This is a genomic window from Rhizobium sp. 18055 (assembly GCF_902706285.1).
Taxonomy (GTDB): domain Bacteria; phylum Pseudomonadota; class Alphaproteobacteria; order Rhizobiales; family Rhizobiaceae; genus Rhizobium.
In genome coordinates this window covers 115343-173013 of record NZ_CACSKD010000008.1, presented here as the reverse complement: position 1 = coordinate 173013, position 57671 = coordinate 115343, and the positions used below count along the sequence as shown (strand labels likewise).

52 protein-coding genes (2 of these 52 running past the window's edge) are annotated in these 57671 nt (G+C 61.0%); 18 read left to right on the top strand and 34 right to left on the bottom strand.

Annotation, left to right across the window (positions count from 1 at the left end; all coding sequences use genetic code 11):
* The 3 genes in view from fdhF to GVL52_RS15920 are tightly spaced (at most 4 nt apart) and all read right to left on the bottom strand, a layout consistent with a single transcriptional unit that may run on beyond the window.
* A protein-coding gene (gene fdhF / locus GVL52_RS15930; protein WP_160008788.1) for a formate dehydrogenase subunit alpha crosses the window boundary here: on the bottom strand, positions 1-397 show its 5' portion. The gene continues 2483 nt to the left of window position 1, outside the view; the window shows 397 of its 2880 coding nt (coding positions 1-397); its start codon is at positions 395-397; its stop codon lies off the left edge, out of view.
* Between the two features lie 4 nt (positions 398-401).
* Positions 402-1958: an NADH-quinone oxidoreductase subunit NuoF gene (locus tag GVL52_RS15925; protein ID WP_160008786.1), complete on the bottom strand. Its 1557-nt coding sequence runs from the start codon at positions 1956-1958 to the stop codon at positions 402-404.
* The gene (locus GVL52_RS15920) at positions 1955-2434 is read right to left on the bottom strand and encodes a formate dehydrogenase subunit gamma (protein ID WP_160008784.1); all 480 of its coding nucleotides are present in this window, start codon (positions 2432-2434) and stop codon (positions 1955-1957) included. Before GVL52_RS15920 ends, GVL52_RS15925 begins: the two co-directional genes overlap by 4 nt.
* 481 nt (positions 2435-2915) lie before the next feature.
* Here GVL52_RS15920 and GVL52_RS15915 point away from each other — a divergent pair, with 481 nt between their 5' ends.
* From GVL52_RS15915 to GVL52_RS15905, 3 genes are all read left to right on the top strand, one after another.
* Entirely contained in the window at positions 2916-4358 is a 1443-nt protein-coding gene (locus tag GVL52_RS15915) for an ATPase domain-containing protein (RefSeq protein ID WP_160008782.1), read from the top strand.
* Positions 4355-5401, top strand: a complete 1047-nt coding sequence (locus GVL52_RS15910; RefSeq protein ID WP_160008780.1) for a sensor histidine kinase — start codon at positions 4355-4357, stop codon at positions 5399-5401. The genes GVL52_RS15915 and GVL52_RS15910 overlap by 4 nt, the downstream gene beginning before the upstream one ends.
* A gap of 196 nt (positions 5402-5597) precedes the next feature.
* The gene (locus GVL52_RS15905; protein ID WP_160008778.1) at positions 5598-7145 is read left to right on the top strand and encodes a cryptochrome/photolyase family protein; all 1548 of its coding nucleotides are present in this window, start codon (positions 5598-5600) and stop codon (positions 7143-7145) included.
* Positions 7146-7223: 78 nt separating this feature from the next.
* On the opposite strand, the gene GVL52_RS15900 is transcribed toward GVL52_RS15905, so the two are convergent.
* The 7 genes from GVL52_RS15900 to GVL52_RS15870 form a co-directional block, all read right to left on the bottom strand.
* Positions 7224-8393 (bottom strand): LysR family transcriptional regulator, encoded by a 1170-nt coding sequence (locus tag GVL52_RS15900; RefSeq protein WP_160008776.1) that lies wholly within the window; start codon positions 8391-8393, stop codon positions 7224-7226.
* 14 nt (positions 8394-8407) lie between these two features.
* Positions 8408-9292, bottom strand: a complete 885-nt coding sequence (locus GVL52_RS15895) for an NAD(P)-dependent oxidoreductase (RefSeq protein ID WP_160008774.1) — start codon at positions 9290-9292, stop codon at positions 8408-8410.
* 75 nt (positions 9293-9367) lie between these two features.
* The gene (locus GVL52_RS15890) at positions 9368-10534 is read right to left on the bottom strand and encodes an ABC transporter substrate-binding protein (RefSeq protein ID WP_160008772.1); all 1167 of its coding nucleotides are present in this window, start codon (positions 10532-10534) and stop codon (positions 9368-9370) included.
* A 74-nt stretch (positions 10535-10608) separates the two neighbouring features.
* Positions 10609-11340 (bottom strand): ABC transporter ATP-binding protein, encoded by a 732-nt coding sequence (locus GVL52_RS15885; RefSeq protein ID WP_160008770.1) that lies wholly within the window; start codon positions 11338-11340, stop codon positions 10609-10611.
* Positions 11333-12085, bottom strand: coding sequence for an ABC transporter ATP-binding protein (locus GVL52_RS15880; protein WP_160008768.1), 753 nt, complete (start codon positions 12083-12085; stop codon positions 11333-11335). The genes GVL52_RS15885 and GVL52_RS15880 overlap by 8 nt, the downstream gene beginning before the upstream one ends.
* Complete coding sequence (locus GVL52_RS15875) at positions 12082-13128, bottom strand: branched-chain amino acid ABC transporter permease (RefSeq protein ID WP_160008766.1); 1047 nt, start codon at positions 13126-13128, stop codon at positions 12082-12084. The genes GVL52_RS15880 and GVL52_RS15875 overlap by 4 nt, the downstream gene beginning before the upstream one ends.
* On the bottom strand, positions 13128-13982 hold the full coding sequence (locus GVL52_RS15870) for a branched-chain amino acid ABC transporter permease (RefSeq protein WP_160008764.1): 855 nt from the start codon (positions 13980-13982) through the stop codon (positions 13128-13130). Before GVL52_RS15870 ends, GVL52_RS15875 begins: the two co-directional genes overlap by 1 nt.
* 281 nt (positions 13983-14263) lie before the next feature.
* Here GVL52_RS15870 and GVL52_RS15865 point away from each other — a divergent pair, with 281 nt between their 5' ends.
* The 10 genes from GVL52_RS15865 (at position 14264) to GVL52_RS15820 (ending at position 23625) form a co-directional block, all read left to right on the top strand.
* Complete coding sequence (locus tag GVL52_RS15865; RefSeq protein ID WP_160008762.1) at positions 14264-14998, top strand: PIG-L deacetylase family protein; 735 nt, start codon at positions 14264-14266, stop codon at positions 14996-14998.
* Between the two features lie 21 nt (positions 14999-15019).
* Positions 15020-15982, top strand: coding sequence for a VOC family protein (locus tag GVL52_RS15860; RefSeq protein ID WP_160008760.1), 963 nt, complete (start codon positions 15020-15022; stop codon positions 15980-15982).
* Between the two features lies 1 nt (position 15983).
* On the top strand, positions 15984-16655 hold the full coding sequence (locus tag GVL52_RS15855) for a 4-carboxy-4-hydroxy-2-oxoadipate aldolase/oxaloacetate decarboxylase (RefSeq protein ID WP_160008758.1): 672 nt from the start codon (positions 15984-15986) through the stop codon (positions 16653-16655).
* Complete coding sequence (locus GVL52_RS15850) at positions 16648-17703, top strand: 4-oxalomesaconate tautomerase (protein ID WP_160008756.1); 1056 nt, start codon at positions 16648-16650, stop codon at positions 17701-17703. The genes GVL52_RS15855 and GVL52_RS15850 overlap by 8 nt, the downstream gene beginning before the upstream one ends.
* Before the next feature lie 231 nt (positions 17704-17934).
* Positions 17935-18819, top strand: coding sequence for a dihydrodipicolinate synthase family protein (locus tag GVL52_RS15845; protein WP_160008949.1), 885 nt, complete (start codon positions 17935-17937; stop codon positions 18817-18819).
* Positions 18820-18826: 7 nt separating this feature from the next.
* A complete protein-coding gene (locus tag GVL52_RS15840; RefSeq protein ID WP_200847835.1) occupies positions 18827-19504 on the top strand; it encodes a GntR family transcriptional regulator in 678 nt (225 codons plus the stop codon).
* 55 nt (positions 19505-19559) lie between these two features.
* Entirely contained in the window at positions 19560-20888 is a 1329-nt protein-coding gene (locus GVL52_RS15835; protein WP_160008752.1) for an ABC transporter substrate-binding protein, read from the top strand.
* Positions 20888-21829: a carbohydrate ABC transporter permease gene (locus tag GVL52_RS15830; protein ID WP_160008750.1), complete on the top strand. Its 942-nt coding sequence runs from the start codon at positions 20888-20890 to the stop codon at positions 21827-21829. Before GVL52_RS15835 ends, GVL52_RS15830 begins: the two co-directional genes overlap by 1 nt.
* The gene (locus tag GVL52_RS15825) at positions 21829-22644 is read left to right on the top strand and encodes a carbohydrate ABC transporter permease (RefSeq protein ID WP_160008748.1); all 816 of its coding nucleotides are present in this window, start codon (positions 21829-21831) and stop codon (positions 22642-22644) included. Before GVL52_RS15830 ends, GVL52_RS15825 begins: the two co-directional genes overlap by 1 nt.
* Positions 22645-22662: 18 nt before the next feature.
* Positions 22663-23625, top strand: a complete 963-nt coding sequence (locus GVL52_RS15820; RefSeq protein ID WP_160008746.1) for a sugar kinase — start codon at positions 22663-22665, stop codon at positions 23623-23625.
* 84 nt (positions 23626-23709) lie between these two features.
* Here GVL52_RS15820 and GVL52_RS15815 read toward each other — a convergent pair whose 3' ends face one another.
* The 13 genes from GVL52_RS15815 to GVL52_RS15755 form a co-directional block, all read right to left on the bottom strand.
* Positions 23710-24822, bottom strand: coding sequence for a mandelate racemase/muconate lactonizing enzyme family protein (locus GVL52_RS15815; RefSeq protein ID WP_160008744.1), 1113 nt, complete (start codon positions 24820-24822; stop codon positions 23710-23712).
* An 87-nt stretch (positions 24823-24909) separates the two neighbouring features.
* A complete protein-coding gene (locus GVL52_RS15810) occupies positions 24910-25695 on the bottom strand; it encodes a GntR family transcriptional regulator (RefSeq protein WP_160008742.1) in 786 nt (261 codons plus the stop codon).
* A 42-nt stretch (positions 25696-25737) separates the two neighbouring features.
* Positions 25738-27117, bottom strand: a complete 1380-nt coding sequence (allB, locus tag GVL52_RS15805; protein ID WP_160008740.1) for an allantoinase AllB — start codon at positions 27115-27117, stop codon at positions 25738-25740.
* 9 nt (positions 27118-27126) lie between these two features.
* Positions 27127-28107 (bottom strand): ABC transporter substrate-binding protein, encoded by a 981-nt coding sequence (locus GVL52_RS15800; RefSeq protein WP_200847834.1) that lies wholly within the window; start codon positions 28105-28107, stop codon positions 27127-27129.
* On the bottom strand, positions 28104-29174 hold the full coding sequence (locus GVL52_RS15795; protein ID WP_160008738.1) for an alpha-hydroxy acid oxidase: 1071 nt from the start codon (positions 29172-29174) through the stop codon (positions 28104-28106). The genes GVL52_RS15800 and GVL52_RS15795 overlap by 4 nt, the downstream gene beginning before the upstream one ends.
* The gene (locus tag GVL52_RS15790) at positions 29167-30681 is read right to left on the bottom strand and encodes an amino acid ABC transporter permease/ATP-binding protein (RefSeq protein ID WP_160008736.1); all 1515 of its coding nucleotides are present in this window, start codon (positions 30679-30681) and stop codon (positions 29167-29169) included. The genes GVL52_RS15795 and GVL52_RS15790 overlap by 8 nt, the downstream gene beginning before the upstream one ends.
* Before the next feature lie 30 nt (positions 30682-30711).
* Positions 30712-31602, bottom strand: coding sequence for a transporter substrate-binding domain-containing protein (locus GVL52_RS15785; RefSeq protein WP_160008734.1), 891 nt, complete (start codon positions 31600-31602; stop codon positions 30712-30714).
* 118 nt (positions 31603-31720) lie between these two features.
* Complete coding sequence (locus GVL52_RS15780) at positions 31721-32686, bottom strand: D-2-hydroxyacid dehydrogenase (protein WP_160008732.1); 966 nt, start codon at positions 32684-32686, stop codon at positions 31721-31723.
* Positions 32687-32716: 30 nt separating this feature from the next.
* The gene (locus GVL52_RS15775; RefSeq protein ID WP_244619191.1) at positions 32717-33112 is read right to left on the bottom strand and encodes a RidA family protein; all 396 of its coding nucleotides are present in this window, start codon (positions 33110-33112) and stop codon (positions 32717-32719) included.
* 333 nt (positions 33113-33445) lie between these two features.
* Positions 33446-34012, bottom strand: coding sequence for a hypothetical protein (locus tag GVL52_RS15770; RefSeq protein WP_160008730.1), 567 nt, complete (start codon positions 34010-34012; stop codon positions 33446-33448).
* Positions 34013-34123: 111 nt separating this feature from the next.
* Entirely contained in the window at positions 34124-35062 is a 939-nt protein-coding gene (gene speB, locus GVL52_RS15765; RefSeq protein WP_160008727.1) for an agmatinase, read from the bottom strand.
* A gap of 135 nt (positions 35063-35197) precedes the next feature.
* Positions 35198-36454, bottom strand: a complete 1257-nt coding sequence (locus GVL52_RS15760; RefSeq protein WP_244619190.1) for an FAD-dependent oxidoreductase — start codon at positions 36452-36454, stop codon at positions 35198-35200.
* A gap of 160 nt (positions 36455-36614) precedes the next feature.
* On the bottom strand, positions 36615-37004 hold the full coding sequence (locus GVL52_RS15755; protein WP_160008725.1) for a cupin domain-containing protein: 390 nt from the start codon (positions 37002-37004) through the stop codon (positions 36615-36617).
* 136 nt (positions 37005-37140) lie between these two features.
* Here GVL52_RS15755 and GVL52_RS15750 point away from each other — a divergent pair, with 136 nt between their 5' ends.
* Positions 37141-38034 carry a LysR family transcriptional regulator gene (locus tag GVL52_RS15750; protein WP_160008723.1) on the top strand — a complete coding sequence of 298 codons (894 nt, stop codon included), beginning with the start codon at positions 37141-37143 and terminating at the stop codon, positions 38032-38034.
* Positions 38035-38071: 37 nt separating this feature from the next.
* On the opposite strand, the gene GVL52_RS15745 is transcribed toward GVL52_RS15750, so the two are convergent.
* The 5 genes from GVL52_RS15745 to GVL52_RS15725 all read right to left on the bottom strand — a co-directional run bounded on the left by GVL52_RS15745 (position 38072) and on the right by GVL52_RS15725 (position 43505).
* Positions 38072-39058: a Gfo/Idh/MocA family protein gene (locus GVL52_RS15745; RefSeq protein ID WP_160008721.1), complete on the bottom strand. Its 987-nt coding sequence runs from the start codon at positions 39056-39058 to the stop codon at positions 38072-38074.
* Positions 39059-39133: 75 nt separating this feature from the next.
* Positions 39134-40042 carry a LysR substrate-binding domain-containing protein gene (locus GVL52_RS15740; RefSeq protein WP_160008719.1) on the bottom strand — a complete coding sequence of 303 codons (909 nt, stop codon included), beginning with the start codon at positions 40040-40042 and terminating at the stop codon, positions 39134-39136.
* Between the two features lie 430 nt (positions 40043-40472).
* The gene (locus GVL52_RS15735) at positions 40473-41498 is read right to left on the bottom strand and encodes a hydroxyacid dehydrogenase (RefSeq protein ID WP_160008717.1); all 1026 of its coding nucleotides are present in this window, start codon (positions 41496-41498) and stop codon (positions 40473-40475) included.
* 134 nt (positions 41499-41632) lie between these two features.
* Positions 41633-42775, bottom strand: coding sequence for a Xaa-Pro peptidase family protein (locus GVL52_RS15730; protein ID WP_160008715.1), 1143 nt, complete (start codon positions 42773-42775; stop codon positions 41633-41635).
* A 181-nt stretch (positions 42776-42956) separates the two neighbouring features.
* The gene (locus GVL52_RS15725; protein ID WP_160008713.1) at positions 42957-43505 is read right to left on the bottom strand and encodes a cupin domain-containing protein; all 549 of its coding nucleotides are present in this window, start codon (positions 43503-43505) and stop codon (positions 42957-42959) included.
* 151 nt (positions 43506-43656) lie between these two features.
* Here GVL52_RS15725 and GVL52_RS15720 point away from each other — a divergent pair, with 151 nt between their 5' ends.
* Positions 43657-44991: an aspartate aminotransferase family protein gene (locus GVL52_RS15720; RefSeq protein ID WP_160008711.1), complete on the top strand. Its 1335-nt coding sequence runs from the start codon at positions 43657-43659 to the stop codon at positions 44989-44991.
* A 67-nt stretch (positions 44992-45058) separates the two neighbouring features.
* On the opposite strand, the gene GVL52_RS15715 is transcribed toward GVL52_RS15720, so the two are convergent.
* Positions 45059-47353, bottom strand: a complete 2295-nt coding sequence (locus GVL52_RS15715) for an FdhF/YdeP family oxidoreductase (protein WP_160008709.1) — start codon at positions 47351-47353, stop codon at positions 45059-45061.
* 667 nt (positions 47354-48020) lie between these two features.
* Here GVL52_RS15715 and GVL52_RS15710 point away from each other — a divergent pair.
* From GVL52_RS15710 to GVL52_RS15700, 3 genes are all read left to right on the top strand, one after another.
* Complete coding sequence (locus GVL52_RS15710) at positions 48021-48167, top strand: DUF1127 domain-containing protein (RefSeq protein ID WP_160003496.1); 147 nt, start codon at positions 48021-48023, stop codon at positions 48165-48167.
* A 527-nt stretch (positions 48168-48694) separates the two neighbouring features.
* Positions 48695-49840 carry an efflux RND transporter periplasmic adaptor subunit gene (locus tag GVL52_RS15705; protein ID WP_160008707.1) on the top strand — a complete coding sequence of 382 codons (1146 nt, stop codon included), beginning with the start codon at positions 48695-48697 and terminating at the stop codon, positions 49838-49840.
* Positions 49837-52983, top strand: coding sequence for an efflux RND transporter permease subunit (locus GVL52_RS15700; protein ID WP_160008705.1), 3147 nt, complete (start codon positions 49837-49839; stop codon positions 52981-52983). The genes GVL52_RS15705 and GVL52_RS15700 overlap by 4 nt, the downstream gene beginning before the upstream one ends.
* A gap of 77 nt (positions 52984-53060) precedes the next feature.
* Here the strand turns inward: GVL52_RS15700 and GVL52_RS15695 are convergent, their stop codons facing one another.
* The 5 genes in view from GVL52_RS15695 to GVL52_RS15675 are tightly spaced (at most 3 nt apart) and all read right to left on the bottom strand, a layout consistent with a single transcriptional unit that may run on beyond the window.
* Positions 53061-54521 carry an aldo/keto reductase gene (locus tag GVL52_RS15695; protein ID WP_160008703.1) on the bottom strand — a complete coding sequence of 487 codons (1461 nt, stop codon included), beginning with the start codon at positions 54519-54521 and terminating at the stop codon, positions 53061-53063.
* Positions 54522-54524: 3 nt separating this feature from the next.
* A complete protein-coding gene (locus GVL52_RS15690; protein WP_160008701.1) occupies positions 54525-55496 on the bottom strand; it encodes a branched-chain amino acid ABC transporter permease in 972 nt (323 codons plus the stop codon).
* Positions 55493-56404, bottom strand: a complete 912-nt coding sequence (locus GVL52_RS15685; RefSeq protein WP_160008699.1) for a branched-chain amino acid ABC transporter permease — start codon at positions 56402-56404, stop codon at positions 55493-55495. The genes GVL52_RS15690 and GVL52_RS15685 overlap by 4 nt, the downstream gene beginning before the upstream one ends.
* Entirely contained in the window at positions 56401-57144 is a 744-nt protein-coding gene (locus tag GVL52_RS15680) for an ABC transporter ATP-binding protein (RefSeq protein ID WP_160008697.1), read from the bottom strand. Before GVL52_RS15680 ends, GVL52_RS15685 begins: the two co-directional genes overlap by 4 nt.
* Positions 57141-57671: the 3' portion of an ABC transporter ATP-binding protein gene (locus tag GVL52_RS15675; protein WP_244619189.1), read on the bottom strand. The gene runs 267 nt beyond the window's last position; 531 of the gene's 798 nt are visible here — the last part of the coding sequence; the start codon falls outside the window, past its right edge — the gene reads right to left on this strand; it ends in the stop codon at positions 57141-57143. Before GVL52_RS15675 ends, GVL52_RS15680 begins: the two co-directional genes overlap by 4 nt.

Sequence of the window (57671 nt, the reverse complement as noted above, 5' to 3'; positions counted from 1 at the left end):
CACCTGCCATATCCTGCAACTCGCAATCGCCGTTGGCGGCACATGTGAGGCAGTCGAGCGGGTGGTCGGAAATATACAGTTCCATCACCCCGCGCCTGACATCCTTCAGTCGTGGCGTCTGGGTCGAGACCACCATCCCCGGCGCAACCGGTGTCGTGCAGGAGGCCGGCATTCCGGCGCGTCCCTGCACCTCCACCAGACAGAGACGACAGGAACCGAATGCCTCTAACATGTCGGTGGCGCAGAGCTTTGGAATCTCGGTTCCGGCATCCATAGCGGCACGCATGATCGAGGTGCCCTCGGGCACTGTCACCATATTGCCGTCGATTGTCAGCGTCACCAGGGTCTCGGAAGGTGAGGCGGGTGTGCCGTAGTCGATTTCGTGGACGAGGGGCATGGTGCTACTCCGCCGCTTGGATCAGGGGTGTGGGCGCGAAATCATCCGGAAAATGCCTCATGGCGCTCATCACGGGATAAGGTGTGAAGCCGCCGAGCGCACAGAGAGACCCGAATTTCATCGTGTTGCAGAGATCGGCGAGAAGCTCCCGGTTTTTCTCCGGTTCTATTCCTCGCGCAATCTTGTCTGCCGTTTCGACGCCGCGCGTCGAGCCGATCCGGCAGGGCGTGCACTTGCCACAGCTTTCAACGGTGCAGAATTCCATCGCGAAACGGGCCTGTTTGAGCATGTCGGCGCTATCGTCGAACACGACAATGCCTGCATGGCCGATCAGCCCGTCTCTGGCCGCAAAAGCCTCGTAGTCGAACGGCGTGTCGAACAGCGCACGTGGGAAATAGGCGCCGAGCGGGCCGCCGACCTGTACGGCTTTTACCGGTCTGCCCGAGGCGGTGCCGCCACCGATATCGTCGATGATATCGCCAAGCGAGATCCCGAAAGCGGTTTCGAACAGGCCGGCATGCTTCACATTGCCTGATATCTGCAGTGGGATCGTGCCGCGCGAACGGCCGATGCCGAAATCCCGGTAGTAGGCGGCCCCTCTCGCCATGATCACCGGCACGGAGGCGAGCGAGATGACGTTGTTGATCACAGTGGGACAGTCGAACAGGCCTTTGTGAGCCGGCAGCGGTGGCTTGGCGCGAACGACGCCGCGCTTGCCCTCCAGGCTGTTCAGCAGGGCAGTCTCCTCGCCGCAAACATAGGCGCCCGCACCCGTGCGCACCTCGATGTCAAATGCCCTGCCTGAGCCCAGGACGGACGCACCCAACACACCGGCGCTGCGTGCGATATCGATCGCGCGGCTCATCGCCATGATCGCGTGCGGATATTCCGAGCGTGTGTAAACGAAGCCCTTGGTTGCGCCGGTCGCCAATCCGGCGATCGCCATGCCTTCAATCAGCACGAAGGGATCGCCCTCCATGATCATCCGGTCGGCGAAGGTGCCGCTGTCTCCCTCGTCGGCGTTGCAGACGATGTATTTGCGCGCGCCCGGCGCATCCAGCACCGTCTTCCACTTGATACCAGTCGGGAAGCCGGCGCCGCCGCGACCGCGCAAGCCTGACGCGGTCACCTCGGTGACGATATCGGAAGGCTGCATGGACACCGCCATGCGCAGTCCGGCAAGACCGCCATGTGCCTCGTAGTCATCAAGCGACAAAGGATCGATCACGCCGCAGCGGGCAAAGGTCAGCCGCGTCTGCCGCTTGAGAAACGGCAATTCCTCGACGTCACCGAGACAGAGCGCGTGGTCGCCGCCCGACATCAGCCCGGCATCGAAAAGTGCCTGCACGTCCCGCGCCTTTACCGGCCCGTAGCCGATCCGCTTGCCGTCAACCTCGATCTCGAGCAGCGGCTCCAGCCAATGCATGCCACGCGAACCGTTGCGCACGATCGTCGCATCGAGACCACGGGCTGAAATCTCGCGGACGACGGCTTGCGCGACCTTTTCGGCCCCAAGTGCCAGAGCAGCGGCATCACGTGGAACGTAAATCTTCACGGTCATCGGCGCGCCTCCGAAATCATCTCTTCGAGATCGGCGATATCCACCCGGCCATGGACCTCGCCGTCCATCATTGCGGTCGGCGAGCACGAACAGAGCCCGAGGCAGAAGACCGGTTCGAGCGTGATCGCCCCATCGGGCGTCGTCCCGTGCCAGTCGATGCCGAGCATCGCTTTCACCCGCGCCGCCAGTTGATCGCCGCCCATCGACTGGCAGGCCTCGGCCCGACAGAGCCGCAGAACGTGCCGACCGGCAGGATGATCGCGATAGTCATGATAGAAGCTGACGACACCATGCACGTCGGCGCGAGACAGGTTGAGCTCTGCCGCGATGACCGGCACTGCCTCCTGCGGGATAAAACCGAAAGCGTGCTGGACCGCGTGCAGGATCGGCAGAAGCGGCCCCTCGAGCGCTTTGAACTGATCCGCGATCTCACGCACGTGACCCGCGATATCGCTCTCAGCGATATGGATGTTCATCGGCAGTCCTCCCAAGACCTGCAAACGATCGATACCTGTGCGTCGGACTGGCTCCCTCCAGAAACCGGGGCCCGACGACACAACTAACAGCCTTGTATCATATAACCTTCTCAAGGAAGCGAGAAGCAATCAATGGGCCCGTCCTTTCGCACTCGAGTACATGATCTACAGATCAATGCGAAACATTGTCCATGGCATCATCAAGGACCGTCGCGTCGGCATGAAAACAGGCGCACCGTGGCGCGATTTGCCGCAATCGATCCGGTTCTTTCCACGCAGCGTGCTGACAGACCGCCGGACAAATCGCCTGATACAGGCGCTCGAACCCAGCCGAACTGGTTCCAGGGGCATTTCTACTCTGCAGCAAACCATCGTTATTGATGTTTTGCGAAGGACAAATATAACGTCTACGGCGCCTCATTCGCGGATAAAGCGCGCCTTGATCATCAGTTTGCGAAATGCATCGTAGCGAAAGACAGATATGCCCAAACAGAAAACCCCCTCTGTTGTCAGCACCGGAATTTCTGGACTGGACGAAATCCTCCGCGGTGGCATGCCGACATCGAACCTCTACATGCTTCAAGGAGCCCCGGGCTCCGGCAAGACAACGGCCGCACTGCAGTTCCTGCGAGCCGGCGTGGAAGCGGGCGAAAGCTGCATTTACGTTACACTTTCGCAGACGGCCGCCGAACTTCAGGCGATCGCGACTTCGCATGGCTGGACGCTGGACGGTATCCGTGTGGAAGAGTTATCCACATCGGGCACGGTAAACGAGGCCGATGACCAGAGCATATTCCTGACTGCCGATCTTCGTCTGGATGAAACCAGGAAGGCGATCGAAGCCGCAATCGAGAAACACAAGCCCAGTCGGCTCGTTTATGACTCTCTCCTCGAAATACGCCTGATTACCGGCGATTCCCCGCGGTTTCGTCGCGAACTCATCGGCTTCAAGTCCTTTCTTGCGAAACGGAATATCCTGGCCCTGCTTCTCGACACGCAAACCCCTGGCTATGATCGCAGCGGCGAGGAAGTCGAGGGTCTCGCCCACGGTGTCATTCGGTTTGACAAATCGCTTGAGGAATATGGCGGCGTTCGTCGCCGTATCGAGGTTTCGAAGATGCGCGGCGTGCCTGTCGCCGATGGATATCACGACATGGCTATTCGGGAGGGGCAGGGCGTCGTCGTTTTTCCCCGCATCATGCCCAGTACCGCGTCCGACACCGTGAAGCCGCAGCTGATCAAATCCGGCGTTTCCGCGCTGGATGACATGTTCGGGGGTGGGCAGGAATCCGGAACGACAACACTGGTCATAGGACAGTCGGGCACCGGCAAATCAACAATGTCGTCCCTCTATGCGACTGCGGCCCTGAAGCGTGGTGAGAACGTTGCACTGTTTCTGTTCGAGGAGCGGCTCGAAACGTTCTTCCGCCGTTCGGAGGGCCTGGGCATGGACCTGCGGCAGTTCCATAAGGATGGCAAGCTGGTCTTGCGCGACTTCAATCCGAATGAGATCTCGCCCGGCGAATTCGGCCAGATTGTCCAGGACGCCGTGACGCAGAACAAGGCGCGGGTGGTGGTTATCGACAGCCTGACTGGATACCTGAATTCGCTCCCGCACCGCGAGAAGGCGGTTCGCGACATCCAGTCCCTCCTGAAATATCTCGCCCGATCCGGCGTTCTGACCATGCTGATCGTGGCGCAGCATGGCCTGATCGGTCAGAATGTCGGCATCGATGTTGATGTGAGTTTCCTGGGTGACACGGTTCTTCTGCTGCGGATCGTCGAGCACGAAGGGCGGCTTCGGCGAAACATTACCGTTGTGAAAAAACGTCATGGCCCGCACGACCTGAATGTTCAGGAACTGCTGATCGAAAGTGGCAGCGTTAGCGTCGTCGCCTACAATCCGCTTCCCGATCCAAAGTGAAGTCAGTCTCGGTGGAGAGCGAGCTGGATTGGGTGCTCGTGCTGGCCCCGTTCCGTAAGGATGCTGATTATATCGCGGCCCTTCTTCGTGAACAGAAAGTGGCAGTCAAGGCCGCAAAGGCAGATGAGGATCTGATCTCTCATCTTGCCTTGTCGCCTGGTATCATCGCGATCACTCACGAGGCTCTCAACCCTGAGGTCGTGTTGCGGATCGCGGCGCATCTCGCACAGCAGCCGGACTGGTCAGAGGTGCCGATCATCATCCTGTTGGAGCGGGCAGCACCCATCGCGAGAATTCGCAGCCAACTGGAACGCGCCTGGCCGGGTTCCAGACTGCTGTTTCACACGCGTCCCATTACGCCCATGGAGTTGGTGAACGCGATCCAGTCAAATCTGCTGGTACGGCTAAGGCAACGTCAGGTTCGCGATTCCATCGAGCGGGAACGAGAGCTGCGGCTGGAACTCAATCACCGGGTAAAAAACATCCTGGCAAGCGTCTCATCCATTTTTCAGATGACCAAGCGAAGAGCAGCATCCGTTGAGGAGTTGGCAACCGATTTCACGGGTCGCCTGCAGGCCCTCTCAAACGTACATTCAGCGGTTTTCGACGCCGGCGGCGAGCAGGTTTCGCTAGCCGCAGTCGTTAGCCTCACCGTTTCGCCTTATAATAGCGGTGGTGCGAGCCGCATAGAGGTCGGTGGCCCCGATGTCGCTGTCGGTCGGGAGGCAGGCACAACGATTGCGCTCTGCCTGCACGAACTCATCACCAACGCCATAAAATACGGCGCCCTCTCCCACCCCGATGGGAAGGTCGAGCTCACTTGGGCAATTGCCGAAGCTGGGATACCCGAATTCTCTCTGAGTTGGGTGGAAATGGGAGGGCCGATAGTGCATGAGCCCACCCGGCAGGGATATGGAACACGATATGTGCGCTCGGCGCTCGGGTCATTGCTCGGATCGCCTCCCGATATCAGTTTTGCCCCAACCGGCTTTCGGTGCCTGGCGAGCGGCGCGCTTTCGCGGATCGAGCCGAAAGTTGAATGAAGCTGTCTGTGGCAACCGCCATACGGCACTGCGAAAAGCAGCGCCCGCATAACGTTTCGAAATTATCGTAGATTTGCAACATTTCGTCGCCCTGGAAGGACAATCGATCGCGCATTCTCGATTCTGGAGATCCGGCCCGTAGCTGACAGCGTACTTTGGGAATGAAGAACTCACCAATCATTCAGAAGCGTCCGCGATGAAGCCCGTCCGTCAACTCATATTCGTTCTTGGCGATCAGCTTTCCCTGTCGCTTTCCAGTCTTGAAAGCGCAGATCCTGAGCGGGATGTGATCCTGATGTGCGAGGTGATCGAAGAAGCGACCTACGTGCCGCATCACAAGCTGAAAATTGCGCTGATTTTCTCCGCCATGCGGCATTTTGCCGAGGAGCTTCGCGCAAGAGGCTTTGAACTGCGCTATACGCGATTGGACGATGCCGATAATTCCGGCTCGTTCACCGGCGAGCTTGCCCGCGCCGTTGCCGATATCTCGCCTGAGCGCGTCGTCGTTACCGAATCCTCCGAATGGCGGGTGTTGCAGTCCATGAAAGGCTGGCAATCAGCGCTCAATATCCCGGTCGAAATTCGGGCCGATACCCGGTTCCTGTGTTCCAAGTCTGAGTTCTGTGACTGGGCCGAAGGGCGCCGTTCGCTGACGATGGAATATTTCTACCGCGAGATGCGCCGCAAAACCGGCTTGCTGATGCAAGGAAAGGAGCCGGAGGGCGGCAAATGGAACTTTGATGCCGAAAATCGCAAGCCTGCGAAACCGGACCTGTTTCGCCCGAAGCATCCGGTTTTCAAACCCGATGAAATCACCGTCGAAGTTCTCGATCTTGTGGAACGGAGTTTCGCCGGCAATATGGGCTCGACGAAGAAGTTCGCCTTTGCAGTTACCCGTGCGGATGCCGAACGCGCGGCCGATACCTTCATGCAGGATTTTCTGCCGAATTTTGGGGAAACCCAGGATGCGATGTTGAAGGACGAACCGTTTCTCAACCACGCGCTGCTGTCCTTCTATATCAATATCGGGCTGCTGGACCCTTTGGCCATCTGCAGAGCGGCAGAGCGGGCTTATCTGGAAGGGCGAGCGCCGCTGAACGCCGTGGAAGGTTTCATTCGTCAGATCATCGGGTGGCGCGAATACATTCGTGGCATCTACTGGCTGAAGATGCCGGGTTACGAAAACAGCAATGTCTTCGACGCACAAAGGCCGCTGCCTGATTTTTTCTGGAGCGGAGACACCGATATGGCCTGTCTTTCAACCGTTATCACGCAAACGATCACCCACGCCTACGCCCACCATATTCACCGCCTCATGGTGGTCGGAAATTTCTCGATGCTTGCCGCTCTTGACCCTTATGCCGTCCACGAGTGGTATCTCTCGGTTTATGCCGATGCCTTTGAATGGGTCGAGCTTCCAAATGTGATCGGCATGAGCCAATTTGCAGATAACGGTTTCATGGCCTCGAAACCCTATGCGGCGAGCGGGGCCTATATCGATCGCATGTCGGACTACTGCCATGGCTGCAGCTACGACGTGTCCAAGAAGACCGGCAGCGCAGCATGTCCTTTGAACGCGCTCTATTGGGACTTTCTGGATCGCAATGCCGAGACATTGTCGAAAAATCATCGTCTCGCCCAGATATTCTCGTCCTGGCATCGGATGGATGAGGGCAAGAAGCAATCGTACCGGGACAGCGCCTCAGCGTTTCTGCAAAAACTCGATGCCGGCGAAAGAATATAGAAACGCCTGTCGTCCCGGTCCAACCGGTCGTCTTATACGGAGCCCTCAGGCTTTCATGTGCTGATCCGCCTCGAGACGTCACTCAATCCCTGAAACGAGCGTCAGGAATTGCTCTTGCGCCGCGGTTGGCAACCAGTTGGCGCGAAGAGTTATGCCAATCGGTCGGGCGGTATGCCTGAGATCAAAAGGTAGGGCGACCAACAGGCCCCGCGACAATTCTGCCTGAGCCTGCAAATGGGAAATGCATCCCAGATGCTCGGTCCTACTGGCGAGTTCGCGCATCAGGATGAGCGAACTCGATTCGATGATGCTTGCCGGCTGAAGTCCGAGATCGCCGAACAGCGCATCGAAATGGCGGCGTATAGGGGTGCCCGTCTGGGCAACGATCCAGGGATAGGTTGCGAGTTCCTCGATCGAAATCTCTTCTCTGGCAGCGAGAGGGTGGTCGTGTCCCGACACGACCACGATTGTGTCCGTAAAGAGTTGCCGCTGCTCGACATCGCCGATCGGAGCAGGGTCGCGTAGCGCGCCAATCAGGAAATCTATCTCTCCGCGTCGCAGTCCGGACAACAGGTCAGCATACGGCCCCTCAAGGACCTGGATCGGTGTCTTCGGTCGTAGCTTCCTGAACTCCGCGATCGCTCGCGGAAGGACGAACGAGCGGGACAGCGGCATCGCGCCGATGACGATCCTACCGGCTTCCTCCGCATGCATGTCTGCGAGGTCCGCTTTGGCCTGCTCCAGTTCGAGGAATGCCAGCCTGGCCGCTTGTGCCAAAGTCTGTGTCGCGCGGGTGGCGACGATGCCGAACGATGTTCGTTCGAACAAGGGGCGCGCGGCCTCTTGTTCAAGCTGCGTGATGGCGCGATGCACCGTCGGTTGGGCGAGACCCAACTTTCTTGCTGCAAGCGAAAAGTTCTGACATTCGCAAACCGCAATCAAAGCTTCGAGTTGAGATGATGTCGCAACGATCCGCAAGCGCGGGCTGAGTTCCGAAAGCGCGGGATCCAGATAGCGAAAGGCGCGTCGAACACGTGTGGCAAGGATCTCGCCGAGCCCGGTGACAAACAGGCCATGGGGTGTCCGCGTGAACAAGGCCGCCGAAAGCGAGCGTTCAATCTTGGATAAAGCCTGGGTTACGGCAGGTTGGGACAGGTGGCATATTTCTGCGGCCCTTGTGACCGAGCAGGTGTCCACGACGGACAAGAACACACGCAGGTGACGCAGATTGTGAACCGAGGCTGTCATGAGCGACTTCAAATCTACCCTAGTATGCGTTCGAGTATGCTGTCTGCACGATTGCCCAGCGAATTGTCGCTGTCTCTGATCTCGAGTTCGCCGAGTTGGCGCTGCCACTCCACTGTCGCCGCCGCCATTCGGTCAGGAATGCCTAGCTCGCGCAATGTCGCCGCAACTTCCCGCATTTCCGCGGCGCGCCGCCTTCCGTGCACCATCATCCGCTCCAGATTGTAGGCGGAGCGCTTTGTCCAGTCTATCCCCGGATCGGATGCCTGGAGCGACGCCAGAACATCCTGTTCGACACCGGCCCGGCGCGCGGCGAGAAGGCATTCTGCTGTCAGGGCCTCAAAACCCTTGATCATCACAGACCGAAGCATCTTGATCGATGAGGCATGGCCTATCTTCTCTCCTGCCACCTTGGCGTTCATTCCGAGGCTTGCGAGGTGCCGGCAGGCTAGGTCTGCAGCGGGTCCCGCGACAAGCAGGGGTGTTCGGTGGCCAGCGGGATGAACCGGTGACATCACCGCGACATCGACATAAATGGCACCGGCTGCATTGACCAGTTCCGAGGCTGCCGCCTTGGTTGCCGGCGAGCAGGAGTTGCAATCGAGATAGAGCGTGCCGGGGTCAAGCAGCGACGCGACGCGGGTGGCGGCCTCAAGTGCGCGGTCGGCAGTGACGAGGCTGAAGACCAGATTTCTGCCTGACAAGGCGTCTTCGGGTGTTTCGGTGCATTCCACGTCGAGGCGTGACGACGCATCCAGCAGTGCGCTTCTTTGCGTGAGATCCTCGATTTTGACGTCAAAGCTGGCGATAGCGCCCAATGTCTTGACATCCGGATCGGCCTGCCACCCCGACACGAAGGCCTGTGCCGCCTCACCAAAGCCGATTGTTGCGATTCCCGCCATCTCACTCTCCGTCAATCTAGTGCTATCTTGGTGCTCTCGGGCGGCACGGTCGACCCGTGCCGCCCGAAGACGATGTCAGCGAGCGGGGTCCTTCACGGCCTCGATCGTCTGGAACTCGGTATTGTAGAGTTCGCCGTCCACCTTCTCGACCTTGCGCATGTAGATGTTCTGCACGATGTCGCGGGTGTCCGGATCGATCGAGATAGGGCCGCGGGGGCTCTGGATCTGCATGCCCTTTGCCGCATCGACGAAAGCATCGCCGCTCGCGTCACCCTTGGTCTTGTCGAGCGTCTTGTAGATCAGGTCGAGCGCATCCCAGGCTGCGGCCGCCACCATGTTGGGGCGCATTCCGTCGTTGGCCTTCTTGAAAGCCTCGACGAAGGCCTTGTTCTCAGGCGATTCATGATTGGTGGAGTAGGACCCACCTGTGATGACGCCGATCGCCGGATCGCCCATGTTGTTCAGGAGATCGTCGTCGGTCACATCGGCCATGGCGATCACCTTGATGCCTGACTTATCCAGGCCACGCTCCACAAACTGCTTCATGAAGGCAGCGCCTGCACCGGTGGGGACGAAGACGAACAGCGCTTCGGGCTTCTCATCGGCTGCGCGTTGAAGAAAGGGCGCGAAGTCGGGGTTGGCGAGCGGAACCTTCAGCTGAGAGATTACAGTGCCGCCGCTGGCCTCAAGAGACGTCTTGAACCACGCCTGCGCATCTGCGCCGGGCCCGTAGTCCGAGACAATGCTGACAAACTTCTTGTTGCCGTTCTCGGCAGCCCATTTGCCGATGACGCTCGCCACCTGTGGAATGGTCCAGGAGGTGCGCAGCATATAGGGCGATGCCTTCATGATCGATGAGGTTGCCGCGACCATGATCACCTGGGGGATCTTGGCGCGCTTGGACAGTTGCGCAACCGACAGCGCCGTCGGCGTGTTGCCAAATCCCGTCAGTATCGAGACCTTGTCGCTGGTGACGAGTTCCTGCGAAATGCGCAGGGCATTGTCGGGGACGCTTCCGTCGTCCTTGACGACAAACTCGACCTTCTTTCCGCCAGCCATGTCGCCGCGTGTTGCGACAAATGTCTTCAATGCTGCGTTCATCTGCCGCCCGTTCGACTGGAAACCGCCGGTCAGCGGTATCACGACGCCAACCTTGACTGTCTCTTCCGCGTATCCCGCACCTCCCGATACGACCAACGACAGCGCGGCCAACGCGCCCATTGCCAATTTCTTCATATCCATTTCCTCCTCCTTTGAGTTTTCAAGCGCGCCCGTGACTGCGCGCGCTTCGTTCGATGTTCATCTCGCTTCACCGATCATGTCTGATGAAGCACTTCTCCTCCCACGGCACTGACGCCGAGGTATTTCGACAGGGCGGCTTGGTCCGCGGCCAGACTCGCACTCTCGCCGCTGAACGCCACAGCGCCACGATCCAGGATCACGGCATCGTCGGTGATGGCGAGGATCTGCTGCGCGTGCTGCTCGACGATGATTGCCGCCATGCCTTCCTCGCGTACGATCCTGCGGATGGCTTTGAGCAATTCCTCGACGATGATCGGTGCGAGACCCTCGGTTGGCTCGTCGAGCAACAAAATCTTCGGGTTCAGGACCAAGGCACGGGCGATCGCCAGCATCTGCTGTTCGCCACCGGAAAGCTGATTTCCAAGGTTGCGTTCGCGTTCCTTCAGTCGCGGGAACAGGTCGTAGACTGCGCTGAGGGTCCATCGTCCAGGCCGAGCGACCGCGGTGATGTTTTCCTCGACCGTCAGGGAGCGGAACACGCCGCGCTCTTGCGGAACCCAGCCAACACCGGCCTCCACACGGCGCTCCGGCGCAAGACGCTCGATCGCAACGCCTTGCAGCCGGATTGAGCCTGACTGATATCGCGTCAGACCGATAATGCTGTTCAGCGTCGTCGTCTTCCCGACGCCGTTGCGCCCGAGGAGCGCCAGCGCTCTGCCTTCGCCAACACTGAGGTTGACGTCGCGAAGAATGGTCGCCTTGCCGTAGCCGGCGCAAAACGCCTCGAGCCTCAAGATCTCAGTCATGAGCGCCTCCGAGATAGACGTCCTTTACTCTGGGATCTCGCGCGATTTCCTCTGCGGTGCCTTCCGCGAACAATGCGCCGGCAACCAGAACCGAGATGCGGTCGGCGAAGCTGAATACCAGATCCATGTCGTGCTCGATCAGGAGGATCGAGACATCGGAGGGGAGCGCCGCAAGCCGTGCCATCACTTCCTTCCGGTCAGCTTCCGGGACGCCGGCAGCCGGTTCGTCCAGCAGCAGCACCTTCGGCTGACAGGCGACGGCAAGCGCGATCTCAAGCAGTCGCTGCTTGCCGTAAGGCAGGGCCGAGCAAATCTCGTCGAATACAGTTTCGAGGCCGAAGTCGCGCAAAAGGTCTGCGATTTCCTTTTCGATACCGACGATGCGGGAGGTCAGCTTGAAACAATCCCAACCATGTCCGCGTCGTTCGTTGATGACGAGTGCCAGGCTCTCGACGACGCTCAAGCCGGCAAACAGCTGATTGATCTGAAACGTCCGCACGAGGCCCCGGCGAACCCGTTTTTCCCGCGTCATCGTACCGACGCCTTCACCGTTCAGCATGATGTCACCGCTTGAGGGGGCGAGCACGCCGGTCAACAGGTTGATGAAGGTCGTCTTTCCCGCGCCGTTTGGACCGATCAGGGCATGTCGGGCGCCTCTCTCGAGGCGAAAACTGACATCTGTCGTCGCCTTGAGGGCACCGAAGGTCTTGTTGAGGTTTCTGGTTTCGAGCGCTGCGGCCGTCATGAGGATTTTCCTTTTACCGCGCGCAGCCGGCGCTTCAGATTCAGACCCTCGATCCAATGGGAGGCACGCTGCACCAGCTGCCGAGGGCGGTCACGGCCGGCCAGCACGAATGCGACCAGCAGGACGCCAACCCAGAATTGCCAGTATTGCGGCGTGAGAGACGACAGGCCGTCCTGAATGACCTTGTAGACGAGAGCGCCGATCAGGCCGCCATAGAGATAGCCGGTGCCGCCGATGACCAGAACCATCAGACCATCGGCCGATTTCTGGAAAGAAAGCGCATCGAGCGAAATGAACTGCTGGGTCTGGGTGAAGAGCGCACCGGAAATCCCAGCATAGGCGCCGGCGATCGTGTAGATCGCGACCAACCGGGCTTTGACCGGGATGCCGACCGCCGAGGCGCGCAAAGGATTGTCGCGGATCGCCTTTAGCGAATAGCCGAACGGCGAAGAGACCAACAGCCGTGCCAGGAGGAAAAGGACGAAGAGCACCGCCAGGCTGTAGGCATAGCCGGTATGTCCATAGATATCGAACTCGAAGTGGCCAAAAAGCGGGTCGATGGTAATCCCCTGTAGGCCGTCTGCACCGCCTGTCAGCCAGCTTGCCTGATTTGCGATTTCCGACAGGACGGCCGCAACGCCAAGGGTGACCATCAGCCGGGTGAGATCGGCCCCGCGCAGCAGCAGAAAGCTGGTCAGCAGCGCAACGGCGGCGCCAGCCAAGGCGGCGACGACGAGGCCGGTCAACGGCTCGCCCGTTACGTAGATCGAGAAGATGCCGCTGGCATACGCGCCGATGCCGTACATGGCGGCCTGACCGAGCGTGACGACGCCGGCATAGCCAAGGATCAGATCGATCGACAACGCCAGCACGGCATAGCCGACGATCTCGGTCAGGATGAGATGCTCATCTGGCAGAAAGAACCAGGAGGCCAGGGCCAGCATCCAGAAGAGAATTTCGAGGATGCCCCAGCGGTTGTTCAGCTTCAGCCGCGCCGATACGCGTCCGGCGAGCGAGCTTTGATGCATTTCGGAGTTCAACATCAGCCAGCCCTCGCAAACAGGCCGTGGGGACGGGCGACGAGCACGGCGACAAGAATGATGTAGATGATGAAACCACCAAGCGAGGGGACATAATATTTGCCAAGCACGTCCGCGACACCCAGCAGGATGGCGGCGACCAGCGGGCCGGTCATGCTCGAGGTTCCGCCGACGGACACGACGATGAGGAAGTAGACCATGAATTTCAGGGGAAAGGTTGGGTCGAGACCGAGTATTTCAGCACCGAGGGCGCCACCAAGACCGGCAAGGCCGGATCCGACTGCGAAGGTCACGGCAAAGATGGTGTTGACCCGAATGCCGACGCCACGCGCCACGCGCCGATCATCGACGGACGCCCTGAGCCGGCTTCCGAAACGCGTGCGAGCAAGAATGATCTGAAGCGCCAAGGCTAGCGCGCCGCAAACCAGCACCAGAAAAGCACGATAGACACCAATGCCGACGCCCAGGATCGTGACGCGGCCGCGCAGGAATTCCGGCAGGTTGAGAATTTGCTGCTGGGACCCCATCAGATAATCGATGCCGGCAACGGCAATAAAGACGAGCCCGATCGAAAACAGCACCTGGTCCAGGTGGCTCTTGTCGTAAAGCCGCGTGTAGAGCAGCTTTTCAAGAATCCCCCCGACGACGGCGGTCGCAAGAAATGCGATCGGTAGCGTCAATAGAAAGGGCACGCCCCACCGGTTGGTGAGGATCACGGTTACATATCCGCCGGCCATGGCGAATGCGCCATGTGCGAGATTGATGAAATTCATCAGCCCGAGCGTTACGGCAAGGCCACACGACAGGACGAACAGCAACATCCCGTACGCGAGCCCATCGAATAGAAGGGTCAGCATTTTTCCTCCCTTGGCGGTTTGCACTCTGCTGGCAGCGAGCGCAGACCGTTCAGTTGTCGCGCGGTTCATTCACGAGCCTCGTCGAGGCCCTAAGTTGGCTGGAAGTGTGGAGATTTCCCATTCCAAAATGGTCGAGTTGCCATAAGAAAATGCTATAGCCAGCCAAGATGGTGGCTCAGATATTTTTGGCTATAGCTAAAACTTATGGGTTTTTCCCAAAACAAAATTGGCAAACCTGTTCTCCGAGATTGAAATTGCATTCAATCAGGAAGGAGACACCCATGTCCGAGAAAAAGACGGCTCTGGTCATCAGCGCGCATGCCGCGGACTTTGTCTGGCGATGCGGCGGAGCAATCGCTGCCCATGCGGAGATGGGCTATGACGTTACAGTCGTATGCCTGTCGTTCGGTGAGCGTGGCGAATCTGCCAAGCTTTGGAAAGACACGAGCATGACGCTTGAGAAGGTGAAGGCGGCGCGGCGAAGCGAGTCCGAGAAGGCCGCGAAGGCGCTTGGCGTGCACGACCTCATCAGCTTCGACCTGGGAGATTATCCGTTGCGATTGACCGATGACGACAAGTTCAAACTGGTCGATGTCATCAGGAAAGTTCAGCCAGCCTTCATGCTGAGCCACTCGCAGTACGACCCTTATAACACCGATCACATGTATGCCACGCAGGTGGCGCTGGAGACGCGCATGATTGCGCAGGCCTGGGGCCACAATCCTGGTCAAAAGGTCCTGGGCGCGCCGCAGCTTTACCTGTTCGAACCGCACCAGACGGAGCAGATGGGCTGGAAGCCTGACGTCTTTCTTGACATCACCTCGGTATGGGAAAAGAAGCGAGCTGCCATCGAGTGCATGGAAGGGCAGGAGCATCTCTGGGAATTCTACACGCGCGTGGCACAGAACCGTGCCAATCATTTCCAGCGCAATTCTGGCGGCCAGTCTGGTGGTCGTGCCGCAAAATACGCCGAAGGTTTCCAGTCGGTCTTCCCTCGGACAGTAGACGAGCTCTAGGGAACTCTGGGAGGAGACGATATGGAACCCTGCTTTGATATTGCGCATCTGGCGCATGTCGAGATGTATTCGAACAAGTTCGAGGAAAGTCTCGACTTTTTCCTGAACGTCTATGGACTGACGCTGGCCGGCCAGGATGAAAATTCCGCTTATCTGAGGGCGTGGGACGACTACGAGTTCCACACGCTGAAGCTGACCCGGCACAACACCACCGGCGTCGGTCACATCGCCTACCGCGCGTCGTCGCCCGAGGCGCTTCAAAGGCGTGTGAAGGTGATCGAGACGAGCGGCTACAAGGTGATCGGTTGGGTGGATGGCGATCAGGGACACGGTCGCGCATTTCGCTTCGAAGATCCGTTCGGGCACGTCTTCGAAATCTACTACGAAACCGTCAAATACAGCCCGCCCGATGCGGAAAAGCCCGTTCTCAAGAACATGGCGCAACGCTATCACGGCCGAGGCTGCCATCCCCGACGGCTTGATCACCTCAATCTCCTCGCGTCCGATGTCTCTGCGTTTCGTACATTCATGGAAACGTGCCTGGGGTCGAGAGTGACGGAGATGATCCAGCTCGACAATGGCAGGACGGGCGGCTGCTGGTTTACGATCAACAACAAGGGCTACGACCTCGCCTGCACCGAAGAACACGGCGGCGGCAGCGCACGTCTCCACCACGTCACCTACGCGACCGATACCCGCGAGGAGATTTTGCGAGCCGCCGACATCTTCCTCGAAAACGGCATTCACATCGAGACCGGCCCCCACAAGCACGCCATTCAAGGCACGTTCTTTCTTTACGTCTGGGAGCCTGCAGGCAACCGCGTAGAACTGGCCAATGCCGGCGCACGGCTGATCCTGGCGCCGGACTGGGAGCCGATCGTCTGGACGGAGGCCGAGCGGAAGAGGGGGCAGGCCTGGGGATTGAAAACCATCGAAACCTTCCACACGCACGGCACGCCGCCGGTGGACAAGAAAGGAGCCTGAGATGGCCGTCGTCGTACAGAAAATTGATCGAGCCGCAGCAGATGTGATCGACAGGCTTGCAAGGGCAGGCGTTGCCACCGTTCACGAGGCCCAGGGCCGCAAGGGGATGCTTGCGAGCTACATGCGCCCTATCTATCAGGGCGCTCAGATTGCCGGTTCGGCTGTCACGATCTCTGCAGCGCCGGGTGACAACTGGATGATCCATGTTGCCATTGAACAGTTGGCCGAAGGTGACATTCTCGTTCTGGCACCGACGTCCCCTTGCGACAACGGCTACTTCGGCGATCTGCTTGCAACGTCGGCCATCGCCCGTGGTTGCCGCGGATTGATCATCGATGCCGGTGTCCGGGATATCCGTGATCTGACACAGATGCAGTTTCCGGTGTGGTCCAAGGCGGTGTCGGCGCAGGGCACGGTCAAGGAAACGCTGGGCTCCGTGAACGTGCCGATCGTGTGTGCGGGTGCGTCCATTGAGGCGGGCGATATTATCGTTGCCGACGATGACGGCGTCTGTGTCGTCCGGCGAAGCGAGGCCGAGAGTGTGGTGATTGCCGCCGAGGCACGCGTGGCCGCCGAAGACGCCAAGCGCAAGCGGCTCGCAGCCGGTGAACTTGGCCTGGATATCTACGGCATGCGCCCGAAGCTTCTGGAGAAGGGGCTGAAATATGTATGAGGAAGGCGTACCCTGCCTTTGGATGCGGGGGGGTACGTCCAAGGGTGCCTATTTCCTGGCCGACGACCTGCCGAAAGATCCAACTGAGAGAAACTTGCTGCTTTTGCGCATCATGGGCTCGCCAGATCCGCGGCAGATCGACGGCATTGGCGGCGCCGATCCACTGACGTCAAAGGTGGCGGTGATCTCATCGTCAAGCAGAGAAGACGCTGATGTCGATTATCTGTTCCTGCAGGTCTTTGTAGATCAGGCATTGGTCAGCGACGCCCAGGGATGTGGAAATATTCTCGCTGCTGTCGGACCCGCCGCAATCGAGCGCGGGCTGATTGACGTGGTAGACGACGTTACCCCGGTGCGGATTCACATGGTCAACTCCGGAGAGATCGCCGTCGCGCAGGTCTCCACGCCGAGCGGACGCGTCACCTACAAGGGCGCAACCGAGATCGCTGGTGTGCCTGGCAGCCACGCCGCCGTGCCGCTCCTGTTCATGAATACTGCCGGATCGATGTGCGGCGCCCTCCTTCCGACAGGACGTGCGGCCGATATAATTGATGGCGTCGAGGTGACACTGATCGACAATGGCATGCCGTGCGTGATCATGCGCGCAAGCGATCTTGGCCTTTCCGGCACCGAAACACGTGAGGAATTAGAGGCCAACACCGCCGTCAAGGAACGGATTGAAGCCATTCGACTGAAGGCCGGGCCGTTGATGAATCTCGGAGATGTCGCCGCGGCGTCAGTTCCGAAGATGACACTGGTTTCGGAGCCGATCGCCGGCGGGACAATAAATACACGAAGCTTTATCCCGCATCGCGTCCATGCGTCGGTCGGCGTCCTGGCGGCGGTGACTGTCGCCACAGCAACGAGGCTCCCTGGGTCGCCCGCAGCCCAGTGGGCCAAGCCGTCAGCGGACGGGCGATATCTTATCGAGCACCCGAGCGGGTCGATGGAGGTCTTTCTCGATATAACCTCCGGCGGTGAGGTCAAAGGAGCTGGCACCATCAGGACCGCACGCAAGCTGTTCGAGGGACGGACCTTTCCAATATAGCGGATGTGGTCTCGTCACGACCGCGCAAAGCAGCTCAAAGCCAACGCCAGCACCGGAGGCTCGGGGCCGCCATACTCAGGGGCTGTCTCACGCGGTGACCACAGCTCGACGGCTCAGGTGGTCAAGCGGACACAGATGTCTGCGATGCGATTGTCTTCAACGGCCAAATCGTTGCTTTACAGCTAACATGTTAGTCTGGTACTTCTAACGTGTTAACTGGGAGGAATGATGTTGACACAGAAATTCGGGCTCTCCGTCGCTCTTGCCACGCCGTTCGACAGCAACGGCGACATCGCTGTCGATGCGATGATTGCGCAGGCGAAGCGAAGCCTTGCTGCGGGATGCTCGAGCGTCACTCTGTTCGGCACGACGGGTGAAGGCTCGTCCATCGGGACGCACGAACGCGAACGCGTGGTCGCTGCCTTTCTTGATGCAGGCGTAGAACCAAAGGAAATTGTTGTCGGCGTCCTGGTCGATGCCGCCGAGGACGCGGCGACGCAGGCTGCTCACGCTCTTTCCAGAGGAGTCCGTAATATCCTGCTTGCGCCGCCATCCTACTTCAAGAACGTCAGCGACGACGGCCTTTTCCAATGGTTTTCAGCCGTATTCACCATCCTTGGCGACAGCGCGCGCGATATCATCGTCTATAATATTCCCTCGGTCACCATGGTTCCGCTGAGCGTGTCGCTGATCGGCAGGCTGCGCGCCGCCTTTCCAAATGTCGTCACAGGCGTCAAGGATTCCTCCGGCGACTGGCCGTTTACGGAAGCGCTGCTCAAGGCGCATGGCGATCTTGTCATTCTGGTCGGTGATGAGCGCCATTTGGCCAAGGGTGTAAGGCTTGGGGGGCAGGGCGCGATCTCGGGCATGGCGAATTTCGTGCCTGCGGAAGTCAGGCTGATGGTCGAGGAAGGCAAAGACGATCCCCGCATCGAGGGGTTCGTGGAGGAACTGCTGAAATACCCGGTCACGGCTGCCGTGAAGGCCATGGTCGCCCGACTGACGTCTGATGAGATGTGGCTTGCGGTGCGACCACCTCTCGTTTCAATATCCATGGAAGGGCAAACGCAACTCGCTCTTGCTTTCGATGGTCTTTTCCGCTCGAAAGCGGCATAGGTCGGACATGGTTTTGGGGGAGGCGATGGACGTAACGGACGAGCAGCCGACGCTGCGGGAAAAGGCGTATGAAAGCTTCACGCGTCACCTGCTTGCGCGAGACGTGCGTCCCGGCCAGTTCGTTTCGCAGCGCAATCTGGTTGAATTGACGGGACTGACGTTGGGTGCCATCCGCGAGCTCATCCCGAGACTTGAAGCCGAGGGCCTGATCAAGACCGTGCCTCAGCGGGGTATGCAGATCGCGCACATCGATCTCAACCTCATCCGCGAGGCCTATCAGCTGCGCCTGTTCCTGGAAAAGGAAGCGGTTGCGCTTTTCACACGTTCAGCGTCCGACGAGACGATCGCCGGGTTGCTGAAGCAGCATCGGGACATTGCCGAGGCCATCCGAAACGGTGACGCCTCACACGAACTGGAAGTGCGTGCGCAGGCGATCGACTGGGGCATGCATGACGCCTTCATCGACGCGCTTGGCAACACCATCATATCGAACGCCTATCGCGTGAACTCGATCAAGATGCGGCTGATCGGCCAGGAGCGTTTTCGTATCGATGGCCGCGTCGGACCCGTCATGGGAGAGCATCTGAAGGTGCTCGAGGCAATCGAACGACGATCGGCGGAGGACGCCGTCAGCAGCCTTGTCGCACACATCAATCATGCAAGGGACCGTGCGATCAGAATCTAATCGGGAATAATCAGCCGGGGGTGAGGAGATCGCCGGCAAAAGGAGGAGGACTAACATGACATCATTCTTGAATCCGACCCGCCGCGGCTTTCTGGCGGGTACCGCTGCTCTCGGTGCCGGCAGCATGCTCGGCGTCCGCTCGGCATCCGCAGCCGTCGATTGGAAACGCTTTGCCGGCACCACGCTCGAAGTCAACCTGGTCAAGAGCCCGCGCAGCGAGACGCTGATCAAGTACCTGTCCGAATTCGAGGAACTCACCGGCATCAAGGTCAATGCCGAAGCGACGCCGGAGCAGCAGCAGCGTCAGAAGACCACCATCGAGCTCAGCTCCGGCCAGCCGAGCTTCGATGTCGTTCACATGAGTTACCACGTCCAGAAGCGGCAGTTCGAAAAGGGCGGCTGGCTTGCCGATATCGGTGGCTTCCTCAAGGATCCATCGCTGACCGATCCGTCGTTGGTGGAAAGCGACTTCGCCGAAGCCGGCATGACCTTTGCAAAAGACCCTGAAGGCGTTCTGCGCTCCCTGCCTTTCTCGGTCGATTACTGGATCATCTACTGGAACAAGGCCCTGTTCGAAAAGAAGGGGCTCGCTTACCCGACGACCTTTGAGGAGCTGGCAAGCACTGCCGAAGCCCTTACAGATCCGTCGACAAATACCTACGGCTTCGTCGCCCGTGGCCTGAAGAATGCCAACACGCCGGTCTGGACGACATTGATGCTCGGCTACGGTTCGAGCCCGCTCGGCCCAGATGGCAAGCTCCGCACCACCTCGGAAGAAGCGGTGGACGCGGCCAAGCTTTACCAGCGGCTGATGACCAAGGCGGCACCTCCCGGCGTCTCCGGTTTCAACTGGGCAGAAGCACAATCGGCTTTCCTGCAGGGCAAGATCGGCATGTGGCTGGATGGTGTCGGTTTTGCACCGCCGATCGAGAACCCGGAAAAGTCGCGCGTCGTCGGCCAGGTTGGTTACGGCATCATGCCCAAGGGCCCGAAGGCGCAAGCTGCCGCAACCACGGGTGACGGCCTTGGCGTCGTTGCCGCGAGCAAGAACAAGGAAGCCGCCTACCTGTTCTGCCAATGGGCGATCTCGCATGACATGGGTGCACGCCTGCTGCAGGCCGGTGCCGGCGTTCCGTTCCGCCAGTCCGTGCTTGAGGACGCGAAGGTCCGCGAAGGCGTCAAGATGCCCGCTGCCTGGCTGGATGCCGTCATCGGCTCCGGCAAGGTCTCGCAACTGACACTGCCTGTCATCATCCCGGTCACCGAGTTCCGGGACATCTATGGCGTCGGTCTCACAAACATGATCGGTGGTGCCGATCCCGCAGCGGAACTGAAAACGGCAACCGCCCAGTTCGAACCGGTCCTGGCGAGAAGCGAGGGATAATGGCCTCGGTGAGCATGGAAACGGCCGCAGTGGCCAAGGTCGCATCGAAAGGAAGGAGCAAACCGGGCCGGTTTGCTCCCAACTACTGGCCTTTTGTCATCCCGGCGCTGATCGTCATCGGCGCGGTCATCGTCTTTCCCTGGGTTTTCACCCTGTGGATGAGCGTCAACAGCTGGACGCTGGGTCAGTCGCAGGCTTTTGCCGGGTTGGACAATTATGCCCGCCTCGCCGTCGACATGCGCTTCTGGGATTCTCTATGGCATACGGTGCTCTATACGACGCTCTCGGTGCTGGCGCCGCTGTTTCTCGGAACGCTGGCGGCGTTGATTTTCGACACGCAGTTTCCGTTGCGTGGCCTTCTGCGTGGCATCTTCGTGATGCCGATGATGGCGACGCCGGTGGCGATCGCGCTGGTCTGGACCATGATGTTCCATCCGCAACTCGGCGTTCTCAACTATCTGCTCTCCTTCATCGGCATTGGCCCACAGGAGTGGATCTACAATCAGAGCAGCGTCATCCCGTCGCTGGTCCTGGTCGAGACCTGGCAATGGACGCCGCTGGTGATGCTGATCGTGCTCGGCGGTCTGGCCGCTGTTCCCCGCGAACCCTATGAAAGTGCCGAGATCGACGGCGCCAATGCCTGGCAGAAGTTTCGCTATCTTACGCTGCCGATGATCGCGCCGTTCCTGATGATTGCGGTGATCATTCGCAGCATCGATGCCGTCAAGAGCTTCGACATCATCTACGCGATGACCCAGGGTGGCCCGGGCACGGCGTCGGAAACCATCAATATCTACCTCTACAACACGGCTTTCTCCTACTATGACATCGGCTATGGCTCGGCCATGGCGGTGGTGTTCTTCATCCTGATCGTGCTGCTCTCCTTCGTCCTTCTGATGCTCAGGCAGCGTGCGAACTGGTCCGACGGGGAGGCACGCTGATGAAACGCGGAACGCTCGATCGCATCGGCCTGCTGTTCGTCGCCCTGGTGATGATATCGCCGGTCATCCTGTTTTTTCTCTGGATGATTTCGCTGTCGCTGAAATACGAAATCGACAATGGCGCCTATCCGCCGATCTTCATACCGGAGCGCTTTGCTTGGTCGAACTATCTGAAGGTGTTCGAGGAGAATAATTTCTTCCTGTATCTGTGGAATTCGGTACTCGTGACCGGTGCCGCCACGCTGCTGGCGCTGCTGATCGGTGTGCCGGCCGGCTATGGCATCGCACGCATGAAGGCCGAGAAGTCCGCCATGGTCATCATGATCGCGCGCATGACGCCGGGCCTGTCTTTCCTCATCCCGCTGTTCCTCCTGTTTCAATGGCTCAACCTGCTGGGCACGTTGCTGCCGCAAATCATCATCCATCTTGTCGTTACCGTGCCGATCGTTGTTTGGATCATGATCGGCTATTTCGAGACGACACCGATGGAACTGGAGGAGGCGGCCAACATCGACGGGGCGACGCCGTGGCAGGTCTTTCGGTTGATTGCGCTGCCGATCGCCAGACCCGGGATCGTCGTCGCATTCATCCTGTCTGTGATCTTTTCGTGGAACAACTTTGTCTTCGGCATCGTGCTTGCCAGTCGAGAGACGCGCACGCTTCCCGTCGCCGTCTACAATATGCTCTCGTTCGAGCAGGTGAGTTGGGGCCCGCTTGCAGCGGCGGCGTTGATCGTCACCCTGCCCGTGCTGATATTGACGGTGTTTGCACAACGGCAGATCGTGGCAGGCCTGACAGCCGGTGCTGTCAAGTGATCGGGTGAGACCGCGACCTTGAGCAGATCGTTCTCATTCGACCCGCCCCCCGGGCCGCCGCGCCGCGTCTTGTGTGTCGGCGCCGCCGTCCTCGACACGCTGTTTCGTGTGCGCTCATTGCCCACGGGCGAGGGCAAGATTCTGCCCTACGAAATGCTCCAGCTTGCCGAGGGCATGGCGTCGAGCGCGGCTTTTGCCGTTGTCCGCCTGGGCGGCAATGCCAGCCTCTGGGGTGCCGTCGGCGATGACGGCACCGGCGAGCGTATCCTTGCCGACCTTGGCAATTGCGGCATTGACACCAGTGGCATGGTGTGTGTGCAAAGTGCGCGCTCGGCCGTGTCAACGATCCTCATCGATGACCGGGGCGAGCGATTGATCGTACCGTTCTACGATGCGCGATTGCACGATACGGTCAAGCCAGTCACGGCGCAGGATGTTTCCACGCTCGATGCCGTCCTTGTTGATGTTCGCTGGCCGGCGCTAGCATTGCAGACGCTTCTGGCCGCCGGAGAAGCCGGCATCCCTGCTATCCTCGACGGCGATGTTGCAGGCGACGGCATCATCGAGAGGCTTGCGCCGGCAGCAAGCCACATCGTCTTCTCGCAGCCGGCTGCCGAGCGCCTTGCCATGGCAACCGATCCGGCGGGAATTGTCGCGCGCCTGAAGAGAAAGTTCGAGCACGCCTTTATCAGCGTCACCGCTGGCGAAAATGGCTGCTTCTGGTTCGATGACTCGATCGGCGAAGTCCGCCATCTCGCTGCGCCAAAGATCACGGCCATTGATACGCTTGCCGCCGGAGATATTTTCCATGGCGCTTTCGCCTTGGCAATCGCCGAAGGCATGCCGATCGAACAGGCAATGCAAATGTCATCCATGGCGGCAGCGCTCAAATGCCAGGTGTTTGGCGGCCGGATCGGCGCACCCACACGAACGGCCGTCTCCAACGCCTTGGCTGAGTGGGGGCCGCCCGGTGCCTGCTGAAGACAGGCGAGCCGAGGCACCTCTCGAGGTGGAGGCCTCAGGAAGCAAGCGCCGCGCCGCGACACTTGCTCCTTGAGGTGACGATCAGGCGACCAGGAACTTCTCGATGATCTCCATCCGCGGCTCGACGCCGAGGCCGGGTTCCGACGGCAGGAATGCGTAGCCGTCCTCGATACGGACAGGGTTCTTCGCCAGCGAACTGCTGATCTCGCCAGGCTCGACGCAATATTCCATCACCAGCGCATTTTCGATCGCGCAGAGGAAATGCAGCGACGCCGCGGTGTTGATGTCGGTGGTGAAGTTGTGGTTGCATACCTTTCGGCCGCGGCTCTTGGCATACTGCGCGATCTGGATCGCCTGCGTGAAACCGGTTCTTGTCACGTCGATCTGGACGATGTCGATCTCGCCTTCGTCGATCAGTCGCTCGAAGCCGACGACGGTGCATTCTTCCTCGCCGGCAGCGATATGCTGCGAGCAGGCGCGCGAGACCTTGCCGTAACCGGCGTAATCATCGGGGTGAAGCGGCTCTTCGATCCAGAACAGGCGGTAGGGTTCGAACAGCTGGGCGCGGCGGATGGTGGTCTTCGCATCCCAGGCGAGGCCGACGTCGAGCATGAAATCGACCTTGTCGCCGATTGCGGAGCGGATCGCGTCGACGTATTTGAGGTCCATCGCCTCGTCATTGCCGAAGGGCTCCCAGCCGAACTTGACGCCGGTATGGCCGGTATCGACGGCGTGCTTGGCACGGGCCACGGTATCTTCGACGCTGAACTGGAACATGTTCGAGGAGTAGACGCGCATCCGGTCGCGCAGCGCACCACCGAGCAGTTCGACGATCGGCCGGCCGAGTGCCTTGCCCTTGATGTCCCATAGCGCGATATCGATGCCGGCCATCGCCTGGATGACGGCGCCGTTGCGGCCGTAATAGATCGTTGCGCGGTGCATCTTCGCCCAGAGGCGGCTCGTTTCCAGCGGATTCTCGCCGATCAGCAGCGATTTCAGGCCGGTGACCATCGTGTGCGAGTAGGGCGCTTCGATGATCGCCTTGGTGACGGCCGGGCTGCCGTCGACTTCGCCCCAGCCGACGATGCCGGCGTCTGTGGTGATCCTGATCAACAGCGCATCCTGAGAGCTGTCCGTGCGTGCTTCGATGTTTGGAAGGCGAAGGTAAAACGCCTCGACATTGGTAATTTTCATTCTGCTAGCCCTTGATCGCTCTCTGTGCGATATTTTTGTATAAACGTATACTATTGATGTTGGTGGATGGGCGACCCTCGGTCCGCCCTAGCTGTTGTCTCTTGCCGCCCGGCGCTGGGCGATAATCTCTTCATAGTTCACATCGAGCGCCTGAACCCGAACGTGCTCCTCGATCTCCCGCGCCATCTTGTCGACGTCACCGGAGGCGAAGACGTCGGTAAGGACCCGATGCTCCTCGATGATGGCATCCATCGGCTTGCCAATCGTCGACAGTCCGAAGATGACGGTCAGCTGCCGTGCGATGGATTCCCACAGGTTGCTCAGAACCGGGTTCTGGGCAAAGCTACAAAGCACCCGGTGAAAGCCGGTATCGGCGGAGGCAAAGCCGTAGATGTCCTCACGGTCACGCATCATTTCCAGCTCGCCGATGGCGGCATGCAGCTGCGCGATCTGGCGGCTACCGTTGCGGTTGGCCTCGATGGCGCGCTGGCATGCCAGCGTCTCGAGCGGAATGCGCACGTCGATGATCTGGTTCAGCCGCGCCTGCGACACCTCCATCAGCCGGATGCCCTTGTAGGGTTCGCTGAACACGACGCCCTGGCTTTCGAGCGTGCGCAGTGCCTCGCGGATCGGCACGCGGCTCATGCCGAGACGCGCCACGAGATCGGGTTCGGCGATCCGGTCTCCCGGCAAAATGAGGCCTCGGGCCGCAGCGGACAGCACGGCATCGACGGCATGATCGACGAGGGTGCGCGGCCTTGCTGCTTCCCAATCGAGGTTCGAAGCATCGGCTTGGGAGAGCGGCGTCACCGGCGAAAATGCGGCCGCTTCCGATCCTGCGTCCACGGGACGTTTCTTCACTGTCTTTGCCATCTTGCCCCACCCCCATTCGCCGATTCGAGCGCTTGCGCCATCTTACTTGATCCGCCCGATAAACGTGCCATGGCCGGGGCTGATCTCGGTCGCCGCGCCGCGTTCATACACTGTCTTTCCACGAACGATCGTCCGTTCGACGCGTGCACCGCAGGTCATTTCGTCAAACGCGCTCCATTTGGCAAAGCCTTTGAACTCAGAGCCTGCAACGGTCCACGAAGCGTTGACGTCGTAAAGTGCGATGTCGGCGTCGAAGCCGACGGCAATCGCGCCCTTGCGCGGATAAAGGCCGAATGCCCTGGCCGGGGCTGTCGCCGTCATCGCGGCGATCCTCGCCAGTGAAACGCCCCTCTTGTGGTAGGCCTCGCTCATAAACATCGGAACCGAGGTCTCGATGCCGGCAAGTCCCATGCCCGCATCCCAGATCGACGCATGGCCTGCTGCCTTCTGCTCCGGCATATAGGGGCAGTGGTCGGATGCCAGCATATCGACATCACCCGCCAATACGGCGTCCCAAAGCTGCTCGACCACAGGTCTTTGGCGCAGCGGCGGGCCGCAACGGGCGTTCGGGCCGATGCGGACGAGGTCTTCCTCGTCGAGGATCAGATAATGCGGGCAGCTTTCGAGGGTGATGCGCGCGGTTGATTTGGCGGCAGCAATGATCCTCGCCGCACGTCCCGAACTGACATGCACGACATGGCAGCGGGCACCGGTTTCAGCGGCGATCGTCGCAACACGGCCGACCGCCTCGATCTCGGCAATCTCGGGTCCTGCAAGCGCATGGGCGCGAATGTCTTTCCTGCCCGCCCGCCGCATCTCTTCGCCTGCGCCAATCAGGATGTCGTGGTTTTCGGAGTGAATGCCGATCAACCCGTCGAAGGTGCGGATCTCGCGCATCGCCCTCAGCAAGCCGTCGTCGTTCAGCCGCGGCAGTCCCTTTTCGTCGGTGGCGTCGCCAGCCGGATCGCCGCTGCACAGGAACGCCTTGAAGGCGATGGCACCCGCTTCGTCCATGGAGGCCAGTTCGGCCACGTTTTTCCCGTCCAGGCCCGCCCATAGCGCGAAGTCGACGGTCGAGGTCTCGGCAAGCAGTGCCTTCTTCTGCAGGAACGCGTCGAGCGTGGTGGCCGGCGGTGCCGAATGCGGCATCTCGGCGATTGTCGTGATGCCGCCGATGGCAGCTCCGAGCGTGCCCTGCTGCAGTTCTTCTCTCGGAAAGTCATGCGAACCGGTAAAGTGGGTATGCACGTCAATCGCACCCGGCATGACCACCAGACCATGCGCATCGATCACCTCGCGGGCGTCAGGCAGGGGCAGCGACGGGTCGAGAATGGCAACGATGCGGCCATCCTTGATGGCAAGGTTTGCCTCAATCTCGCCGGTCTCCAGGATGAGGCGGCCACCTTTGATCAGCGTGTCCATTGGCGCGTCCTATCTTTTTTCTGTTGCATGGCGGGCATCATGCGATTGCGATGTCAGGCTGGTATCGACAAGCATTTCGTAAGGCACATCACGCTCCAGCCAGCCTGATTGGCGCAGGATAGCTGCGAAATGGTCGAAGTCGCTTTTCGCTATTGCTGTCGAGGTGGCAAAAACCTCGGCTCGCTGATAGCCCTCGATCGCAACAGTGAGTGCTTCCAGAGGATAATCAGGGTAATAGGGCGCGACGACTGTCGCGATTTCTGATGCCGGCTGCGAGCGGACCCAATCCAGCGCCTTGCCGATAGCGCTGGTGAACGCTACGAAATCCTTGCGGCGGGTTGCCACGACGTCCGGCCGGGCAATGTAGGCGCTCCATGGAACGGGCTGCGTCGGGCCAGCGAGATCACAGGCAAGGAAAAGCTGTCCGCTCGTGATGCTTGGCGCCAGCGCATGCAGCGAGTGCAGCGCGTAGTCGACCGTCCCCGATGCGACATCGCGGAAGTCCTGCTCTTGCGAGCCGCTGCCGGCGATGACGTCCACGTCCTGTTCGCTCAGCCCGTGGGTGCGCAGCAGCCAACGAAAGCAGAGGCTGGCGGTGCCGACATTGCCGACGTCGATGACGCGTTTGCCGCGGAGATCGGCAATCGTGAGCGCTTCCGTCTGCTTGCCTGACGCCAGCACCCACGGATTGCGCTCGACGGCTGCACAGAAGGATACCAGCGCCGGGCCGCCATCCTCGTAATTCTTCATCGTCACCATCGGCCCGCCGATGGTCAGATCCGCCTCGCCGGACAGAACGGCCGGGATCTGCCCGCCCTGGATCGTATGGCCGCCGGACTGGGTGGTGGTGAAGGTCACGGACAGGTCGTTGGCTTCGAAATAACCCAGAGCTTCGGCCACGAAATGCGCACAGTAATAGATGCGGGCTTCGCTGGCATCGCCCTGGTTCATGCGCAGAACGGCGCGGCTTGCGGATTGAGCCTGGGTCAAGGCAGCAGCCCCCCATAGCGTCGGGAGACGAAGCTCGGCCGAAGTTCGTCGAGACTGGAAACACCGCACCAGTTGGCGATTGCCAAGGTCTCGTCGGATAGGCGCCGCAGGACATCGGTCACGGCTTCCTCGCCACCGGCAACCAGTGCACAGATCAGCGGGCGGACGATGATGGCAAGGTCTGCCCCCAGCGAAAGGGCTGTGACCACGTCGGCGCCATAGCGCAACCCGCCGTCGTGGATGAGCGGCCGGTTGGTCTTCGCTCTGATATCCGTCAGCTGGTCCAGCGCCGGTACCCAGCGGCTGCTCTGTCGTGCGCCGATATTGGAAGCGACGATACCGGCGCAACCTGTCGAGATCGCTATTTCCGCATCGTCGGCATTGAGAATGCCCTTGACCAGAACTGGGAGGCCGGTGGACTGCGCGTGATCGCAGGCCGATTTCAGATCAGACCAGTCCCAGCCAGGGAAAGGCGCAAGGGCCTCGACGCCGGCTGACGTCGAGCCGATCGTCGGCCAACCGCGCCGCAGGAGTTCGTCGCCAATCGAGAAGCCGCCCGGCTGCATACCGGCAACAGGATGAACCGGTGCCAAGACCGTCAGGACGATCCCCTGTGCACCGACGCCGGCTGCCAGGTCGATCAGCCTGCGGATGCGATCAAGCGGACCGGCTGCACGCAGCTGCAGCCAGGACATCTCATGTTCGGCGCAGATGGTCGCCAGTGGTGTTACTGTTTCCTCTGAAATGATCAGCGGCAGATCGAGTGCGCGGCAGGCGCGCGCGATCGGCAGCAGTCCATCCTCGTGAAACACCCGGTCGCCGGCGAATGCACCGGCAATCAGCGGCGCCGACAGTGTCTTGCCGAAGAAGCTGCGTGTGATGTCCATCGACTTTTGCCCGCGCATCACGCGCGGCATCAGCTGGTAGCTTGAAAATGCTTCCTCGTTGACATCGGCACCTGCCGCGTTGTCGCGCGCATTGCCGATCATGTAATCGTAGAGCGCGACGCCGAGTTTTTCTGCGGCTTGTGCTGCGAAGGGCAGGCGATGGTTGGCTTGGTCAGTCATGGAGCTGCTTCTGTTCATGGCGAAGGAATGCGGTAAAGGCGTCAGTGGTCGGATTTTCGAGAATATCGGGCGTGCCTTCCTCGACAAGCTTGCCCTTCTCGAGGAACACGATCCTGTCTGCAACCGAAGAGGCAAAGGCGATGTCGTGGGTGCTGATCAGCATCGTGATGCCTGTGAGCGCCAGATCGCGGATGGTCTGGTTGACCTCGCGCACCAGTTCCGGATCGAGTGCGGATGTCGGCTCGTCGAACAACAGCACGTTCGGCTCTGCGGCCAGGGCCCTTGCGATGCCGACGCGTTGCTGCTGACCGCCGGAGAGCTCATGCGGAAAGCTGTTCTCGAACTTCGCGAGACCGACGGTGCGCAATGCGCGCTGCGCCTTGGTGCGGGCCACCTGATCCGGCAGGCGCTGCACCAACCGCGGAATGCTCATGACATTCTGCAGGGCGCTCATATGGTCGAACAGGGCGAAATGCTGGAAAACGATGCCTACGCCGGATGCCGCCCGGTTTGCCGGGAGCAGGCGCTCGGATAGTGGCTTGCCAGCGGAGGTCGTTCCCATGCTGTGGGTTTCGACCTTTACAGAGCCGCCGGCGAAGGGGTTCATCGCCAGAATGGACTTCAAGAGGGTGCTCTTGCCCGAGCCGGAGCGGCCAAGCAGCACGACGACCTCGCCGCGGCGCACGTTGAGCGACAGGCCGTCAAGAACGCGGACCTTGCCATAGTCGATCGACAGGTCCTTGATCTCGAGAACGACGGCTGCGTTCGGCGAGAAATTGCGCTGCAGCGGCCTGCGGACTTCCGACATGTCAACCTCTGGCGTGGTCGCAGCGACTGTCTTGCGAGCCCGGCGGGCGCGGTCTTCCAGACCGAAGCGGCCTTCCAGCCACCATTGCAACCCGGCAAGCGCCGATGACATGATCATGTAGATGGCGCCGGATGCGACCAGAACCGGTATGAAGAGGAAATTCTGCGACACGATCGTCTGACCGCGCATCGTCAATTCGTTGACGCCGACGACGGAGGCAAGCGACGTCGACTTCAGAAGGCCGACGGCCTCGTTGCCCAATGTCGGCAGGATGGCCCGCAACGCCTGTGGAATGACGATGTGGATCATCTCCGTGGCCCTGGAGAAACCGAAAGCCTGGGCGGCAAACCGCTGATTGCGATCGGTCGCGGCGATGCCGCCGCGGATGATCTCGGCACAGAATGCGGTTTCATTGATCATCAGGGCCAGCATGGCACTGGTGAAGGGGCTTAGCCGCAGCCCGAACTCGGGGAGGACGTTGAACAGCAGGATCAGCTGCAGGAGAACCGGCGTACCGCGCAGGATGTAGATATAGGCCTGCACTGGCAGACGGATGGCGAGGTGGCGGGAGGTGCTTGCAAGGGCCAGAAAAAAGCCGATGAAGATGCCCCCCGCCAAAGCTCCGACCAGGAGCTCGACGGCGATGACAGCGCCCTGCCACAAATAAGGAAGGGTGAGGTATGTTAGAAAATCTTGCATGTCGTCGCCTTCGAACTCACAGTCTACGGGTTAGCCCTTGGCGGCTGCCGGACGCTCTGCGTCGCCACCCTGGCCCCAGAAATCGAGCAGCTTCTTCTGAACGCCGGTCTTCTGGATGACCTGCATGGCGCCGAGAACGGCGTCGCGCATGACGGTGTTGTCCTTGGCGATCGGGAAGCCGACCATGATCGGGAGATCGACGGTGAAGGCGGTGGCAAGTGCGGGATCTGCCTTGGCAATCTCGCGGGCCGATCCGGCTTCCGTCAGGTAGATGTCGGCGCGACCGCTCTGGACAGCCTGGATGCTGTTGTCGGTGTTCTGCACAGTCAACATCTCGACGATCGGCTTGTTGGCAGCCGTGCACTTCTCGGACTGTTCCGGAACCAGCTTGGTGGCTTCATAGGTGCCGGCAGCGGCAGCAACCGTCAGGCCGCAAAGCGAGTCCATCGAGGTGATGTTCTTCGGGTTGCCCTTCTTGACGACCGAGCCGTCCTGAACCTGAACCGACGCAACGAAAGCGATCTGCTTGAGGCGGGCTTCGGTCACGTAGAGCATCGGGCCGATATCGGCACGGCCGCTGGCGATCGAAGTCAGGAGAACGTTGAACGAGCCGTTCTGGTATTCGTGGGTGAAGCCGAGGCAGCCGCCGATGCGGTCGAACAGCGATGGGTCGAGACCTTCGATCTTCGACGGATCATCGGCTGCCGGTGCTTCGAAGCCCTTGGTGTAGCCACCGAGGCCGACAACCAGCTTCTTGCCGACGAGCGTCGGGAATTTCTGCTGCAACGCCTTGCATTCTGCCATTCCGGCAAAGTCACCGGCGCCTGGCTTCAGGTCGTCGGCTGCGTGCGCGAACGTGCTGCTTGCAAAGGCGATCGCCGTGGCGGCCAGAAGTGTGGTAAGCTGTGTCTTGTTCTTCATTATTGGTTCCCCAATGCGCTGTCACCGATCGTGTGATTTAACACACTTGCTGCAAGAGTGCCCGAGCGCGGCAGACATCTCGCATCCGGCAGCCGGACTTGGCTGCCAATTCTCAAACTCAGTAGCCTCGCTCGCGATCGACGAGGTTGCTTAGTGGCTTTCCATCGAGGAAGCGCTTCACATTTCCCGTGAAGATGTCGAGGCAGCGCGCCATGTAGATGGCGTGATCATCGACACTGCAATGCGGTGTGATGATGAGATTTGGGCAGGCCCAGATCTGGCTGTCGTCAGGCAACGGCTCCTGCGGAAACACATCGAGCACAGCCCCGCCCAGCCTTCCGGCCGTCAGCAGATCGGCAAGCGCGTCATAATCGACCACCGCGGCGCGGCCGACAACGATGACACCGGCATGCGCTGGAAGGCTTTCCAGACGCTTGCGGTCAATCAGGTTGCGTGTCTCTGGTGTCAGCGGCAATGTCGAAACCAGAATATCGGTATTGGGCAGGATGCTGTCGATCATGTCGATCGAGACCATCGCATCGACCTCGACATCGGATACGCCTTTGCGCGTGACGCCGGTGACGACAAAACCACGGCTGCGGAGCGCTTTTGCGGCCTCGCCGCCTATGCCGCCGAGGCCGAGCAGCGTCACCCGCTTGCCTTTGGCAGGGGTTGCGAATTCAGGTTGCCAGCGACGCGCCTGCTTGTCAGAGACGAAGGTCGGGATGCGGTAGTTCAGCATCAACGCCGCGGCCAGAACGAACTCGCCACCCTTCTCGCCGTGAACGCCGGAGGCGTTCGTCAGCATCACGTCATCGGGCAGGGTCGAGAGGAAGCCTTCGACACCTGCGGAAATGACTTGAACCCAGCGAAGCGATGGCATGCGGCGCTTTGCCTCGCCGATATCGAGCTTGTGGCATGCGAAGAGCACGTCCGCATCAGGAGCATCGTCCATGGACGTACCGCAGCTTATCTCTACCGAACGGGCGTCTATTCCGGCAGCAGCGAGCCGGCTTGTCAGGAGTTCTGTCGACAATGACAGCTCGGCCGGGCCTTGAAGGTTATTTTCGATGTGAATACGCATGGTCGATCTCCAGAACAGGGGCACTGCGGCTCAGCGCATTGCGATGGCATCCATTTCCAGGAGAAGATCGGGATGGTTGAGCGTCGCTCCCACCGTCGCGCGAGCGGGATAGGGGGCGGTGAACGCCGCGGCGTATACGGTATTCATCTCATCGAACTTCGCCAGGTCGGTGAGGAAGATGTTGACCTTCACCAGATTGGCAAGGCTCATCCCGGCGCTTTCCAGAAGCCCGCGCATGTTCTCGATGATCTGTGCCGTCTGGCTTGCGACATCGTCACCGACGATCTTTCCGGTATAGGGATCGATCGCGACCTGGCCTGATATGAACAGCATCGGCTCCGAGAGGATGGCGGCCGAAAGAGGCGCCGGTCCCATCGGCCTGTCGGCCGCATTCATTCCAGGATAGGCGATTGGCGTCTTCATCATGAAGTCTCCGTCGTTGCAGTAATCGTATGATCGTATACGATTATACATTTGTCAAATGCTAAGAATCCTTTTTGACGAGGCGAGGTGAGAACATATCGAGCAGCCCAGGCTGACTGACACGCAGCGACACTCAGGGGGTGACGTTCCGTGAGGCTGGGACGACGACAAGAAACCGCGCGTTCGGATCGGAATGCGGGAGGCGCGGGAGAGCCAGTGAGAAGGATAGGGAGATAACTCGCTTCGCAAATATTGTCGCTGGTTTGACGAATTGACGTCGTCAACAGCGGCGATCACCGGCCGAAAACGGAACAGTCGCGCCAAAAATGCAGGGATTTAGAACGGATTTGTCGTGGCACTTTCCACCTTGGCGGCTCTCCTGTCAGAAAGACGCTGGATGCAGGCCGTATAGGTGGCATGCATCGGATAGATCCGCGACGTCGGAATGACCCAGTCGGGTTCATTGCCCTGGAACGAGACGTCAATATCGGCCATTCCGGCAAGGGCTGCACGAATGATTGCCTGCACACCGCCGGCGTTGGAATTTCCGGGCAGGCTCCAGACGCGGAGGCTTTTGCTGTCGGCGCCGATGGCTGGCACATCGACGGTGTTTTCCTTGCCCTTGACGGAAATCTGCGTCGTAAGGTGCTCCGGCAAGGTCCAGGCATCGTTCTTGATGATCCAGGACGCATCCTTCAGGCTTTCTCGGAATTCGACGGTCTTGCCTGCCATACTGTCCCAGAGCAGCGTGCAATATGGGTCGCCACCGTCATTGACGTAGCCGATCGACCATTGACGCGAGGATCCGATCCACTCTTCCGCGGCGCCGGCGGAGAGCGGCGTGGTCACGGCCACAAGGGCGGCAAGAGACGCCCTTGCAGAAAGAATGGCTGATGGCCTCATGTTTCCATACCTCAACGCGACGAGCAGCATAGGCCATAGAGGCCGATCACAGATCAACCCTTGTCGCACAGACTGGTTTCAAAGCGGTGAATGGCCGTCAGTGGCCACGGATCAAGGCAGCACGCAGAGCATCTCGTAGAGCAGATTGGCGGCAATCAGTGCAGTATTGCCGGATGGATCGAAGGGCGGCGACACTTCCACCAGATCACAACCGACAAGGTTTAGCCCGGCGCAACCGCGAATGATCTCCAGCGCCTGCCAGGTCGTCAGGCCACCAATCTCGACCGTGCCGGTGCCTGGCGCGAAAGCCGGATCGAGGCTGTCGATGTCGTAGGTGAGATACACCGGTGCCGAGCCGATCTTGGCCCTGACCTCTTCCATCAGAGGCTTGAGTGACTTGCCCCAGCAATCTTCGGCCTGAACCACCGTCCAGCCCTTGCCGCGCGCCCAGTCGAAATCCTCCGGCGAATAACCGGTGCCGCGCAGGCCGATCTGGAAAACCTTGTCGTTGATCAGCAGGCCGTCGTCATAGGCGCGGCGAAACGGCGTTCCATGGGCGATCTTCTCGCCGAACATCTCGTCATTGGTGTCTGCATGCGCATCGATGTGGATCAGCCCGACCGGTCCATGCTTCTTGGCGATCGAACGCAGGATCGTGTAGGTCAGAGTGTGATCGCCCCCAAGCGTCAAAGGCGTGCAGGGATGTTTCAGGAGGCCGTCGTAGAATTCGGTTATGATATTAACCGACCTCTTGAGATCGAAGGTATCGATCGGGACATCGCCGATGTCTGCGACCTGCAGGCGGGTAAAAGGTGCTGCGCCGGTTGCCATATTGTAGGGGCGCAGCATGCAGGATTCCTGGCGGATCTGCCGCGGCCCAAGCCGTGTTCCCGGTCGATTGGAGGTTCCCACATCGAGGGGAATGCCAACGAAGCACGCGTCCAATCCCTCGGCCGTCGTCTGGCTCGGCAAGCGCATCATCGTCGCCGGGCCGGCAAACCGCGGCATGTCGTTGCCGCCGAGGGGTTGGTTCAAAACGCGGTCCTGCATTGCGGCATGTCTCCTGAATGCGTGTGGCGAGATATCGATCTCATGCTTCCGTAGCACGGCCATGCCGGCTGGAACATCGTGCTCGCGTCGCGGCATCTGACGTGCGCGACAGTGCAGGGTTCGATTGGCGACCTGCTATGTGACGACCGCCGCAAGGGCCGCGATCACTTCCGCCGCGGCTCGCGCGCCGCTTTGAAATGCGCCGTGCGCCGTTGAAAAATCCGTCGTATGCGTTGCTTCGCCGGCGAAGAACAGCCGATCGTCAAGCGGCCGGGCCAGCAGCGTACGGGCATCGGATTGGCCGGGCAGAGCATGGCTGTAGGCGCCGCCGATCGAGGCTGTTCTCGTCCAGTCCGAGGCGAGCAATGGTCGTAGGTTCCGGCGGACATCGCTGCCGAACAGCGCGGCAAGCTGATCGGTCGCACGCTCGAATGCCGCCGCCGATCCGTGCTCTGCAACAGCGCGCGCGCCGGCGCCGCCGAGGAAACATTCGATCACCGGCCGACCAAACGGGCGGATGTAATAGCTACCGGTCGTCGCATCGCGGGGATCACCGATGAGATGGGTTTCGTCTTCGAATGGGCTTGAGCCGATAACCTCGAGGAACAGTTTCTCGTTGGAGCCGAGCGGCAGTCGGCTGGCGGCATGGCGCCATGGATCAAGGGCCGATGGCCAGCGTATCGAACTGCCGACGAGAACATTCGTAGACGCTGTGACGATGACGGCGCGGGCGCGAACGGAGCCTGCCGCTGTTTCAACCACGACCCGTCGATCATCCAGTCTGATGGCCTCGACCGGCGTGGAAAGGCAGATTGCCGCCTGGGCCGGCAAGCTTGCCGCGACGAGGGCCCCATAGCCAGCGGGCACCCGCCAGTTGAGGTCCGTAGATGCCTCGTCGTAGGCGGTGTAGTCCCTGCAGGAAATTCGCTCCAGTTCGTCGCCGCTGATATAGCCGCTAAGGACCTGCAGGTAGCTGGTCCAGCCATCCGCCGGGTCCAGCGCGTCCGAGGCGCGGTCGGTGACGGGCGGTGTTGTCGCTAGACGCTCGCTCAATCGTGCAAACGCACGCCTCGCCGCTGTATGCTCTGCCGGCGTAAAGCCCAGATCGCGAAATTGTTCGCCCCAGGCGGAGGTATCTCGGTTCACCGTAAAGCCAAGTTCGCCGGCGATCCGGGTCCACGGGTTTCGATCGCCGGAATGCAACCATCCGCACCCAAGGTCGAGTGGCATCACCGAGGTCTCTCGGGTCGATGCGCGGCCGCCGAGGCGGGGAAGGGCTTCGAGCAAGAGGCATGTCAAGCCGCCCGCCGCCAGGCTCCGGGCAGCGCTGATACCCGCCGCACCAGCGCCGATGATTGCCACATCGGGCTCGTCCGCCATCGCCTTGCTCATAACGCCGCCATCTCACTGACGACAACGGCTATCGGCCAACCGGGTATTGCGCCTAACCCACAGCGATGATGAGAGCCTGCCATTGATCAACCCTACGCACGACCGCCGCGCTTGAAACGCGACATTCCAGGCGGGATCGTGCTGACCATTCCTTATGTCGTCAAGACGTATATTGCGCGTCTGTGACCTTCTCCATCCAGTCGACCGCTTTGCCGTCCTGCATTTCGGCAATCGCCGTATGGGTCATGGCACACTCGGGAGACGCGCCGTGCCAGTGCTTTTCGCCTGGTTCGAACCATACGACATCTCCAGGCCGAATCTCTTCGAGCGGCCCACCTTCGCGCTGCACCCGACCAAGACCGGAAACGACAAGAAGTGTCTGGCCGAGAGGATGGGTGTGCCAGGCAGTGCGGGCGCCGGGCTCGAAGGTGACGGTCGCCCCGCTCAGATTGCCGCTTCCGCTGAAGGGCGCGTCGATGCGAACGGTGCCGGTAAAGTAATCCTCGGGACCTTTTTTGGACGGGAATGTTCCGGCGCGTTTGATCTGCATCTTCCTGCTCCATGCTGAGGTGCTCGCGGCAATGTGTTCCACCGCGAGCGAGATTCCAACCGGCTCTACCCTATTCTTGGGACGTCCAGTGAGATAGTCGCTATATCTCGCATGTAATTATGTCTGGAGTTCATGAATGCAGCGGGAAGAGCTGGTGGATCTCAATGCTTTTCTGACCATTGCCGAAGAGCGGAGTTTTACCCGTGCAGAGGCCAAACTCGGCACATCCCAATCGGCACTTAGCCACACGATCCGCCGGTTGGAAACGCGGCTCGGCGTTCGGCTTCTCACGCGCACCACCAGGAGCCTCGCGCCTACAGATGCCGGTGAGAGACTGCTTGCCACGCTGAGGCCCGCTCTCGAAAGCATTGGCGCACAGCTCGCTTCGCTCGGCGAATTGAGGGAAAAGCCCGCAGGAACAATCCGGATCACCACATCGGAGCATGCCGCGAGTTCGATCTTGTGGCCGGCGCTTGAGAAAATCCTGATTGACTATCCTGACATCCATGTCGAGCTGAGCATCGATTCCGGGCTTGTCGATATCGTGACCGAGCGTTTCGACGCGGGGGTTCGCTTGGGCGAGGCGCTCGCCAAGGATATGATCGCAACACGCATCGGTCCCGAGTTGCGGATGGCCGTGGTTGGGTCGCCTCGCTATTTCGCGAACAAGCCCAGGCCACGGACGCCACAGGATCTTGCCGACCATGCCTGCATCAACCTGCGTCTTCTAAGCTCCGGCGGGCTCTACGCCTGGGAACTGGAAAAGGACGGGCGGGAGGTCAGGGTGCGCGTCGAAGGGCAGCTTGCCTTCAATAATGTGCAGATGATCGTTCGAGCCGCCGTTTCCGGATTCGGGCTTGGCTACGTCATGGAGGATATGGTCACCGAACATCTTGCCGACGGGCGTCTTGTCCGCGTGCTTGAGGACTGGTGCACGCCATTTGCGGGCTATCACCTCTACTACCCGAGCCGGCGCCTTCCCTCTGCCGCCTTTGCCGTACTGGTGGATGCCTTGCGGTATCGCAGTTGATCTCGGCGATTTTGAAGAGCACCGGCGGAGTGCATCCCTACGCTTTGCAGTGCATCTCCCACTCGGTCAGCAGCTTCATGATTTCCATCGAATCACTCAATCGGGGCGAGGGGCGGGGTGCTTCCTTCAGGCCCCGGTGCAGGCAGTCTTCGACGAGGCGGATCTGATGTCCGAAGGCGTCGTGATCCGAATGGACGACAACTTTCTCCGGTGCTTTTCCGTATTCCTCGATCTCCAGCACGTTCTCACCGGCGACCGGCAGCCATGGGTTGGTGATGAAGCGTATGCAAGCGCGGTCGCCGCGCACGGTGAAGTCGAAGGACATGCCGAAGCTGTCGGTCGATTGCAGCGTGGCAAGCACGCCGGAACCGAAACGCATGGCCAGTGCGGCGTCGCAGATGTTTCCGTCGTGGGTCGAAATGTTGCCGTAGCCAGTCATGGTCCGGTCGGCAAAAGCGTGAGCGCCAAAGACGGTCTGGATCACGTATTGCAGCAGCGACACGGGATAGCAGCCGAGATTGTAGAGCGTGCCATTGCCCATCGGGTTTACCAGCTTCCAGATGTCGGCGGCATAGGAGCCGGAGATGGCGCGGATGGTGCCGAGGCGGCCGGAACGAATGATCCTGCCGAGTTCGGCGATGACAGGGTGGCTGAGGTACATCAGCCCTTCGACAAATAAGATGTCCGCCTGCCGGACAGCATCTTCCAGTGCATGGGCATCCGCCATCATCGTGGTCATCGATTTCTCACAGAGCACAGGCTTGCCGCTGCGGGCAGCCTGGATGACAGCCTCATGGTGCACGTTGTTCGGGAGGCCGACATAGATGACATCGACCTCGGGGTCATCGATCACTGCGTCCATGCTCGAATGGGCGTTCGTGATGCCATGCTGCTGTGCGAAGGCTGCGAGACGTTCACCATCCCGACCGGCCACCGACCGGATCTCCGATCCCGGGCTGGCACTGATGGCTTGCGCCATCGTGTTCGAAATGAAGCTTGTCCCGAGAAGTCCCCAGCGCAGCATGCCGTTCCGCCTTTCGCATTGTTCGCTTGTTTGCCCGACGTTCTATCGGGCATCCGGTTGTCAGGCACAGGGATATTAAACTGCTGTGAGGAGCAGATTTGCTGCCTTGCCGTCCGCCACCAGCCATTCCCGCAAGGCGACGATCGGTTTGCGGTCGCGATCGGCAATCCGGCAGCAGAGCCGATAACCGGCGGCCCTGCTGGTGAACCCGAACGGGGCAATAAGGGCGCCGGAGGCCAAGTCCGCCTCGACCGACGCGCGCGGCGCGATCGTCAGCCCAAGCCCTGCCTTGGCCGCACTGATTGCCAGCACCAGATCGGTGAAGCCTGTGCGCTTGTGAAACCGCACCGGCGCCGTGCCGCTTTCACGAAACCAGTCGTCCCAGAGGTAACTGACATCGTCCGCAATGATCGCCGTTGCCAGGCTGAGATCGCCAGGCTGCCGTGACATCGCATCAGGATTGCCGACAGGCCCGAACGCGTCGTCCATGAACTTGGTCGCCGTGATATCCGGCAGCGGCCGATACTCGCCGCCGGCAATGATCGCGTCGATATCGGGCGCCTCCGACAGGGTCAGGCTGACGGGCACCGGGACAACGTCGATCTCAAGCGACTTGATATCCGCCTGGATGCGGGCGAGCCTTGCCATGAACCACTCGGAGGCCATCGGCATCGGTATGCCGAGCCGCAGCTTCAGCTTGCTCCCCTGCGAGGAGACTTCCTCTGCAGCGCGCACGATGATGGCAAAGGCGACGCCTACCGCATCCGCCAGGCGCTCAGCGGTTGCGTTGAGCGTCACGCGGCCGCCTTCCCGATTGAACAGCGGCACGCCGAAATGGTCCTCAAGGCTGGCAATCTGTTGGCGCACGGCGCCCGGCACGACGCCGAGATCGGCCGCCGCCGCCCGCAGGCTGCCGCATCGCGCCAGGGCATCGAAGGCTCTGAGCGCGTTCAGTGGCGGGAGGGTAGGGCGTCTATCTGCCATCGGGATGCTTCTGGAGAACGGGTTGCTGTGTTCTGGGTGACAGGCCCTGCCAAGTCAACCAGTCGTCCATCGGGTGCCCGCCCGCCCGTTTCAAGGAAGACGCCGATGTCGTGATGATTTCGGGGTAAGCGGCAGCAACTCCATATGTCTCCAGCTGCGCGTCACGCGCATGGCGCATGGCTGCCTTGCGTAAACCTGCCTACCATTTAGGCTGAGGGCTGTGTATATGTCTATTCATCGAAGCGATGCATCCTCCTCCCGCAGAGCTTCGATCTTGCAAGTGTCTCACTCCTCCTCCCAGAGGCGCTTGTGCGAACAGTAGCACTCCTCCTCCCAGCTGCTGTTCATCTATTTTGAAAAAGCCTGTCGCACCTCCTCCCGCGGCAGGCTTTTTCTATTCTGGAGGCCTCGGTTCCAGCTCATCCAGCATCTAAGACACAGCGACCGGTTTCGACCGCAACCTGCTCGCTGTTGCCGGATCGGCACGGCGGCATAGCTGTGGCGGCAGGCCTTTCATGATCAGTTCTGCGTCGGCCACGGCCATCGTTCCGAGTTCATAAAAGGCATCGCGAGTGCCGCCGGTGCGATGCGCCGAGAGCAACAGACCGGGGATATTGCGGACGGGATCGTCAGCGGCTACCGGCTCCTCCGGGAAGACGTCGGTTGCGGCGCTGATGTGCCCTGACGTCACCGCTTCCAGCATGGCCGGGAAATCGACAACCGCAGCGCGGCTCATCAGCAGAAAAGCCGATCCCGGCTGCATCAGTGCGAACTCGCGACGGCCGATGAAACCTTCATTCTCGCTGGTCACGCTGGCGAAGACGAAAACGACCCGGCTTTCGCTCAAGGTCTCGTCGAGACCGCTCGGAATGCAGTCCAGCCGCTCCACAATCTCGTTGGGGAGCCAGGGATCGAACACCCGGACGGTATTCTTGAAGGGACGAATGAGGTCGCGCAACTGCCTGCCGAGATCGCCAAAGCCGACGATGCCGACAGGTGCGCCGGCAAATCGGAACACGCCATCATTTCCGGCAAGACCATATTGTTCGGTTCCCGCGCGAAAAGCGCGGTCTGCCCGCGTCAGGCCGCGGGTGAGATCGAGCGCCATGCCGAGGGCTGCCTCCGCCACCGGCGATGCGAAGGCCGATGCCGGGGTGATGACCCAGATACCGCGTTCGACGCAGGCCTGATAATCGATATTCGGCATGAAATTGGATTCGACGTTGATGATCGCCTTCAGCCTTGGTGCCCTGTCAAGGCGCTCCTTCGGCATGTCGGTCTGCCCGAAGATCAGCACCGTGTCGGGAAGCAATGCATCGACTTGCGCGTCCGGCATTTGCCGATCTTCCGAAATGACCACCTCGCCCAGATTTTCCAGGCGGCGGCGAACATCCGGTTTCATGATCAGATCGAGCGTCCGTGGCAACGGGTCCACCAGAACAATATTGCGGCTCATAACTCCTCCTCCATTCCCGGTATGAAGGATTACCAGCAAATATCCTTTGTGAAAGTCATTTCTGGTGTGCGGCTGTCACAACAAGAAGGGGCCGCTGCACAGGCAGCGACCCCTCGTTTGTTGAAGCCTGTGGCTCAAGCGAAAGGTTCGGTCGGGCTTTTTCCAGGCAGGGTGAACCACTGTGCGCCGGTCTCCGTCATAAAGATATGGTCCTCCAGCCGAATGCCATAGCGTCCGGGGAAGACGATCATCGGCTCGTTGGAAAAGCACATGCCTGATGCCAGCGCCGTCTGGTTGCCGCGCACGATATATGGCTCTTCGTGGATTTCGAGGCCAAGCCCATGGCCGGCCCTGTGCGGCAGGCCGGGCAGCGCGTAATCAGGGCCGAGCCCGTGGCGAACCATGACGGCACGCGCCGCGTCGTCGAGGCTTGCGCAGGCGGCACCAAGCGTCGCCGCGTCGAAGACGGCCTGCTGGGCCTCGCGCTCGATCGCCCAGGCGCGGGCGAAGTCGGCGTCCGGCTCGTCGAGAACGTAGGTGCGCGTCAGGTCCGAGTGGTATCCATCGATGCGGCATCCTGTGTCGACGAGGATGACGTCGCCGGGCGCATAGGTCTGCTCGCCGTCGGCGCCATGCGGCAGCGATGTGGCTTCGCCGAACGAGACGATGCAGAAGCTCGATCCGGCTTCGGCGCCGAGAGACCGATGCTGCTCGTCGATATAGCGAACGACGTCCGATGCCAGCACTCCAGGCCTGATAAAGCCATGGGCGCGACGGTGAACTTCCAGTGTCAGGTTCATCGCATACTGGATGATGCCGATCTCGGCGGCGGATTTGCGCAGACGGATATCGCGGATCAACCGCGCCCCGTCGCTAAGGCGCTCAGCGCCGATGCTGGCGGCAAGCGCATGATAGACGAACAGCGGCAAGGCGTCATCGAGCGCGACGCGGTCCTTCGGCGACAATAGGCCGGCGACGGTCTCGGCGCTGTTTTCGTCCTCTTCCCAGGTGACAATGGTGCCAGCGAGCTTGGGAAGGCTGTCGACACGGCTGCGCTCGAACCCGGGCACGATGTAGAATAGATCACTTCGGGTGATCAGGGCGCCGACGAGCCGCTCGCTCTGGTGCCAGACGAGGCCGGTGAAGTAACGCAGGCTCTCCGTCGAGCCGAGAAGAACCGCTTCAACATTGCCTGCGTCCATGCTGGCACGCAGCGTTGCCAGCCGCTGGCGGCGTTCGGTCTCGGAAATCGGTGAGGGGCGGGCGGTGGCCGACATGGCTATTCCTCTTGATATCAAACTTTTAGGGCCGCCGGACCGGTCGCATGGCGCAGCATACCTTGTGAAGCCTCCGCTTCATCGGGCGCAGCTATTCCTCCTCGGGTGGTCGAGTCAACTGTCCGATCTGCCTCTCATCGGCCCTTGCCGACTGCAATCATCACCGCGCGCTCAGGCCGCCTCAGAACGTCGGCGGGGTGCAGGCGCTGATCACTTCGCATGGGACTGGCCCAACACAGCGGAAGCGGTGCGGCCGCCGGCTCTCGAAATAATAGGCATCCCCGGGCCCCAATATCCGGCGCTCGTCATCGACGGTCACCTCCATGCGACCCGAGAGAACGATGCCGCCCTCCTCGCCGTCATGCACAAGCGGCACCTTGCCGGTATCGGCACCCGGCTGGTAGCATTCCTTGAGGATCTGCAGCTGGCGACCGAACAGGCTCTCGCCGACCTGCCGAAACGAGATCGGCCCCTTGCCGATCTCGACAAGCTCTTCTGCGGCGTAGAATGCCTTGCGGGACTTCTGCGGCTCGAAGGCAAAGAATTCCGCCAGTCCGATTGGAATTCCGTCGAGAATGCGCTTCAATGCGCCGACCGATGGGTTCGATGAATTGGACTCGATCAGCGAAATGGTGGAGTTTGTCACGCCTGCCCGTTTCGCCAGTTCGCGCTGCGAGAGGTTGTGAAGCAGGCGCAGATGCCGCAGGCGTTGGCCGATATCGACGGACATGGTGTTTCCCAGGGTTTCAAACGTTCGAAATATAGCAACACTCGGCCTCCGATGCTATGTTTTTCAATGGCTTGAAAACAGGTAGAAAAGGACTTGTTCGGAAATCTGAAATGGCCGATGCAGTTAGTTATCGTCATTCTGGAGAGAACCCATGGACCAGATCAGCAAAGCCAATAGCCCGTCGCTCGAAAATTTCTGGATGCCGTTCACGGCCAATCGCCAGTTCAAGGCTGCACCCCGGCTTTTGGCCTCTGCGGATGGCATGTACTACACCGACGTCAACGGCAAGAAGGTGCTGGATGGCACCGCAGGCCTCTGGTGCGTCAACGCCGGACATGGTCGCAAGCGCATTGCCGAGGCGGTCGAGCGCCAGCTGATGACCATGGATTTCGCGCCGACCTTCCAGATGGGCCACCCCATCGCTTTCGATTTCGCCGAGCGGTTGGCGAAGGTCGCGCCGGGCGGTCCCGCCGCGCAGCTTGATCGCGTCTTCTTCACCGGCTCCGGCTCTGAGTCGGTCGATACGGCGCTGAAGATCGCCATCGCCTATCAGCGCGCCATCGGGCAGGGAACCCGCAGCCGCATCATCGGCCGTGAGAAGGGCTATCATGGCGTCGGCTTCGGCGGCATCTCGGTCGGCGGCCTCGTCAACAATCGCCGCGTTTTCCCGCAAATCCCGGCCGATCACATGCGCCATACTCTCGATGTCGAGCGCAACGCCTTCAGCAAGGGCCTGCCGGCACACGGCATTGAACTGGCGGAAGATCTGGAAAGACTGGTCGGCCTGCACGGCGCCGAGACGATTGCTGCCGTCATTGTCGAGCCGATGTCCGGCTCGGCCGGCGTCATCCTCCCACCGAAGGGTTACCTGGAGCGCCTGCGCGCGATTGCCGACAAGCATGGCATCCTGCTGATCTTCGATGAAGTCATCACCGGTTTCGGTCGTCTGGGAACCCCATTCGCGACCGATTATTTCGGCGTCGTTCCCGACCTCGTGACCACGGCCAAGGGCCTCACCAACGGCGCAATCCCGATGGGCGCGGTGTTTGCAAGCCGCAAGGTTTATGATGCGATGATGACCGGCCCGGAAAGCCAGATCGAGCTGTTCCACGGCTATACCTATTCCGGTCACCCGGTTGCCAGTGCCGCCGGCATTGCCACGCTGGAGATCTACGAGGAAGAGGGGCTGCTCACCCGCGGCGCCGGCCTCGCCGAGACCTGGCAGGATGCGCTGCATTCGTTGAAGGGCCTGCCGAATGTGGTCGATATCCGCACGCTGGGTCTGGTCGGGGCAATCGAGCTTTCTTCCCGCGAAGGCGCAATCGGCACGCGTGGATATGATGTCTTCGTCGATTGCTTCGACAAGGGCCTGCTCGTTCGCGTCACCGGCGACACCATCGCCCTTTCGCCACCGCTGATCGTCGAAAAGGATCAGATCGCAACGATTGTGTCAGTTATCGGCGACGCGCTGAAGCGCGCAGCCTGATCGATCCGTCCCGGGCCTCGCGAAATCGAGGCCCGGGACGTTGCGGAGACAGACCCGCTGATGCCTGTCAGCCTTGGGCACCGGTAATCGTCACCGGGACACCCTTGTAGGCAGGGGTGCCGGAGAGGCGATCGTAATCGGAGAGCGCGATCAGCGTGTTCATTTCCGGATAGTAGCCGGCGACCGACCCGCGTGGAATGTTGTACTCGACAGCCGTCAAACCACGCGCAGCGCGCAAACGTCCATCTGCCGTCGGCAGGGATTCGACGTTGATGATATCGCCGTCCGACAGGCCACGTTTTGCAAGGTCTTCCTTGTTCATGAAGATGACGTCTCGGCGGCCGAACACGCCGCGATAGCGGTCGTCCATCCCGTAGATCGTGGTGTTGTACTGGTCGTGGCTGCGCAGTGTGGTCAGCACAAGCGCATCCGGGTTCTTCATCAGCGGGTCTTCATCGAGACCACGGGCGACGAGGAAAGTTGCTTTCCCGCTTTCCGTTTTCCAACGCCGTTCGGACGCTGCCACATCGAGCCTGAAGCCGCCGCGCACACGAACACGCTTGTTGAAGTCGAAAAAGTCGGGGAACACGATTTCGATCTTGTCGCGAATCCTGTCGTAGTCGGCAACCATGCCGTCCCAGTCGATGCCGTAGCGCTCGCCGAGTGTCGCCTTGGCAATGCCGGCAACGATCGCCGGCTCGGATTTCAGCATCTCGCTCGGCGGATTGAGGAAGCCGCGCGATGCATGCACCATCGACATGGAATCTTCGACCGTGATCGATTGCGGACCCGAGGCCTGGGTATCGAGATCGGTGCGGCCAAGGCATGGCAGCACGATCGATGTCTTGGCGATCAACAGATGCGAGCGGTTGAGCTTGGTGGCGATATGGACGGCCAGGTCGAGCTTTCGCATCGCCTCGAAGGTGATGTCGGGATCGGACATCGCGACCGCCAGATTGCCGCCCAGGCAGATCAGCGCCTTCGACGCGCCATCGGTGATCGCCTCGATCGATTCGACAGCGTTGTGACCTTTCAGGTCGGTCGGGCGGAAGCCGAAGGCTTTCTCCATGCCGTCGATCAGCGCCTTGTTGGGGATCTCGGTAATGCCGACGGTTCTGTCGCCCTGGACGTTGGAGTGTCCACGCAGCGGGCAGATGCCGGCACCGGGGCGGCCGATATTGCCGCGCAGCATCAGGAAGTTGGCCAGCTGCTGCACATTGCCGGTGCCGTTGCTGTGCTGCGTTATCCCCATGCCGTAGCAGAGGATAACGTTCTTGGCCTTCACATAGACGTCGGCCGCACTTCTGATCGCCGCCCTCGTCAAGCCGGACACAGTGACGATGTCGTCCCAGCTCGTCTTGTCGATATCGTCGCGAAGGGCCTCAAGGCCGACGGTATGTTCGGTGAGGAATTCGCGATCGAGGACGCCGGAGCGGCCGGCGGCAAGATCGGCATCATCGATCTCGAACACGCATTTCATCAGGCCCTTCAGGGCTGCGAGATCACCGCCGGTGCGGACCTGATGATAGGCGGAGGCAATTGGGGTCGAAGACATCGTCATCATCTCGACCGGGTCCTGCGGCGAGGCGAATTTCTCCAGCGCGCGTTCCTTCAGCGGGTTGAACACGATGATCGGAACGCCGCGGCGTGCTGCCTCGTGCAGGGTCGACATCATTCGCGGATGATTGGTGCCCGGATTGTGGCCGAAGCTGAAGATCGCGTCCGTCAGCTCGAAGTCATCGAGCGTCACGGTGCCCTTGCCGACGCCGATCGATTTCGGCAGCCCGACGCTTGTTGCCTCGTGGCACATGTTCGAGCAATCAGGGAAATTGTTGGTGCCATAGGCGCGCACCAGCAGCTGGTAGAGGAAGGCTGCTTCGTTTGACGCGCGTCCAGAGGTGTAGAACTCCGCCTGGTGCGGATCTTCGAGCCGATTGAGCTCGGCGCCGATGCGAGCGAATGCGACATCCCAGTCGATCACGTCGTAACGGTCGGTCGCGGCATTGTAGATCATCGGATGGGTCAGGCGACCCTCGTCTTCGAGCTTGTGGTCCGTCCATGTCCAGAGGTCGGCGACGGTGTGCTGGGCAAAGAATTCAGGATCGACGCGCTTGGCTGTCGATTCCCAGGTGATCGCCTTGGCGCCGTTTTCGCAGAATTCGAAGGAGGATGTATGCTTGGGATCGGGCCAGGCACAGCCCGGACAGTCGAACCCTTCCGGCTGGTTCGCCTTCAGCAATGTCGCCGTCCCTTGCGCGACCACCTGCTGGTGGCTCAGTGTTTTTGTGACGGCGCGCAAGGCGCCCCAGCCGCCGGCCGGAGCGTCGTATTTTTCAATCCCTGCAGGCCGCTTCTTTGTCATGGTCTTTCCTTAACGTCTTGATTGCACCAGCATAACACTTCGACGTGACATGCTGCACTATACTGAAGCACAGTATGTTGCCAGAAGCCTCATCAGCGACGCAGCACAAACCAATTGCGCCCCTGCGCCCCATCGTGACGTCGGTGACAAGCGACCGTGCCCCAGGAACAACGAGATAGGGCGGTTCAGGCCGAACGTCACCCTTGGTCCGGCTCTGCTGATGGTTTTTACCGGATCCCGACGCTTGCGTGCGCAGGGGTCGGTCTTTCCCGTCTGGCTGAACCGACCGACAAGTCCAACGGGCTCGACAAGCCAGATTTGGCAACCACGCGCATGAGGGCCTTGATCGGCGGCTCGGCGGTCGAGTAAGGCAAGCAGGGTTGTCGTCGAAGATGCTGCAGCGACGTATCCGCAACCTGATCGGCAGCGAACCGGCTCCACCAAGCCGGTACAATTCGGCAATCCACCAGTCGCCTGCCATTGAGGACCGCCCTGCCACGGACGCAGACGCCTCTCGAAGCTGCCAACCGTTGCATTTCGCGCATGGGTGGCGTGAAGCATTGTCGCTGTTATCGGGCAGGGGAGGTCGCTATATTAGCGACATCAGAGGACGCCGGGGCCAATCAAGCTTGCCGACGTCAAACGAACCTCAGGAAAGGGGATCATCATGAACGTAGCACGCAGCCTGAACAACTGGCGCAAGTACCGTCAGACGGTTACCGAACTTGGTCGCATGACCAACCGCGAACTCAGCGATCTCGGCATCGACCGTGGCGATATCCGCACCGTCGCCCGCGCTTCGATCGCTCGCTGATCTCACGATCATTTCGTCATTTTGCAGAACGCCCGCCTTTTCAGAGCGGGCGTTCTGCGTTCCATATTGCAGGCATTGGGGGCGGATTTTCAGCTGTGCATTTTACGCATAACTGCACTGCAACATAATGCCTCGAAATCGACCAGAATTTCAGTATAGTCAATTTCAACGAAGCGATGCACCTCCTCCCGCAAAGCTTCGTGGTTCAGACGACCCACTCCTCCTCCCAGGGACGTCTGAAGGAATAGCAGCACTCCTCCTCCCAGCTGCTGTTCGGTTCTTTTCGAAAGCCTGCCGCACCTCCTCCCGCGGCAGGCTTTTTCGATTCTGGGACCTGTGTTCTCCCAATGCTGGAGCAAGACGGACTTATCCGCCATGGCACACGATACGCATCGCGCCTGACTACGCCCAGAATCCTATTGTTCAGCATGCCGTCCAAATCGGCATCCTCGCCGCCGCGCCTTCGTTGTTCCTCTCGGTCGTTTGGATATATCTGTCAAAGGCTTGGCAGGGATGCGAGAGACAGCATGTTCAATGCGCACCGGAAGACTTTCGTCGTTACGCTTTGCGTATTGGTGCTCAGCGAATGGCCAGGGACCGCATCAGCGCAACAGTCTGCCGCCAACCGCCCAGCACCCTCCGTGGTGGTCCGCGCGGTCACCAGCGAAGCTGTCGAGCTGCCGACGGAAAACATTGCTCGTGTGGAAGCGCAGGAGGCCGTCGATATCCGGGCGCGTGTGCCGGGGTTCATCGAGGAGATTGCCTTCAAGCCAGGCGCATCCGTCAGCGTCGGCGATCTGCTCTTCGTGATCGAGCCGGCGCGCTATCAGGCGGCCGTCTCTGCGGCCGAGGCGCAACGCGTGCGGGCGCAGGCGCTGCAACGCCAGGCGACGGTCAACCGTGATCGCAATGCCGAACTTATCAGGCGAAGTGCGGTGGCGCGTGCCGCCTATGACGATGCGCAGGCGGCACTTGATGTTGCGTCAGCTGACGTGGTGGCCGCGCAGGCAAGCCTCGCGAAGGCCGAGCTCGATCTTTCCTATACGCGGATCGTCGCGCCGATTTCGGGCCGCATCGGCCAGCCGTTGCTGACCACAGGCAATCTGGTCGGGACCGATTCCGGTCCGATCGCGCGGATCGTCCAGGTCGATCCGGTGCGCGTGACGTTTTCCGTAGCGGAGGGCGAGGTCACTACTTTTCGCCAGAAACAGATCGCCGGTGGGACCGATGCGAACGCCACTGCCTTCAGACTGATGCTGATGCTGCCCAATGGTACGGCCTACGGGGAGGAGGGGACCATCGAGTTCGTGGCGCCCGAGATTGATCCGCGCACCGGCACCGCGGGCGTGCGGGTGGTGTTTCCAAATCCTGACGGACTTTTGATGCCCGGCCAGTTCGTCAAGGTGATCGTTGGTAGCAAGGATACCCAAACCGGGCCTGCCATTGCCCAATCCGCAGTCATGCAGGATCGAGACGGTCGCTTCGTCTTCGTGCTTCAAAAGGACAAGACGGTGCAACAGCGCCGCATCGAGACTGGCGCGAAGATCGGTGATCTCTGGGCCGTCAAACAGGGGCTCGCGGTCGGCGATATGGTCGTTGTGCAGGGAATGCAGCGGCTTGCCGACGGCATTGCCGTTCAACCCGTTGCGGAGGACGGTGGGAAGTTGCCATGATCTCGGGGTTCTTCATTTCGCGTCCACGATTTGCCAGCGTGCTCGCCATTATTCTCTGCATCGGCGGGCTTCTGGCGCTGTTCGGCCTGCCGGTCTCGCAATATCCTGACATCACGCCACCCAGCATCACCGTTTCGGCATTTTATCCCGGCGCCAATGCCGAAGTGATCTCCAAGGTGGTCGGCGACCCCCTGGAAACGGCGATCAATGGCGTCGATGACATGATCTACATGTCGTCCAACAGCTCGGATTCGGGCGCCTATTCGCTGACAGTGACCTTTGCGGTCGGCACCGATCCGAACCAGGCGCAGATCAATGTGCAGAACAGGGCGCAGCTTGCGATGGCGCAACTGCCTGCCGCCGTCTCCCAGCGCGGCGTCACGGTACGGGCCAGATCACCGGATTTCCTGGTGGCCCTGGGCTTCTATTCGCCCGACCATAGCCTCAGCGAGTTGGAGATATCGAATTATCTCTCGATGAACGTCACCGATGCATTGTCGCGCGTCAAAGGTGTCGGCGAGGCGTCGGTCATGGGCTCGTCGCAATACAGCATGCGGATCTGGATGGATCCGGTGCGCATGACGGCGCTGGAGATCACACCCGATGATGTGGTGTCGGCGGTGCAGGCGCAGAACATCCAGGCCTCGATCGGCCAGGTCGGCGCGCCGCCCTCCGAAGACAAGGTGCAGATCCAGTATACGCTGATTGCCGAAGGCCGGCTCGAGGATGCCCAGGCCTTCGGCAACATCGTCGTCAGAAGCGGCGACAACGGCGCACTGGTCAGGATCCGCGACATCGGGCGGGTCGAGCTCGGTGCGCAGAGTTATGCATCCGGCGTGCGGATCAATGGTGTGCCCGGAGCCATGCTGATCATCAATCAGGCGCCGGGCGCCAACGCGCTGGGTACCGCTGACGCGGTCAGTGCAGAACTGGTGTCGCTTTCCGGGCAGTTTCCCGCCGGGCTCGCCTATGAGCCGGTCTACGATTCGACCATGTTCGTGCGCGCCTCGATCGAGGAGATCATCATAACGCTTGCGATCACCTTTGCGATCGTGGTCGCCGTGACCTATCTGTTCCTTGGCGACTGGCGCGCCACGCTCATCCCGCTGGTCGCCATTCCGGTCGCGTTGATCGCCACCTTCGCCGTCCTTCTCGTCGGCGGCTTCTCGATCAACCTGATCACGCTGCTCGCCCTCATCCTTGCAACCGGACTTGTGGTGGATGATGCGATTCTGGTGGTCGAAAACGTCCAGCGGCTGATGAAGGAGGAGGGGCTGGATGCCGCCGCTGCCAGCCGCAAGGCAATGCTGCAGGTGACCGGCCCGATCATCTCGACGACCATGGTGCTGCTCGGCGTGTTCGTGCCCACAGCCTTCCTGCAGGGTATCAACGGCCAGCTCTACCAGCAATTTGCCGTGACGATCTCGGCCTCGCTGGTGCTGTCGTCGCTGACGGCGCTGACGCTGAGCCCGGCACTGTGCGCGACCATTCTGAGCAAGCCTACGGCGCTGAAGGGTCCGCTCGCCTGGTTCGAGGCCATGCTGATGAAGACGCGCGACGGCTATGCGCGCTTGGTCGGGTGGATCGTCCGGCGCATGCTTGTGGTGATTGGCGTCATGGCTGCGACGCTGGTCGGTGCAGCCATGCTGTTTATCCATGTGCCTTCGGCCTTCCTGCCGGACGAAGACCAGGGGTTTCTGTTCATCGACGTTCAGCTACCCAACGCCGCCGCACTGTCGCGGACCGAGGAGGCGATGCGCGAGGTGGAGACGGTCCTCAGGGATACGCCCGGGGTCGCCAAGGTCGTCACCATCGCAGGCTTCAGCCTGCTTCAGAACGGCAATGTGCCGAACGGCGCCTTCGCCATTGTGACGCTGGATCCGTGGGACAAGAGAACCCGGCCGGAACTGTCGACCACCGCCTTGCTGCAGCAGCTGAACGGACGCTTTGCGTCTATCCCGCAGGCCAACGTCGCCGTCTTCTCGCCGCCGCCCATCCCTGGCATCGGCCAGGTGGGTGGCCTCGATCTTAGGCTGCAGGCGCGGCTCGGGCAGTCGCCGGAGGATATCATGCAGGTCACGCGGGCTATGCTGTCGGCCGCCGCGCACGAACCGGAGATCGCCTTTGCCTCCAGCGCCTTTTCTGCAGACGTGCCGCGGATATTTGTCGATGTGGATCGCCAGCGCGCCGAAAATCTCGGCATTAGCGTCGGGCAGATTTATGCGACGCTCGGGGCCAATTTCGGTAGCGTCTACATCAACGACTTCACTCATGCCGGCCGCTCGTTCCAGGTCAATCTGGCGGCGGACAGCCAGTTCCGGGGCAATCCCGACAATGTCCTCGACATCCGCGTCAGAAGCCGCGACGGTGCCATGGTGCCGCTGCGGACGCTGGTGACCTTGAAGCCCGATCTCGGACCGTTTTCGCTTTCGCGATATAATCTCTTCCTGTCTGCACCCGTCAACGGCATCCCGGCGCCCGGCATCAGTTCTGGCAACGCCATGGCGGCATTCGAGAGGGTCGCCGCCGCAACCCTGCCGCCTGGTTTCGGTTATGAATGGTCCGGCCTGTCGCTGCAGGAGCGGCAATCGGCCTCGCAGACACCGATGATCCTGTCGCTGGCGCTTCTCTTCGCGTTTCTGTTTCTCGTCGCGCAGTATGAAAGCTGGACGCTTCCTGTCTCGATCATCCTCTCACTCGCATTCGCGGCGTTCGGCGCCATCCTTGCGCTTGTCGTCGCCGGACTGGAGAACTCGCTTTATGCCCAGATCGGCATCGTGCTCCTGATCGGACTGGCGTCGAAGAATGCCATCCTGATCGTCGAATTCGCCCGCGTCGAGCGCGAAGAGGCTGGGCGCTCGATCATCGATGCTGCGGTCGCCGCTGCCGCACAGCGCTTTCGTGCGGTGATGATGACCGCAATCTCCTTTATTTTGGGCATGATACCGCTGGTGCTGGCAACAGGCGCCGGCGCCAACGCGCGTCAGGCGTTGGGCGTCACCATTCTCGGCGGCATGCTGGCGGCAACCACTGTCGGCATCATGTTCATTCCCGGCCTCTATGTGGTGATCCAGCGCTTCGTCGAATGGGCTTCCAAGCCGAAAAGCGCAAAGGCGGCACCTTCTGCCGGCGCCGCCGAGTGATGGCGGGGCTGGGGGCCTTCAAACGGTCCCCGTTCCCTGTCGGCTGATCAGACCATGCTGCTATAGCGCCTCCGCGCTCAGTCGCAGATCGCCTCCGCTTCGATCTCGACCTCGTAGTCACCGATCAGGTTCCCGGCCTCGATCAGCGTATTGGCGGGCAGTACCGAGGAGAAGGCGCGGCCGTGGGCGCGCGATACGGGCTCCCACTGGCTGGCGTCGCGCAGATAGATGCGGGTGCGGACCACGTCTTCCATGCTGCCGCCGAGTGCCGAGATGGAGGCTGCGATCTTGTCGAGGATGTAGGTTGCCTGCGCACCCGCGTCGCCCGGGGCCACGCTGCGGCTGCTGCCGTGGGTGGCTGTCGTGCCGGAGACGAGAATGCGGTCGCCGACCCTGATCGCGCGGCTGTAACCGGCGATCGGTTCCCAGATGCTGCCGGAGGAAACGCGCGAGCGGCCGGGGCGGCCGGGCACCGGTTCGGGCGTGTAGATCGACGGGATTGCGTCGAGGTGGTGGCTGAGATCGCCGGACGCTGTCAGGAACGGCGGCTTGCGGTATTCGTCGCCGCAATCGCCTGGAATAGGCTGCGTGCCTGCAAAGGCGGCGTCCAAAGCCGCATGGTCCTCTTGGTCGAGCGCGAAGGAGAAGACATTGAGATTGTCGCCACGATGCTCGTTTTCACCGATCCGCGCGCCGACGATCGTGGCGGCGACGGCCGGGTGTTCGAGCACCCAACGGCTGGCGACGTTTGAAATTGAGACCTTGTACTTTGCGGCAATGCTGCCGGCAGCCCGCAGGATGCCCTGAAATGCTTCCCAGCCGCCTGACGTGTCAATGAAACGCTTGTACTTCGAGCGGCTCCAATCCGGGATGTTCAACGGCTCCGGCTGGCCAAGCCATTTGTCCGAGAGAAAGCCGCCGCAGAGCGTGCCATAGGCCAGCAGCTTGACGTTGCTCCTGGCGCAGAGATCGGACAACAGGCCCGCAGCCCGGCGATCGACCAGCGAGAACGACACCTGGTTGGTGGCGATGTCGATACCATCTGCCAGCGCCAGCGCCAGATGACCGGCGTCGAAGTTGGTCAGGCCCAGTGCACCGATCAAGCCTTCCTCACGCAGGCGCTGCATCTCGTGCAGGGCGTCGAGCCAGGCGGGGTGTTCGAAGCTCCACCAATGAAACTGCAGCAGATCGACCGTGTCGGTGCCGAGCCGGGTCAGACGCTCCTCGACGCCGCGACGAACGACATCCGCCGTCATCGGGCCGGGCTCCGGGCACCATTTGGTGAAGGCGACCGGTCGCTTTTCCCCCTGATAGCGGGATAGCAGCCGGCCGGTGATCAGCTCGGCAGAGCCGTAATGATCGGCCATGTCGAACGTATCGAAGCCGTCGCGGGCGTAGGCCTGCAGCGCATCGGCGCCTTTGTCCGGGTCGATGATCGTGCCGTTTTTCTCGATGTCGGCCACCTGCCAGAGACCGCAGACAATGCGGCTGATGGTGAGGTCCTTGGTGAGCGCTATGCGATCGGGCAGTTGGGACATGGTCTATTCCTTGGATTTCTGTGTGCGCTTGCGCGTCAGCGATGCCAGCGCATTGGAGGCGCCTAGGATGCCGCGGGGACGCAGGAGGAGGATCAGGCAAAGGCCGACCCCGATCATGACGATCTGCAGCGAAGCGGCGCGCGCCTGCTGCTCCGGTGGGACGAAGGCGGAAACGGCAGCGGCCGACAGCGCCCACAAGCCCCAGACAAGAACGGCACCGAGGATTGCGCCGCGATTGTTGCCGGAGCCGCCGACAATCAGCATCGCCCAGACCTGAAAGGTCAGGATCGGCAGATAGTTGTCAGGTGCGATGAAGCCGATGAAATGACCCTGTGCGGCACCCGCAAGTCCCATGATGGCGCCGCCGATGGTGAAGGCCTGCAGGCGAAAGCGGATCGGCCGTTTGCCGAGTGCCTGTGCCGCTGTCTCATCCTCGCGGATCGCTCGAAGCACACGTCCCCACGGGCTTTTTGCCAGATGCTGGAGTGCCAGATAAAGGGCCAGGACGACGGCCACCATCAACGCCAGATTGGAAAGGCCGAAGGCGAGGGGATCGCCAGCGAGATAGCCGAACGGCCGCGGAATGAAGCCGATCCCGAAGGCGCCGCCGGTGAGCGACTGCAGGTTGAGCACGCAAAGCTGCACGGTGACCGCAACGCCGAAAGTGGCGATGGCGAGGTAGTCGGATCGCAACCGGATGGTGAGCGCGCCGACGAGCCAGGCGGCAAGGCCCGCAACCAGCGCACCGCCGATCCAGCCAACTGCGATCGGCAGATCGTAACCGCCGACGCGGCCGACTGCGTCCGGTGTCGTCAGCAAGGCCGAGACATAGGCGCCGATCGCGACAAAGGCGGCGATGCCGACATTGAAGAGGCCCGTCTGGCCCCATTGCACGTTGAGGCCGAGGCACATGATGGCATAGGTCAGCGCCATGGTCAGGAAGAAGGCGGCATACGCGATCAGGTCGAGGCTCATGCGACCCTCCCGAATAGGCCGCGCGGGCGCAGCAGCAGAACGGCAACAAGGATGACGAATGACACGGCAGCGCGCCATTCGGCGCCGACCAGCTGGACGGCTGCCGCCTCTGACAGTCCGACGATCAGCCCGGCGATCATCGCGCCCGGAACGCTGCCGATACCGCCGAGGATCGCGGCAGCAAACAGTGGCAGCAGCAGGTCGTGGCCGAGATAGGGGCGGATCTGCACCAGCAACCCCGTCATGATGCCGGCGACGCAGGCAAGCGCTGCCCCGATGAACCAGACGACGAGGATCACCCTGCGCACATCAACGCCGGCAATGCCCGCGAGCGCCGGGTTCTCGCTGACAGCGCGCATCGAGCGGCCGATATCGGTGCGGGTCATCAGCAGGTGAATGGCGATGACTGCGACAAGCGAGACGCCGAGCGAGAGAAGCTGATCGGGCGTGGCGCGCAGGCCGCCACCGATCTTCACGGCAATCTGCAGCGCCTTGGTGTAATAGGCAGGCTTCGAGGTGAAGATGAATTCGAGCAGGCTGCGCAACGCCAGCGAAGCGCCGAAGCTGGCCATGACCAGAATGATGACGGCACCGCCACGGGCTCGAAGCCGCCCGAACAGCACGGCATCGACGGCAAGGGCCAGAAGGCCGGTCAACACGATGGCGATGATGGCGGCCAGCGGCAACGACCAGCCGAAGGAGAAGGGGCCGATCGGCTTTGTCAGCGACGTCGAGAGCAGGCCGAGGCCGCCGCTGACGGCGAGCGCCAGGTAGGCGCCCCAGGACAGCAGTTCGCCATGGGCGAAATTGGCAAAGCGCAGGATCGAATAAGTCAGCGTCACGCCGATGGCACCAAGGCCGATCATCGCGCCGGCGATCAGGCCGTCCATCAGGAATTGCGGGTTCATGGCTGCTCCGCCTTTTGCGGCTGGCTGGTGCCGAGATAGAGTTTGGCGATCAGTGGATCGCCGAGTAGCGAGGATGCCTCGCCCTCATGGCGGATCTGGCCTTCGACGAGGATGACGGCGCGGCTGGCAATCGCCAGAGCTGCCTTGACGTTCTGCTCGACCAGAATGACCGTGACGCCACCGGCATTGATCTCTTTCAGCATCGCAAACACCTCGGCCACGATCTTCGGTGACAGGCCTGCCGAAGGCTCGTCCAGAATGAGCACGGGCGGATCGACGATCAGCGCACGCGTAACCGCCAGCATCTGTCGCTGTCCGCCGGAGAGCGCGCCGGCCAGTCGCGATGGTTTGGCGGCAAGATCGGGAAAACGTCGGTAAAGTGCTGCGATCTTTTCGGCGCGCAGCGCTTTCGGCAGCACTGCAGCGGCAAGCTGCAGGTTTTCGTGAATAGTCAGCGTGGCGAAGATGTTTTCCGTCTGCGGCACGAAGGCGAGGCCCTCGCCAATCTTGCGGTGGGCGGGCACACGGGTGATGTCGCGTTCGCCGAGCGAGATGCTGCCGGAGTGAACAGGCACGACGCCGGCGATGGCCTTGACCAGCGTCGACTTTCCGGCGCCGTTGGGACCAAGCAGCACCAGCAATTCACCGGCTTTCACCGAGAGATCGACACCGCGCACGATCGGCATATCGGGTTCGTATCCGGCGACAAGCGCGCGGGTCTGAAGGGCCGGAAGCGTCATGCCACGGCTCCGAGATAGGCTTCGATTACATCGGGATTGGAGGCGACATCGGCGGGTGTGCCTTCCGCTAGAGGCTTGCCGAGCGCCATGGCCACGACGCGCGAGCAGAGCCGCGAGACCATGTCCATGTTGTGCTCGATGAGCAGGATCGACTTGCCCTGCGCGTTGAGCTCCAAAACGCGCTCCATGATCGTCTCGAGCAGGGCCGGATTGACCCCTGCTGCCGGCTCGTCGAGCAGAATCGCCTTGGGATCGGCCATCAGGATGCGTGCCAGTTCCAGCAGCTTGCGCTGCCCGCCGGAGAGCACCCTGGCGGGTTGCGCTTCGAGGCCCGACAGCGTCACGAACTCCAGCAGGGTCCTCGCCTTGTCGATCGCCAGCTTTTCCTGCCGCCTGACATGAACGGGGCGCAGGAAGTTTGCAAACAGTCGCTCGCCGTCCTGCGCCTGTGCGCCGGCCAGCACGTTTTCGAGTACGGTCATTTCAAGGAAAGGCTTGGGGATCTGGAACGTGCGTCCGACACCGCG

Bases quoted from the DNA above. Each gene is read 5' to 3' on its own strand.
- GVL52_RS15730 (WP_160008715.1), bottom strand. From the start codon at position 42,775: ATGTCGGCCACCGCCCGCCCCTCACCGATTTCCGAGACCGAACGCCGC.
- GVL52_RS15925 (WP_160008786.1), bottom strand. From the start codon at position 1,958: ATGACCGTGAAGATTTACGTTCCACGTGATGCCGCTGCTCTGGCACTT.
- GVL52_RS15895 (WP_160008774.1), bottom strand. From the start codon at position 9,292: ATGGCGGGAATCGCAACAATCGGCTTTGGTGAGGCGGCACAGGCCTTC.
- GVL52_RS15900 (WP_160008776.1), bottom strand. From the start codon at position 8,393: ATGACAGCCTCGGTTCACAATCTGCGTCACCTGCGTGTGTTCTTGTCC.
- GVL52_RS15725 (WP_160008713.1), bottom strand. From the start codon at position 43,505: ATGTCCGTCGATATCGGCCAACGCCTGCGGCATCTGCGCCTGCTTCAC.
- GVL52_RS15855 (WP_160008758.1), top strand. From the start codon at position 15,984: ATGGCCGTCGTCGTACAGAAAATTGATCGAGCCGCAGCAGATGTGATC.
- GVL52_RS15885 (WP_160008770.1), bottom strand. From the start codon at position 11,340: ATGACTGAGATCTTGAGGCTCGAGGCGTTTTGCGCCGGCTACGGCAAG.
- GVL52_RS15740 (WP_160008719.1), bottom strand. From the start codon at position 40,042: ATGGCAGATAGACGCCCTACCCTCCCGCCACTGAACGCGCTCAGAGCC.
- GVL52_RS15825 (WP_160008748.1), top strand. From the start codon at position 21,829: ATGAAACGCGGAACGCTCGATCGCATCGGCCTGCTGTTCGTCGCCCTG.
- GVL52_RS15680 (WP_160008697.1), bottom strand. From the start codon at position 57,144: ATGACGCTTCCGGCCCTTCAGACCCGCGCGCTTGTCGCCGGATACGAA.
- GVL52_RS15850 (WP_160008756.1), top strand. From the start codon at position 16,648: ATGTATGAGGAAGGCGTACCCTGCCTTTGGATGCGGGGGGGTACGTCC.
- GVL52_RS15790 (WP_160008736.1), bottom strand. From the start codon at position 30,681: ATGCAAGATTTTCTAACATACCTCACCCTTCCTTATTTGTGGCAGGGC.
- GVL52_RS15890 (WP_160008772.1), bottom strand. From the start codon at position 10,534: ATGGATATGAAGAAATTGGCAATGGGCGCGTTGGCCGCGCTGTCGTTG.
- GVL52_RS15840 (WP_200847835.1), top strand. From the start codon at position 18,827: ATGGTTTTGGGGGAGGCGATGGACGTAACGGACGAGCAGCCGACGCTG.
- GVL52_RS15920 (WP_160008784.1), bottom strand. From the start codon at position 2,434: ATGAACATCCATATCGCTGAGAGCGATATCGCGGGTCACGTGCGTGAG.
- GVL52_RS15795 (WP_160008738.1), bottom strand. From the start codon at position 29,174: ATGACTGACCAAGCCAACCATCGCCTGCCCTTCGCAGCACAAGCCGCA.
- GVL52_RS15815 (WP_160008744.1), bottom strand. From the start codon at position 24,822: ATGAAAATTACCAATGTCGAGGCGTTTTACCTTCGCCTTCCAAACATC.
- GVL52_RS15775 (WP_244619191.1), bottom strand. From the start codon at position 33,112: ATGATGAAGACGCCAATCGCCTATCCTGGAATGAATGCGGCCGACAGG.
- GVL52_RS15860 (WP_160008760.1), top strand. From the start codon at position 15,020: ATGGAACCCTGCTTTGATATTGCGCATCTGGCGCATGTCGAGATGTAT.
- GVL52_RS15755 (WP_160008725.1), bottom strand. From the start codon at position 37,004: ATGCAGATCAAACGCGCCGGAACATTCCCGTCCAAAAAAGGTCCCGAG.
- speB (WP_160008727.1), bottom strand. From the start codon at position 35,062: ATGCAGGACCGCGTTTTGAACCAACCCCTCGGCGGCAACGACATGCCG.
- GVL52_RS15690 (WP_160008701.1), bottom strand. From the start codon at position 55,496: ATGAGCCTCGACCTGATCGCGTATGCCGCCTTCTTCCTGACCATGGCG.
- GVL52_RS15720 (WP_160008711.1), top strand. From the start codon at position 43,657: ATGGACCAGATCAGCAAAGCCAATAGCCCGTCGCTCGAAAATTTCTGG.
- GVL52_RS15905 (WP_160008778.1), top strand. From the start codon at position 5,598: ATGAAGCCCGTCCGTCAACTCATATTCGTTCTTGGCGATCAGCTTTCC.
- GVL52_RS15745 (WP_160008721.1), bottom strand. From the start codon at position 39,058: ATGCTGCGCTGGGGACTTCTCGGGACAAGCTTCATTTCGAACACGATG.
- GVL52_RS15870 (WP_160008764.1), bottom strand. From the start codon at position 13,982: ATGCTGACCCTTCTATTCGATGGGCTCGCGTACGGGATGTTGCTGTTC.
- GVL52_RS15880 (WP_160008768.1), bottom strand. From the start codon at position 12,085: ATGACGGCCGCAGCGCTCGAAACCAGAAACCTCAACAAGACCTTCGGT.
- GVL52_RS15710 (WP_160003496.1), top strand. From the start codon at position 48,021: ATGAACGTAGCACGCAGCCTGAACAACTGGCGCAAGTACCGTCAGACG.
- GVL52_RS15865 (WP_160008762.1), top strand. From the start codon at position 14,264: ATGTCCGAGAAAAAGACGGCTCTGGTCATCAGCGCGCATGCCGCGGAC.
- GVL52_RS15810 (WP_160008742.1), bottom strand. From the start codon at position 25,695: ATGGCAAAGACAGTGAAGAAACGTCCCGTGGACGCAGGATCGGAAGCG.
- allB (WP_160008740.1), bottom strand. From the start codon at position 27,117: ATGGACACGCTGATCAAAGGTGGCCGCCTCATCCTGGAGACCGGCGAG.
- GVL52_RS15785 (WP_160008734.1), bottom strand. From the start codon at position 31,602: ATGAAGAACAAGACACAGCTTACCACACTTCTGGCCGCCACGGCGATC.
- GVL52_RS15770 (WP_160008730.1), bottom strand. From the start codon at position 34,012: ATGAGGCCATCAGCCATTCTTTCTGCAAGGGCGTCTCTTGCCGCCCTT.
- GVL52_RS15685 (WP_160008699.1), bottom strand. From the start codon at position 56,404: ATGAACCCGCAATTCCTGATGGACGGCCTGATCGCCGGCGCGATGATC.
- GVL52_RS15780 (WP_160008732.1), bottom strand. From the start codon at position 32,686: ATGCGTATTCACATCGAAAATAACCTTCAAGGCCCGGCCGAGCTGTCA.
- GVL52_RS15760 (WP_244619190.1), bottom strand. From the start codon at position 36,454: ATGAGCAAGGCGATGGCGGACGAGCCCGATGTGGCAATCATCGGCGCT.
- GVL52_RS15915 (WP_160008782.1), top strand. From the start codon at position 2,916: ATGCCCAAACAGAAAACCCCCTCTGTTGTCAGCACCGGAATTTCTGGA.
- GVL52_RS15700 (WP_160008705.1), top strand. From the start codon at position 49,837: ATGATCTCGGGGTTCTTCATTTCGCGTCCACGATTTGCCAGCGTGCTC.
- GVL52_RS15735 (WP_160008717.1), bottom strand. From the start codon at position 41,498: ATGAGCCGCAATATTGTTCTGGTGGACCCGTTGCCACGGACGCTCGAT.
- GVL52_RS15695 (WP_160008703.1), bottom strand. From the start codon at position 54,521: ATGTCCCAACTGCCCGATCGCATAGCGCTCACCAAGGACCTCACCATC.
- GVL52_RS15875 (WP_160008766.1), bottom strand. From the start codon at position 13,128: ATGTTGAACTCCGAAATGCATCAAAGCTCGCTCGCCGGACGCGTATCG.
- GVL52_RS15705 (WP_160008707.1), top strand. From the start codon at position 48,695: ATGTTCAATGCGCACCGGAAGACTTTCGTCGTTACGCTTTGCGTATTG.
- GVL52_RS15835 (WP_160008752.1), top strand. From the start codon at position 19,560: ATGACATCATTCTTGAATCCGACCCGCCGCGGCTTTCTGGCGGGTACC.
- GVL52_RS15750 (WP_160008723.1), top strand. From the start codon at position 37,141: ATGCAGCGGGAAGAGCTGGTGGATCTCAATGCTTTTCTGACCATTGCC.
- GVL52_RS15715 (WP_160008709.1), bottom strand. From the start codon at position 47,353: ATGACAAAGAAGCGGCCTGCAGGGATTGAAAAATACGACGCTCCGGCC.
- GVL52_RS15830 (WP_160008750.1), top strand. From the start codon at position 20,888: ATGGCCTCGGTGAGCATGGAAACGGCCGCAGTGGCCAAGGTCGCATCG.